The 57671-nt window shown below is 39.7% G+C and carries 45 protein-coding genes (1 of these 45 running past the window's edge); 26 read left to right on the forward strand and 19 right to left on the reverse strand.

Annotation, left to right across the window (positions count from 1 at the left end; all coding sequences use genetic code 11):
* Positions 1 to 948: 948 nt before the first annotated feature.
* The 4 genes from CWD90_RS14080 to CWD90_RS23645 form a co-directional block, all read right to left on the reverse strand.
* Entirely contained in the window at positions 949 to 1251 is a 303-nt protein-coding gene (locus CWD90_RS14080) for a helix-turn-helix domain-containing protein (protein WP_103476718.1), read from the reverse strand.
* 73 nt (positions 1252 to 1324) lie between these two features.
* Positions 1325 to 2056 carry a hypothetical protein gene (locus CWD90_RS14085; RefSeq protein WP_103476719.1) on the reverse strand — a complete coding sequence of 244 codons (732 nt, stop codon included), beginning with the start codon at positions 2054 to 2056 and terminating at the stop codon, positions 1325 to 1327.
* Complete coding sequence (locus CWD90_RS14090; RefSeq protein ID WP_103476720.1) at positions 2056 to 3291, reverse strand: tyrosine-type recombinase/integrase; 1236 nt, start codon at positions 3289 to 3291, stop codon at positions 2056 to 2058. Before CWD90_RS14090 ends, CWD90_RS14085 begins: the two co-directional genes overlap by 1 nt.
* A 647-nt stretch (positions 3292 to 3938) precedes the next feature.
* Positions 3939 to 4025 (reverse strand): LuxR C-terminal-related transcriptional regulator, encoded by an 87-nt coding sequence (locus tag CWD90_RS23645; RefSeq protein WP_285901353.1) that lies wholly within the window; start codon positions 4023 to 4025, stop codon positions 3939 to 3941.
* 47 nt (positions 4026 to 4072) lie between these two features.
* Here CWD90_RS23645 and CWD90_RS14100 point away from each other — a divergent pair, with 47 nt between their 5' ends.
* A complete protein-coding gene (locus CWD90_RS14100) occupies positions 4073 to 4243 on the forward strand; it encodes a YegP family protein (protein ID WP_103476722.1) in 171 nt (56 codons plus the stop codon).
* A gap of 54 nt (positions 4244 to 4297) precedes the next feature.
* Here the strand turns inward: CWD90_RS14100 and CWD90_RS14105 are convergent, their stop codons facing one another.
* Positions 4298 to 6274 carry an aconitate hydratase gene (locus tag CWD90_RS14105; protein ID WP_103476723.1) on the reverse strand — a complete coding sequence of 659 codons (1977 nt, stop codon included), beginning with the start codon at positions 6272 to 6274 and terminating at the stop codon, positions 4298 to 4300.
* Between the two features lie 330 nt (positions 6275 to 6604).
* Between CWD90_RS14105 and CWD90_RS23225 the strand changes: the two genes are divergently transcribed.
* Positions 6605 to 6748, forward strand: a complete 144-nt coding sequence (locus tag CWD90_RS23225; RefSeq protein WP_187581497.1) for a hypothetical protein — start codon at positions 6605 to 6607, stop codon at positions 6746 to 6748.
* A gap of 602 nt (positions 6749 to 7350) precedes the next feature.
* Here the strand turns inward: CWD90_RS23225 and CWD90_RS14115 are convergent.
* The 4 genes from CWD90_RS14115 to CWD90_RS23590 form a co-directional block, all read right to left on the reverse strand.
* Positions 7351 to 7923 (reverse strand): hypothetical protein, encoded by a 573-nt coding sequence (locus tag CWD90_RS14115; RefSeq protein WP_103476725.1) that lies wholly within the window; start codon positions 7921 to 7923, stop codon positions 7351 to 7353.
* Positions 7908 to 8111 carry a rolling circle replication-associated protein gene (locus tag CWD90_RS14120; protein WP_103476726.1) on the reverse strand — a complete coding sequence of 68 codons (204 nt, stop codon included), beginning with the start codon at positions 8109 to 8111 and terminating at the stop codon, positions 7908 to 7910. Before CWD90_RS14120 ends, CWD90_RS14115 begins: the two co-directional genes overlap by 16 nt.
* A gap of 129 nt (positions 8112 to 8240) precedes the next feature.
* Complete coding sequence (locus tag CWD90_RS23585) at positions 8241 to 8483, reverse strand: PEP/pyruvate-binding domain-containing protein (RefSeq protein ID WP_157941234.1); 243 nt, start codon at positions 8481 to 8483, stop codon at positions 8241 to 8243.
* On the reverse strand, positions 8480 to 8722 hold the full coding sequence (locus CWD90_RS23590) for a PEP/pyruvate-binding domain-containing protein (protein WP_205161245.1): 243 nt from the start codon (positions 8720 to 8722) through the stop codon (positions 8480 to 8482). Before CWD90_RS23590 ends, CWD90_RS23585 begins: the two co-directional genes overlap by 4 nt.
* Positions 8723 to 9254: 532 nt before the next feature.
* Between CWD90_RS23590 and CWD90_RS14130 the strand changes: the two genes are divergently transcribed.
* The 9 genes from CWD90_RS14130 to CWD90_RS14170 all read left to right on the forward strand — a co-directional run bounded on the left by CWD90_RS14130 (position 9255) and on the right by CWD90_RS14170 (position 29040).
* The gene (locus CWD90_RS14130; RefSeq protein ID WP_103476727.1) at positions 9255 to 13415 is read left to right on the forward strand and encodes a hybrid sensor histidine kinase/response regulator transcription factor; all 4161 of its coding nucleotides are present in this window, start codon (positions 9255 to 9257) and stop codon (positions 13413 to 13415) included.
* A gap of 471 nt (positions 13416 to 13886) precedes the next feature.
* Positions 13887 to 17039 carry a SusC/RagA family TonB-linked outer membrane protein gene (locus tag CWD90_RS14135; RefSeq protein ID WP_103476728.1) on the forward strand — a complete coding sequence of 1051 codons (3153 nt, stop codon included), beginning with the start codon at positions 13887 to 13889 and terminating at the stop codon, positions 17037 to 17039.
* 16 nt (positions 17040 to 17055) lie between these two features.
* Positions 17056 to 18561 (forward strand): RagB/SusD family nutrient uptake outer membrane protein, encoded by a 1506-nt coding sequence (locus CWD90_RS14140; RefSeq protein ID WP_103476798.1) that lies wholly within the window; start codon positions 17056 to 17058, stop codon positions 18559 to 18561.
* Positions 18562 to 18691: 130 nt separating this feature from the next.
* Positions 18692 to 20551 carry an arylsulfatase gene (locus CWD90_RS14145; protein ID WP_103476729.1) on the forward strand — a complete coding sequence of 620 codons (1860 nt, stop codon included), beginning with the start codon at positions 18692 to 18694 and terminating at the stop codon, positions 20549 to 20551.
* A gap of 306 nt (positions 20552 to 20857) precedes the next feature.
* Entirely contained in the window at positions 20858 to 22642 is a 1785-nt protein-coding gene (locus CWD90_RS14150) for an alpha-L-fucosidase (RefSeq protein WP_103476730.1), read from the forward strand.
* 18 nt (positions 22643 to 22660) lie between these two features.
* On the forward strand, positions 22661 to 24199 hold the full coding sequence (locus tag CWD90_RS14155; protein ID WP_205161246.1) for a sialate O-acetylesterase: 1539 nt from the start codon (positions 22661 to 22663) through the stop codon (positions 24197 to 24199).
* Between the two features lie 100 nt (positions 24200 to 24299).
* On the forward strand, positions 24300 to 25847 hold the full coding sequence (locus CWD90_RS14160; protein ID WP_103476732.1) for an alpha-L-fucosidase: 1548 nt from the start codon (positions 24300 to 24302) through the stop codon (positions 25845 to 25847).
* A gap of 28 nt (positions 25848 to 25875) precedes the next feature.
* Positions 25876 to 27459 carry a sulfatase family protein gene (locus CWD90_RS14165; protein WP_157941236.1) on the forward strand — a complete coding sequence of 528 codons (1584 nt, stop codon included), beginning with the start codon at positions 25876 to 25878 and terminating at the stop codon, positions 27457 to 27459.
* Positions 27460 to 27630: 171 nt separating this feature from the next.
* Positions 27631 to 29040, forward strand: coding sequence for a sulfatase-like hydrolase/transferase (locus CWD90_RS14170; RefSeq protein WP_103476734.1), 1410 nt, complete (start codon positions 27631 to 27633; stop codon positions 29038 to 29040).
* 103 nt (positions 29041 to 29143) lie between these two features.
* Here CWD90_RS14170 and CWD90_RS14175 read toward each other — a convergent pair whose 3' ends face one another.
* The 4 genes from CWD90_RS14175 to CWD90_RS14190 are packed head-to-tail and all read right to left on the reverse strand — an operon-like array spanning position 29144 to position 35450.
* Positions 29144 to 29878, reverse strand: coding sequence for a DUF6250 domain-containing protein (locus CWD90_RS14175; RefSeq protein WP_157941237.1), 735 nt, complete (start codon positions 29876 to 29878; stop codon positions 29144 to 29146).
* Positions 29879 to 29889: 11 nt separating this feature from the next.
* Positions 29890 to 32685, reverse strand: coding sequence for a chitobiase/beta-hexosaminidase C-terminal domain-containing protein (locus tag CWD90_RS14180; RefSeq protein ID WP_103476736.1), 2796 nt, complete (start codon positions 32683 to 32685; stop codon positions 29890 to 29892).
* Between the two features lie 15 nt (positions 32686 to 32700).
* Positions 32701 to 34173: a sulfatase-like hydrolase/transferase gene (locus CWD90_RS14185; RefSeq protein ID WP_205161247.1), complete on the reverse strand. Its 1473-nt coding sequence runs from the start codon at positions 34171 to 34173 to the stop codon at positions 32701 to 32703.
* A 26-nt stretch (positions 34174 to 34199) separates the two neighbouring features.
* Positions 34200 to 35450 carry a glycoside hydrolase family 88 protein gene (locus tag CWD90_RS14190; RefSeq protein ID WP_103476737.1) on the reverse strand — a complete coding sequence of 417 codons (1251 nt, stop codon included), beginning with the start codon at positions 35448 to 35450 and terminating at the stop codon, positions 34200 to 34202.
* A 679-nt stretch (positions 35451 to 36129) separates the two neighbouring features.
* On the opposite strand from CWD90_RS14190, the gene CWD90_RS14195 reads away from it, so the two are divergent.
* From CWD90_RS14195 to CWD90_RS14225, 7 genes are all read left to right on the forward strand, one after another.
* Positions 36130 to 37056 carry an SMP-30/gluconolactonase/LRE family protein gene (locus CWD90_RS14195; RefSeq protein ID WP_103476800.1) on the forward strand — a complete coding sequence of 309 codons (927 nt, stop codon included), beginning with the start codon at positions 36130 to 36132 and terminating at the stop codon, positions 37054 to 37056.
* 245 nt (positions 37057 to 37301) lie between these two features.
* Positions 37302 to 37778 carry a RidA family protein gene (locus tag CWD90_RS14200; protein WP_103476738.1) on the forward strand — a complete coding sequence of 159 codons (477 nt, stop codon included), beginning with the start codon at positions 37302 to 37304 and terminating at the stop codon, positions 37776 to 37778.
* A gap of 4 nt (positions 37779 to 37782) precedes the next feature.
* Complete coding sequence (locus CWD90_RS14205; protein WP_239986525.1) at positions 37783 to 39015, forward strand: aminotransferase class V-fold PLP-dependent enzyme; 1233 nt, start codon at positions 37783 to 37785, stop codon at positions 39013 to 39015.
* 153 nt (positions 39016 to 39168) lie between these two features.
* Positions 39169 to 40095, forward strand: coding sequence for an RraA family protein (locus tag CWD90_RS14210; protein ID WP_103476739.1), 927 nt, complete (start codon positions 39169 to 39171; stop codon positions 40093 to 40095).
* On the forward strand, positions 40095 to 40637 hold the full coding sequence (locus CWD90_RS14215) for a nuclear transport factor 2 family protein (protein ID WP_157941238.1): 543 nt from the start codon (positions 40095 to 40097) through the stop codon (positions 40635 to 40637). The genes CWD90_RS14210 and CWD90_RS14215 overlap by 1 nt, the downstream gene beginning before the upstream one ends.
* Positions 40638 to 40664: 27 nt before the next feature.
* A complete protein-coding gene (locus CWD90_RS14220; RefSeq protein ID WP_239986526.1) occupies positions 40665 to 41753 on the forward strand; it encodes a bile acid:sodium symporter family protein in 1089 nt (362 codons plus the stop codon).
* A gap of 51 nt (positions 41754 to 41804) precedes the next feature.
* Entirely contained in the window at positions 41805 to 44030 is a 2226-nt protein-coding gene (locus CWD90_RS14225) for a DUF7133 domain-containing protein (RefSeq protein WP_103476741.1), read from the forward strand.
* 19 nt (positions 44031 to 44049) lie between these two features.
* Here CWD90_RS14225 and CWD90_RS14230 read toward each other — a convergent pair whose 3' ends face one another.
* The 6 genes from CWD90_RS14230 to CWD90_RS14255 form a co-directional block, all read right to left on the reverse strand.
* Positions 44050 to 45042, reverse strand: coding sequence for a Gfo/Idh/MocA family protein (locus tag CWD90_RS14230; RefSeq protein WP_103476742.1), 993 nt, complete (start codon positions 45040 to 45042; stop codon positions 44050 to 44052).
* Between the two features lie 8 nt (positions 45043 to 45050).
* On the reverse strand, positions 45051 to 45962 hold the full coding sequence (locus tag CWD90_RS14235; RefSeq protein WP_103476743.1) for a dihydrodipicolinate synthase family protein: 912 nt from the start codon (positions 45960 to 45962) through the stop codon (positions 45051 to 45053).
* Positions 45963 to 46116: 154 nt separating this feature from the next.
* A complete protein-coding gene (locus CWD90_RS14240; protein WP_192878029.1) occupies positions 46117 to 47049 on the reverse strand; it encodes a dihydrodipicolinate synthase family protein in 933 nt (310 codons plus the stop codon).
* 1 nt (position 47050) lies between these two features.
* Positions 47051 to 49393, reverse strand: a complete 2343-nt coding sequence (locus CWD90_RS14245; RefSeq protein WP_103476745.1) for a hypothetical protein — start codon at positions 49391 to 49393, stop codon at positions 47051 to 47053.
* A gap of 48 nt (positions 49394 to 49441) precedes the next feature.
* A complete protein-coding gene (locus tag CWD90_RS14250) occupies positions 49442 to 50137 on the reverse strand; it encodes a formylglycine-generating enzyme family protein (protein WP_157941239.1) in 696 nt (231 codons plus the stop codon).
* A 20-nt stretch (positions 50138 to 50157) separates the two neighbouring features.
* Positions 50158 to 51387 carry a hypothetical protein gene (locus CWD90_RS14255; RefSeq protein WP_103476747.1) on the reverse strand — a complete coding sequence of 410 codons (1230 nt, stop codon included), beginning with the start codon at positions 51385 to 51387 and terminating at the stop codon, positions 50158 to 50160.
* Positions 51388 to 51895: 508 nt separating this feature from the next.
* Here CWD90_RS14255 and CWD90_RS14260 point away from each other — a divergent pair.
* The 8 genes from CWD90_RS14260 to CWD90_RS14295 all read left to right on the forward strand — a co-directional run.
* Positions 51896 to 52240 carry a rhodanese-like domain-containing protein gene (locus CWD90_RS14260; RefSeq protein ID WP_103476748.1) on the forward strand — a complete coding sequence of 115 codons (345 nt, stop codon included), beginning with the start codon at positions 51896 to 51898 and terminating at the stop codon, positions 52238 to 52240.
* Between the two features lie 160 nt (positions 52241 to 52400).
* Complete coding sequence (locus CWD90_RS14265) at positions 52401 to 53405, forward strand: Tll0287-like domain-containing protein (protein WP_103476803.1); 1005 nt, start codon at positions 52401 to 52403, stop codon at positions 53403 to 53405.
* A 133-nt stretch (positions 53406 to 53538) separates the two neighbouring features.
* Positions 53539 to 54141, forward strand: a complete 603-nt coding sequence (locus CWD90_RS14270) for a TetR/AcrR family transcriptional regulator (RefSeq protein ID WP_103476749.1) — start codon at positions 53539 to 53541, stop codon at positions 54139 to 54141.
* Complete coding sequence (locus tag CWD90_RS14275; protein WP_103476750.1) at positions 54138 to 55424, forward strand: TolC family protein; 1287 nt, start codon at positions 54138 to 54140, stop codon at positions 55422 to 55424. The genes CWD90_RS14270 and CWD90_RS14275 overlap by 4 nt, the downstream gene beginning before the upstream one ends.
* A 1-nt stretch (position 55425) precedes the next feature.
* Positions 55426 to 56328: an HlyD family secretion protein gene (locus CWD90_RS14280; RefSeq protein WP_103476804.1), complete on the forward strand. Its 903-nt coding sequence runs from the start codon at positions 55426 to 55428 to the stop codon at positions 56326 to 56328.
* Positions 56325 to 56708: a hypothetical protein gene (locus tag CWD90_RS14285; RefSeq protein WP_157941240.1), complete on the forward strand. Its 384-nt coding sequence runs from the start codon at positions 56325 to 56327 to the stop codon at positions 56706 to 56708. Before CWD90_RS14280 ends, CWD90_RS14285 begins: the two co-directional genes overlap by 4 nt.
* 3 nt (positions 56709 to 56711) lie before the next feature.
* The gene (locus CWD90_RS14290; RefSeq protein WP_103476752.1) at positions 56712 to 57188 is read left to right on the forward strand and encodes a hypothetical protein; all 477 of its coding nucleotides are present in this window, start codon (positions 56712 to 56714) and stop codon (positions 57186 to 57188) included.
* 35 nt (positions 57189 to 57223) lie between these two features.
* Positions 57224 to 57671, forward strand: partial view of an ABC transporter ATP-binding protein gene (locus CWD90_RS14295; RefSeq protein ID WP_103476753.1) — the start only. Its footprint extends 488 nt past the window's final position; only the first 448 of its 936 coding nucleotides appear in the window; it begins with the start codon at positions 57224 to 57226; its stop codon lies off the right edge, out of view.

The following is a 57671-nucleotide window of genomic DNA, read 5'->3' on the forward strand; positions in this document are numbered from 1 at the left end:
TTTTTACAAATAGAATCGACTTTCTTAGTGGTTCACTTTCATCCGGCGAAGGTGGTTCACTTTCACCCGGCGAGGGTGGCTCACTTTAATCCGGCCAGGGTGGTATACTATGACCGTTTTTTGCAATAAATGTCACCACTCTTTTCTATTTTTTTTACGCTTAAGCTTGGGGCAACTTTAAAACGATAGGGGCAAAAATTAAGGAGGGTAGGTTGTTTCATCGGGGACGGGGGGAAAATGCCCGTACAGATAAGTATTTGGTTCCAATTGGGAGACGTCCTTATTTAGGCTCCAAATAGGGACATAATGGGGTAATGTGCCTTGTCATATATCTATCAATGCACGGGCAAGTAATAGGAACATAGATTTGCGGTCCATGTTTTCATTATGCTAGAACAAGGACACGTCTTGATGATGTATTTTCTGCTATAAACTAATAATCGGTAGTTTTCAAAATTGTCAAAATTATGGCAGTGCGGATAAAGTGGAAGTTGGACAATTTGGAAAATTTCTAAGTTTGTATCAATTTAAATGATATGGACAGAGAAGGTTTAAGGGAGGTAAAATGTGTACTTCTTGAAGGGTAGGACGATGTGACAGCAAGGATTAGCGGAGTTCGCGGGAATACTAGCTACTGGGATAAGGTAGTTGAAGATATTAGCTGGGGTTTCTATTAAAACCAGTAAAAGGCCAATTATTAAAGGTGCTACTTTTTAAAGGTTAAAAAAAAAGAAAACTACTCGGTGATGAATGGAGGAATGAAACTGTCCCTTTGGATTCTTCTCATGAAAGCACCCGAACGCCTGTTGTAAACGTTTATGTACTGCCAAGTTGGATGGCTCTTTTTTAGGAACATTGAAAAGCCATTGAGTTTATGGACATAGTTCCATTTTTTGGGTTTAATTCCTTTCTCAAAGAATACGATAACGGAGTAATCATTTTTCTTTTTTAGCATTTTGGCCCCCTTCCATTTTTGGATGTTTGAATCATGTTCAAAGCACCGTTCACCTCTTCCAGTTTATAGAGAACTCTGTTCCCTATTCTGTGGGCTTTGACTATTCCTGTTTTTGTCCAATCGTGAAGAGTAGGTAAGGAGATACAGAGAAGTTTGGCCGTATCTTTTCTTGATAAGAGTTTTAGCCCTTCCTTTTCAGGTTGTGGGTTAAAGTTCTTTAACTTGTTTTCAATAACTTCCTCAACTATTTTTTTGATGTCGGAAAGTTCCAAAGTACTCAACATTAATTTTGCCATTATTTAATTTCATTTGATTAATAATGGAGCAAATATGAATTACGATGGATGCAAATTTTTGATTGTGGTAACCTCAATCAGGTACCCCAAATTTTTCAAGGTCGTTATTTATTTTCAATTTTATGTTTGTATAAACCTTGTTATCAAACACTTCCAGCATTTTAAGAAGATTTTCATTTGATTTTATTTTGTTCTCGTTTTTAGCGGATAACAGTTCATTTATAGCAGTTCTTGTGTTGGAATCGTTTTTATCAATGACTAAACTCAATACGTCTCCCAAGGCCGTTTGATTGTATTTGTTGAAATCCAAACCCAAATAATGAAGGACAAGGATTCTTTGTTTTAATGATAAATCCGATTTACTAATTGATGCTTTTAGAGTAGGACCAATCTTCAATTCTTTTAACCAAATAGTATATTTAGCGAGTTCAAATGCTTGTAATCTTACAGGTTTCAAACCTTCTAAATAACTGTCTATTTCTTCCTGGGTATTATTGTTGGTTGCTTTGCCATCTGAAAGTTGATGTTCTATTTCTTCATATAAATATCCTTCATAATAGTATTTGAAATAAGGAAAATAACCAGTGGGTGGGTAAATCCAATGTGTATTGAATACAGTATTAGGGACAATATCATTATTAGTTAAAAAGTCAACTATATCAGGTCTATAAATATTTTTTCCTTCTGTTTTAAAAAATTCATCAATCTGTTTTAGTTCATCTTCAATTAAGAGACTCTTATTCTTGATTTTCTCATATCTAATATTGAAGATTTCCTGTAATTCTTGGAGCGTTCGTGCTTTCATTAATTGAAAAATGGATGGTTTAATAATTTATCTGCGTTTTGTTCCTGCGTTACCCGGATATATTGCATAAAAGAACGTTCTGTTTTATGTCCTGTTATCTTCATTATAGAAATCGCGGGGATATCTGCCAAAAATAAATTGGTAGCAAAACTTCTTCTTGCCGTATGTGTTGTAACTAAATTGAATTTTTTGACAGCCTCTTTTTTCATGGCACCCCCTTTAGTTATGGTTGTTTCTACTTCACTCTTTAATTGTGCTAAACTTGCGACATCTTTAATATATCTGTTCATAACCTGATTAGTATACGCACTAGGAAGAATATTATTGTATTTCTTCAGGATGTTTTTTACAGTTGGATGTAGTGGAATAGAAACCCTTTCTCCTGTTTTTTGTGTTCTTATTTGAAGCATGGATTTATCGGAAACAATATTTTCAGGTTTAATCTGTGTAAAGTCAGAAAACCTTAATCCTGTATAACATCCAATTAAAAATAAATCCCTTACTTTTTCTAGTCTTGGGCTAGAGGATAAACCTATTTTTTCCATTGCTTTTAATTCATCAATGTTTAAATAAATAGTGTCCGCTTCTTCCCTTAAGGTCTTAAATTTTCGCTTCTTAAATTCTAGGTTTACATTATAACCTCTTTCAGTAGCTTCGTTCATAAAGGATTTAATTGTCTTTATATGTTTGCCAACGGTATTGGCCGAAAGATTGGAATCAACAGCCAAATATGCTGTATACTGATTATAAAACTCCAATGTGATAGATTCAAAATCTACACTCTTGTTTATTTTTGTAGCATATTCTTTTAGATACTTGAAAGTTGTATTGTAGACTTTGATTGTACCTGACTTCTTATTTAATTTACTCTCTTCAATATAGCCCTTAATAAATTCAAAAAAGGTCATTTTATTGGCCTGTAAAATATTGCCTGATAATTCTGCTTCCAGAGCTTTTTTTATAATATCATTGTTGGGCTGTATCCCATCGTTAAGTAATCTTCGAAAGGCATTATTTATGCCATTTTCTAATTTGTCCAAACGAGAGTTAAATTCGGGATATTCTTTAAACTGTTTTGATTCTTTTGCCCTTTGTGCTTTTGGATTCCAAAATTTGGGATTTATCTTCTCCCCTGTCGAATATTTAAACCTCTTGTATTGATAATTATAAAACATATAGACCAATGTTTCTATTTTTGAGGTAGGTTCTTTGAGTATAAATTTTGCTTTTGCCATGAAACAAATATATGTAAAAAATTATAATAGGGGACGAATGCGGGGACGAATAATTTTAATTTGGTTTGATTTTAGCTTGTTTCGGCTTGTTGCAAAACCTCCTATTTATAGGGCTTAAAAGGCTAATATATAATAAAATAGAGTAAAATAGAATCAAATTATCGGGGGTCCAGGTGGGACCACATCAAGCAGAAAACCCACGCCCAAAGCGTGGGTTTTTCATTTCCGGGAAGAAAGCTGGGCTTGCCCGAGCTTTCAACAGGAAATGAAAAAATTGGTTCGCGCCAGCGAAGTGTGGTTTTCAATTTGCAGTAGGGGGCATTCCTGGTCCACGAGCACTGCGAGCTAACCCAGGTGGGACCACAAAGTGGAAACAAAAAGTCCTAGCGAAAGCTAGGACTTTTTTTGTGGAACAAAATCTGGGAGAGAAGTCTATGCCGCAGAAGGCGGTAAGCTATGGGGGACTACAAATACAATTCGTAGATATCTGTTAATCAGTAATATACGGATTTTTTGTTTTCAAAAGAGACAACATTGAGGACAACGTATCTACGAAATTAAGATTTAAGATTTACGTCCAGTCCAAAAAGCAAAAGGAAAACTCCTTTCATTTTACCGTCAAGGGATTTGCGCAAAGTGGTAAAAGCCTAGGTAATATGGCCCTCAACAGATTTCTCAGAAATATTTAAGTACTCTGCGATTTCTATATTGGTAAGGCCTTCTTGTTTGCTCAATATGAAGGCTTGTTTGCTTTTGGTAGGGAGATTCCCGAGATGATAATATGTTTAAAAGAAATACGGCTTCGGACGGCAGTCCTTACTTTAACCTAAAAGCTTCTAATGGACAAGTAATCGGAACAAGTGAAATGTACTCAGCCACTTCCGCCATGGAGACAGGAATAGCTTCGGTAAAGGCCAACGCTGCAAGTGCAATTATCGAAGACAACTCTTGAATCCATTAATTATGCCCATATTTTTTTGACTATTTGAAGTCTGGCCAAGGTGGGTCAACTTTTCGATGAAGTAAGTTTTTCTTTGAAATCGTTGATGACCCCACCTTTCAATAATAACGCTATTTGCCGATCGCTCAAGCTATGTTTTGTTAATATACTTGTTTCATGATTTTTATTTTTGACCTTTAGCTCAATCGGGCGGTTATTTACTATGTTTTCCCTCAAGTTCTTGAATTCAACGAGCGCACCCTGTTCGATAAGCATGTAGTCGTCTGGATTTGCAAATTCCAGTGGAAGAATTCCGAAATTAATAAGATTTTGCCATGCGATTCGGGCATAATCCTTGGCTATGACAGCTATTTGCCCCAAATACTTAGGGGCGATTGCAGCATGTTCCCTGCTACTTCCCTGTGCATAATTCTCTCCTGCTACTACTATATGGCCACCATATTTTTCTTTGGCATCCAAGGCCCTATCATAAAAATTTTCATCTATTACGGAATAGGAGAACTTACTTATTTCGGGAATATTACTTCGAAATGGCAGTACTTCCGCACCGGCCTTCAATATCTCGTCGGTTGAAACATTATCTCCCATTTTTAAAAGTACGGGGACTGTATATTCAGATTTCAACTTTTCCATTACGGGCAACGATTTTATATTAGGACCTTTTTTGAGTTTAACCTCGGCATTGTCCTTGGTTGGCGGTACTAGCATATCAATATTGATGATTTCCAAATCAGGGGATTCGTATTTTGGATATTTCATTCCGAACATTTTTTCAAGATTTCTTGGATCAGTAATTTTTCCGGTCAACGCTGAAGCAGCGGCGGTCTCAGGACTACATAGGTAAACCTGATCGTCCTTTGTTCCCGAACGGTCGGGGAAATTACGTGGCATGGTACGCAGACTGATCGTATTACTTGCCGGAGCTTGGCCCATTCCAATACAACCCATGCATCCAGATTGATGAAATCGAGCGCCTGCTTTGATCAGGTTAGCAAATGTTTTATTCTTGATCATGTTCTGGATAATCTGTCTTGAAGTGGGATTGACATCAAAGGATACCTCAGGATGGATAGACCTATCTTTAACAATAGCTCCTACCATCCAAAAATCCCGAAGTCCAGGATTGGCAGAAGAACCAATAACGACTTGACTAATTTTTTTGCCTTCTACTTCTGATACGGGAACTACATTTCCGGGGCTGGTTGGTAAAGCGATCAAGGGTACGATTTCGTCAAGCACTATCTCATGCTCTAGATCGTAGGAACACCCTTCATCAGCAATGATTTCCATCCAATCATTTTCCCTTCCTTGTGATTTCAGAAAACGCAATGTTTCTTGGTCACTTGGAAAGACCGTTGTCGTAGCCCCAAGCTCAGCTCCCATATTCGCGATTACGTGCCTGTCCATAGCACTTAAATTTTTCAATCCGTCACCATAATACTCAATAATCTTGCCTTTTCCCCCTTTTACATCAAATCGGCGCAGCATTTCTAATATGATATCCTTTGCACTTACCCAATCTTGAAGTTTTCCAACTAGTTTGACACCCATAATCTTTGGCATCTTAACAAAATAAGGCTGCCCGGCTATGGCAGCCGCCACATCCAATCCCCCTGTGCCGATGGCCAGCATTCCAAGAGATCCCGCTGCACAGCTATGGCTATCGGAACCTACTAGGGTCTTTCCGGGAACTCCAAAACGTTCCATATGCACTGGATGACTTACGCCATTGCCCGGTCTACTATACCATAGTCCAAATTTCTGTGCAGCTGAATACAGAAAAAGGTGGTCGTCCGCATTCTTAAAATCGGTTTGTAAGAGATTGTGATCAACATATTGAACCGCTACCTCAGTTTTGGCTCGATCAAGTCCCATCGCCTCCAATTCCAACTGTACCAATGTTCCTGTAGCGTCCTGCAACAGTGCCTGGTCAATTTTTAAACCAATTTCCGAACCTGGAGTCATCTTTCCAACTACAAGATGGGAGCTAATAAGTTTTTGTGCAACATTCAGTGGTTTCATTTAATGATATTTTAAATTAATGGGATATACTTTACAATTAAATCGGACAAGGGGAGACTAGGATGAGGACAAATGCTATAAGGCAAAAGATCTATAGCATATTTTTGATATAAAACAATCTTATCTATAAGATATAGAATTTAAATTGAAAAAAATCAATTAGGGCTTATTTTATTTGGTTTGTTCAATAGAATACGGGGAGGAAGTTTCAATGCTGTCTAGGAGTGATAAATATCTTAAAATAAACGATTTAACAAAGGTTTAGCTGTATTAATTAGATATTCGAAGGCCTAGCCATTACATTGAATATGAACCTTAAAAACAAAAATTATGGGAGTTACACAGGATAAAAGAAAATTTAATAGAAAAGTAGAACAATCAAACCCCACTAATCCAACTGGTGGTACCAGTGTCAAGAATAAGACTTTTGATATTGACAAAAAAACTATAGATGAAAATCAAAGTAAAAAATAGTATTAAAAATATGATATTGTCAAAACAATAGAATTGACGTTAATCTGTCATAGGAGCGGGAAAGATAGATGCAGTCAAACTGCCTTAGTTTTAAAAGGGACTATCCCGCCAACTGTGTAAGTTAAAAATAACAGGGGTTGGACTTTTATCTAAAGTCTGACCCTTTTTTCATACCCGCCTGACTGGACGGGCAGGGATTCTAAGGAACTGATTTAGTATGATGACTCAGTTCCAAGGACTATCTCATAAATGGCTACTTAAAGTAATAACGCTGAGGCCTCGTCCAAAGCGTGGGTTTCTATTTGCCTTAGGGGCAATTCCTGGTCCACGAGCACTGCGAGATAACCCAGGTGGTTCCACGAAGTGGTATCGAAAAGTCTTAGCGAAAGCTAGGACTTTTTTTGTGGAACAAATTCCTATTGAAGAACAGGAAATAGTTCAATTAGGGAAGGCTACAATTTAAGAAGGACAAAGATTTTTAGAAACTAAAGCGAGATGAATTAAGGCGTTTAGTTTAAACTACACTCTGACAAACTAGCTATAATAAATACCGTTTGAAAAATGCTAAACCATATTGTTTTTCATAAATTCCTACAGTTTACTTAAACCTTGATGAATTTATTCCTCTTGTACATATACCAAATAAGAATCAGTAATGTATTTAATATTAAATATGCAAAAGAGGCATTATATGGGTTGAACACTGAAGTATGAACCTCATTAAACAACCATTCTTTGGGACTAATTTTACCACTATTAAATGAAATAAATTGATTTCTGGTTATTAACTGACCAAAAATACCTGCCACAAAATAAGCTGTCAAAGCATTGGTGCCAAAAGCAATAAAAGGTTTTATTCCCTTTGGATATTTTTGAACATCTAGAAACCAAAAGGAGGTAGCAAAACAAATTACAGCTATACCGGAAGTAAATAACACGTAGGATGATATCCACAATCTTGTTATCATTGGAAATTCATAGCTAAATGCCCAACCTAGCATGAGAAATGTACATGCAATTATAAACATCCAAATGAGTTTCACTTCAATTTCAATATCTTTTCTTTCTAGCATATGGCCTATTAAAATACCCATTAATCCAGAAGCTATGGCAGGAATTGTTGTGAAAATCCCTGTTGAATCATATTGTCCATGACTTCCTATATATCCTTCCAATATTTATTGGAAACGATATGGAAATGAATATTGCCCTCAAATTCTGTGTTTTTTGTTTGTCTTTCCGCTACCCACACATATTCAAATTTATTGTCACGTTTTTTTACGTTGTCCAAGAATTTCCGGAGTACGTCAATACCCTGTTTGTCTTCAACTTTGTTCAGAAAAGTCAGGGTTACAAAACTCATTTTCTTATGGCATTGGGTAAAGCAATTAATTTTCTTCTTTATTTTTTGCTTTGAACGCCTAGAGAGGGAACGTAGTTTTATTTTTCCATCATCCTTTTTTGATTTTGGTTTGGGCTTATCCTTATCGGGTTATTTTTTCTTGCGTTGAAGCGCGGAGCCTGAAAATTCATCTTTGGGAACTGCCCCGAACTGTCTGGTGGAAAAAGCTACGCTTGAAGTGCCCAGATCCGAGCGTACCATTTTTTGGACACAAACCGATAATTTTATGAAAAATTGATTAAAACCTCGGGAAGAACGATACGAAATGGTACGGTCCGTATACAAGGATGCAAAACAACTTCTTATGGCGTCAACAGCATTTCTCCACCTCAAATGTTCAGATAAGTGGATTGCCGTCCTGCAAAGGAAGCGTCCGGTAGACCCCTTGCTGTGGCCGAGGAATGCACGACTATATCCGTAGCTTTTTGATCGTAATCCTCGGACAGGACATAATAGGATTCCAAGATCAACTTCTCAACCGAAACAGGAAATTTGCCATTGGAAATCAATTTTCTAATGTTGGACCCCATTTTACGAAGTTGAATAATATCCGTGGTATACCAACCATCCAATGCCGCATTGATTTTCCCTTCAAATTGTTTTCGTCAATGAAAGCATCGTAGGCATCTACTGTCACTGCAAAACAGTTGGGAACTTTGGTGTTTTGCGCGGTTAAATTTTGAATTATTTCACCTATTGAAGCGTTCTAACCACTAAATCTGGGTAAGTCTTCAATGCCAACTTCGCTCAGTTTTAGTATAAGTGTTTAAGAGTATTGTTTAAATGTGAAACCAAAATACCTTGAGAAGTAACAATAATATGGTTCTTCATAATCCCGGAAATATTATCCTTATACTGCTTAGTTTTTTCTAAAAAAAAAGGTTTCTAGTGAACAAACCCATCGCATTCCTTTTTGCCAGTACTTTGTTGGAATAGTTACTTTAATTTTGATGTTGTTGTTAAGCTGGGTTGGAGCATATTGCCAGGAAGATAAAAAAAAACTTCCCATTCATAGTGTAAAGTATAAATTTGTATTGTTATAATTAACTATAGCCAACCAAAGGATGAATTCCGATATACTAATTCTTGATTTGAACCAAGGGTATGAAAGGATATAGAAAACAAAGAGTTATGCTTAATTTTTTGGGAATCGTAGTTCTGACACTTACGGCCCAATTCTCCTTGTATTCCCAAAAGTTTGAAAGATTTTCCAATAAAGAAGGATTTAACCAAAATACAATCAATGCCATTGAACAAGATCGGTACGGATTTTTATGGTATGGCACCCCAAATGGACTAATTAGGTATGATGGTTACGACTTTAAAACCTATACTACCCAAACCAACATCAACGGAAATATCCTTAGCAATGACATTAAGAAATTATTCAATGATGATCAGGGATTATTATGGATCGGCACCAATGTAGGGCTTAATGTTTATATTCCAACACTCGAAAAATTCCTGACGGTTCCACTAAATCGAAAGATCAGTATTAGTAAGATCGGTTCTGGACGCGATGGCAAAATCTGGTTTTCCGGTGAAAATCAACTATTTGTTTGCGAACTTACTGATTTGGATAATGGAGTTTTCAAGGTTTCCGATAATATCCTAAAATCCCAAAGGGACATTCCGAACATAAACGATTTTAGTTTTAGGGATAATAATTTAATGGTTTTGGCTACCTCCATGGGTTTGTGGAATTTATCGCTAAGAGGTAAGTCGTTAGGCGATGATCTGGAAATGAAATCCTTGACTCAATTTAAGGCTTTGGAAAACGAGGCTATTACATCCCTTATAAATAGAAATAATATCTTTTGGATCGGAACTGAAAGAGGGTTGTCTAAGGCCACCCTGGACGGGGATAAAGCTCATATTATATCTAGTTTTAATATTGATAAAAAAATAAACCCCACCAGCTCCGCCATCATTGTAGACGTTATATATGAAGACCATTCTGGTAGTGTTTGGATTGGTACAACGGATAACGGCCTCTTTAAATATTTAGAAGATGAAGGCAGTTTTCAACACTTTTCCTACGACCCCCTCAACACTTTTGGTTTAAGCAGTCAAAATATCAATGCCCTTTTTCAAGATGATTTCAATGTGTTGTGGGTGGGTACGGCACAAGGTGGAATAAATAAGTTAGATCTTACTCAGAAACAATTTATAAGTTACTCCAACAACCCCTATGACAAGCAGTCCTTGGCAGATAATTTATTAACGGCGATACTTGAAGATACAAAGGGAAGATTATGGTTGTCCGGTTACAACAACCCACTTTTCAGAAGTACCACTACCGTAAATGATCAAACCTTCAATTCGCTTCAGTTTGAAAACTTGGAAAATAGATTTCCTATTTCAGATTTGGATATTGTCCGTAGCATTTATGAGGATAATAAAGGATATTTTTGGTTTGGCACGGACAATTCACTAGTTGTTTATAATCCTTCAAATGACCAATTTAAAAAAGTAACATTGGCCAAGGATGGCATCCAACTTTTCAATAAGGAGATTCGAAATATCTGTCAAGTGGGAGAAAATGATGTTCTTCTAGTGGGAAGTCAGTTGACAGTTGTTAAAAACCCATGGCCTATAATTGATAGTTACAAAAACCCAAATATCGAGGTAAAGTCAGTTATTTCCCTGGAAAATGGAGTTGGCCATACGCTTTTAAAGAGGGGCGATGGTTCATTATGGATCGGAACCAAAAAAGGGTTGATATATGCGAGTTATGATGGTAACGAAATTGAAATCCTCCGAACTTTTTCAGATGACAAGAATAACGAATTAAGATTGAGTTATGAAAATGTTTTCTCCCTATATGATGATAACAATGGAAATATCTGGGTAGGTACATTTGGTGGCGGACTGAACAAAATAACTATAGATAGTTCAGGGAAACCTTCTAAGATAGAGTTTTACCGTAAAAATGACGTGCTCCCAGATGATGCCATCTACGGTATTTTGCCAGAGGGGAACAACTATTTATGGTTAAGTTCTGATATGGGATTATTGAGATTTGATCCCAAAGACAGCACCATTGATGTATTTGACGTACGTGATGGCCTCCCCCATAATAATTTTAGACAAGGGGCTTTTTTTAAGGGCAATTCGGGATATTTTTATTTTGGCGGATTAAATGGGCTAACGATTTTTAGGCCCGAAGACATTAAACTGAACGATCAACCTCCCAAGGTTTTGATTACAGACCTTTTAGTAAACAATGAGCGGGTAAGAATTGGGGAAAAACTAAATAATAGGGTAATTCTAGAGAAATCCATTTCAGAGACGACAAGCATAGAAGTAAGCCAAAAGGAACAATTTGTTGCTTTTGATCTGGCCGTGGAGCACACATCTACTCCTTCCAAAAATAAGGTTGCGTATAAACTTGAGGGTTTTAATGAGGATTGGGTAACCGTCAACGAAGGCAAAACCACCGTTACCTATACAAATTTGCCCGCCAGGAGTTATGTGTTCATGGTAAGGTCGGCCAACGGCGATGGAATTTGGAGTACCGAGACCAAAACGTTGAACCTTAAAATATTGCCCCCTTGGTACCTGACATGGTGGAGTTATCTGCTTTTTTCATTGCTTACAGTGGGTATCGGTATCGGGATAGTTTTCTATTTTTCGCGACATGAGAAATTAAAACAACGGTTGAAATTTGAAGAATTGGACAAAGAAAGGGTGCACACCATCAATCAGGGAAAATTTCAGTATTTCACCAATATGTCCCATGAATTTAGAACGCCACTTACATTGATTGCTGGTCCTTTGGAGCGATTGGTCACAAAAAACACAGATCCCGAAAACAACAAATATTTAGCGTTGATCCAGAAAAACACCAAAAGACTTTTAAGCTTGGCAGACCAATTGATTACGTTTCAACAAGCGGAACAAGGGAGACTGAAATTAAATTTAAGGAAAGACACTTTAGGCGCATTTATTAACCCTACTATTGAGGCATTCGAAAATTACGCCATTGAAAAGGATATCAATTTTAGTCATAAAATAAGCTCCCCTGACGAAGAAGTTATTATCGATGTAGAAAAAACTGAACGTATTATCTTCAATCTACTTTCTAACTCCTTTAAGAATACACCACCCTTTGGCACTATTGGCATCGAATCAAAAATAGAATACGAGTCAGGGCAAAAAATGATATATATTGATGTGGTAGATAGTGGCAAGGGAATACCTGAAGAAGATTTAGAAAATATCTTCGAAAGGTTTTATCAATTGGGAAATAGGACCGATAAAGTAAGCGGCGGTGGAATCGGTCTGTCATTTTGCAAATCGTTGGTCAATCTACTCGATGGTAAGATTTCTGCAAAGAGCAACCCTGGGGTAGAAACCCGCTTTTCGGTTTTACTACCTTCCCAATCGATAAAGGGATACGATGAGGAAGAAATTGATTCTTCCAAAAAGTCCTTTGTGGATGACTGGATTCCCCTGTCCTCTAATATTACTGATGCAAACATTACCCTGCCAACGGATAATAGCACCAAAAAGAAATATTCAATTTTACTAGTAGAGAACGAAGTGGATGTACAGACCTTTTTAAAGGGCACTTTGTCGGAAAAATATAATATTGAAGTGGCTAACAATGGGATTGAAGGGTTGGAAAAAATAAAAGGCAACGAACCCGACCTGGTCATTAGCGATGTAATGATGCCCGAGATGGACGGCTTCGAAATGTGCGAGAAAATAAAATCCGATCCCGATCTAAGCCATATTCACGTGTTGCTCTTAACGGCATTGAACGAGCACGAAGATATGATCAAGGGACTCGAATTCGGTGCCGATGAGTACATAGGCAAACCCTTTTCATTAAGACATCTAGAGCTAAGGATCGAAAAATTGATTCAGACCAAAGAACGTTTAAGGGAATATTTTTCAAAGAATAGCAAGCTTCCCAAGGATGCCATCGGAATTTCAACCAGGGACAAGGAATTTTTGAGTGGTACCATTGTCATAATGGAAAAGAATATTTCGGATTCCAATTTTGGCGTTGAAGAGCTCGCCCTGGAAATAGGACTTAGTACCTCGCACTTTTACCGTCGTCTTAAACAACTTACGGGACAGGCTCCAAATGGCTATTTAAGAAATTTTAGATTGCAAAGGGCAGCAGAACTCCTAAGCCTTAATGAAGGCTATAACGTAGCCGAGGTAATGTATCAAATTGGTATCGAATCCAATTCCTATTTTTCCACAGCTTTTAAAAAACTACATGGGGTCTCTCCCTCTGAATTTTCAAAATAAAAAATTGGACCTAATTAGTTTACAAGGTTTTGGAAATTCTGTGATTCTAAAACTCTTGAAAGCTGCCCCCTACAAAAATCTATGCCATTAAACGGAGTCATAGTAGTCCTTTCCGAGCAGGTTATTATAGCCTAAATAGGGTCAATTCTCAATGCTAATCTCATCTAAATGAAGAAATTATTGCCTTTTCGACAGGATATATAAGCGATAATATATTTATAAATGTCTTGAAATCAATAATTTAAATCTTGTTGTTCTGTAATGCAAGTTTTGAGCAAATGATTGGTCGATATGAGCAAGATGTACGGCAAGCTAGTTAGGTATATTTGGTTAAACTCAGACGATGACCTCGGTTGGTTTATTTAAAAATTCATGGAGCAATTAAAGATTCCATTGACTTATAAAACAACAACTATGGTCACGGAAAAGTTAAAACCAACAAGATTTCTTGAATAACTAAAAAAACTTAAAATGAAAAGAAAAAATGAACCAGTGTGTGGTTTTAAACCCGCGCAAAAGGTACTATGGACCACCTTTGTATGTTCCATGGTCATGTTCCTTGCTAATGCCAAAACGGATGTAAATAGGTTTTTTGTGCCTGCAGATTCAATTATAATTGGCATTGAACAGCAAACACAGATAAATGGTAACATAACGGATGCAGATGGTGTTCCCTTGCCAGGGGCCAACATCGTTGAAAAAGGTACCACGAATGGTGTTACGGCCGATTTTGATGGTAATTTCTCAATTGAGGTAGCCGATAATAATGGGACATTGGTAATTTCCTATATTGGATATGCCACCAAAGAAATTCCCCTGAATGGACAAACTACTATTTCTGTTAAGCTGGAAGAAAGTGCTGCAGGATTGGACGAAGTTGTGCTTATAGGGTACGGAACACAAAAGAAAAGCGACCTGACGGGTGCTGTGGGTTCGGTTTCCGCTGAAGAACTTCAGGAACGCCCAGCTGCTTCGCTTACACAATCCTTATCGGGTAAAATGCCAGGAGTAAGCGTTTCGATCAATTCCGGTAGACCAGGAGGGAAGTCGAACATAAGAATCCGTGGAAACTCCTCTGTAAGTTTGGCGAACGACCCATTGTACGTAGTAGACGGAGTCATTCTGGTTTCCACCGGTCTGGCAGACAACAGCACCCCTATAGATTATATTAACCCTAATGATATTGCTTCTGTTGAAGTGCTAAAAGATGCATCGGCCACAGCTATTTATGGCTCGAGGGGAGCCAATGGTGTTGTTTTGGTTACCACCAAGAGAGGAAGTAAATCAGGCGGTAGTATCTCATATGACACCTACTATAGTTTGGGCACACTCTCTAAAAAAGTCGGTGTACTTAATTCAGAAGAATTTTTAATGATCGAGGAGGTTGCCTACCAGAACGCAGAAAAATATGATGCCGTAGGCTTTGCAAACGGTAAATATACCGATCCCGCACTAAAAAGGAACGATCCAAGATTGTTCGATTCTAATGGTGATCCAATTTACGATACGGACTGGCAGGATGAAGTTACCAGGCCGGCCTTTACGCAGAATCACCAACTGTCCTTTACAGGAGGAAACGAGAACGGCAGTTATGGAGCCTTTCTAGGCTATATGAACGAAGAGGGAATTATGAAGGATTCGTGGCTTAAACGATATTCCGGACGTTTTGTGTTCGACTCCAACATTAGAGATTGGTTAAAAGTTGGTGGTAGTCTTAGTTATAATAATCAAACCGAAAGAGTTATTCACGGTTCTTGGGTCGGGAGAAATATGATAGAAAATATTCCTATCATTCCAGTAAAATATCCCGATGGAACTTGGGCAAGCAATGCAGATTACCCCGGCATGGAAGGAGGTCCCAACCCGGTAAGGGTCGCAGAGGATTATAAGAGATACCTGAAAACCAATACCGTCCTCGGAAATATATTCGCCAATGTTACTTTGGCCAAAGGATTGGATCTAAGAACTTCTTTAGGGATTAATAGTATCGACCAAAAAGTTAATGAATATGCCGGTCGAGAACTAAGTTTTATTGGTACAAACACAAATGGATATGCCACCAGATCATTGAACGAGTATTTGTCATGGCAATTTGAAAATTATTTGACCTACCAGAAGAATATAGGCGAAATTCATTCCTTCACTGGTCTATTGGGTATTTCATGGCAACATGTTAACAGTTCCAATTTCAGTGCTGGTTCTCAAAATTTTTCGGATGATTTTTTCAGCTTCGACAATTTAGGTGCAGGCTCTGTGGTTAGGACTCCTAGTTCCAGCGCTTTTGCGTATGGTTTAAATTCTTATTTCGGAAGAATCAACTATGGCCTACTTAATAAATATCTACTTACGGTTACTGGCCGTGTTGATGGATCCTCAAAGTTTGGGGCCACTAATAAATATGCCTTCTTTCCTTCTGCGGCATTGGCCTGGAAGGTTTCCGAGGAAGATTTTATCAAGGATTCCCCAGTAATTTCCAATCTTAAATTGCGTACAAGCTACGGGGTTACAGGTAACTCAGAAATTCCGGCCTATGGGTCACTTTCAGGACTTGGGAACTATGCTTATGTAGTTAATGATGCCATTGTAAATGGGATAGGAATAGACAGGTTGGCCAACCCAAACCTGCAATGGGAGAAGACAGGGCAGGTAGATGCTGGAGTTGAGTTAGGTCTTTTTAATGGAAGAGTTTCCATGGAGGCCGATGTCTACCGAAAATTGACCACCGACATGCTTTTGAATTCTCCGGTGCCGACCAGTAGTGGTTATGCTTCCGTATTCCGCAACATAGGCAGTATGGAAAATAAGGGATTTGAATTTTCTTTGAATACAAAGAATATAATGAACACGGATTTCTCATGGGAAACCGATTTTAATATCGCCATGAATAGAAATAAAGTTGTGGCCCTTTCTGGAGGTAGTGATATATTTTCCAGTAGGACTATAATCAGGGAAGGTGAACCTGTGGGTTCATTCTTTGGATTGGTTCACTTGGGTACCTGGGGTACGGATGAAGAGGCAGAAGCCGCAAAATATTTCAGATTGCCGGGAGACGTGAAAATAGAGGATAGGAATAATGACGGCGTAATCAATCAGGCGGACCGAACAATTATTGGAAAAGGTATACCGGATGGATACGGTAGTTTGATCAATACGTTCCGTTATAAGAATTTTGAATTATTGATCGATTTACAATTCCAATACGGTAACGACATTATGTACATTACTACAAGACCACAAGAAAACCGTCAAGGGATTGCAAATAGCTTATCCACGGTTTTGAACGGTTGGACACCAGATAATCAAGATACGCCAATAGCCCAGTGGAGACCAGTATCGGCCGGCTATGATAACTTGGACACTTCCCACATGATTCAGGATGGGTCTTTCATTCGGGGCAGAAACCTTTTGTTAGGTTACAATTTCTCCTCTGAAATTGTGGAAAAATTGCGATTGAGCAGGCTGAAGATATACACTTCAGCACAAAACTTCTTCGTGAGCACAAAATATCAAGGTTATGATCCTGAGGTGCAAACAAGTGACAATACTTTTGGACAAGGAGAGGTTAATTTTGATCAATACCCCAAGCCTAGAGTTTTTATGATTGGGTTGAATGCAACATTCTAATTAAAAAATGACAAAAATGAAAAATATTATAAAATCTAGAATTGGGTTAATGCTAACAGCAATTTCACTTTTCATCACTATAAGTTGTTCCGATTTTCTTGAGGAAACAGATCCATCCAATATTACGGCCGAAAGCTATTTTAAGACAGCAGAGCATGCGGAGACTGCTATATTTTCTATCTATTCCAGTTTAAGGTCTGTAAGGGGTGGATCATATGGCGGTAGTCCATGGCTGATGTTGGAATTTGCAACCGGACTTGCCGATAGTGATTTGGGCCAGGCCGATAACAGCAATATTATTCGAAATTTGACCAATACCTCAGATAATGGTTACGGCAAAGTGTATTGGGATAGTAGTTATAAAGGAATTGCCAATGCTAATTTGGCGATTGCAAACATTCCGGAAATTGCTATGGATGAAGTAAAGAAAAATAAACTATTGGGTGAGGCAAGGTTTTTAAGGGCTTATTTTTACTATAACTTAGTCAGAATTTTCGGGGAGGTTCCTTTAATTACAGATCCTATTGATCTAGGCTCAGAAAATCTTTATGCCTCACCAGAATCTGTTGAGAATATCTATGCTTTAATTGAAGATGATCTAACCTTGGCAGAGTCTTCGGGATTACCTTTTAATGACACCTCGGGAAAAGTTACTATGGGTGCCATTAAGTCCCTATTGTCAAGCGTTTACCTTACCATGGCAGGTTATCCTTTACAAAAAGGAACTGAATATCATAAAAAGGCAGCAGATAAATCCAAGGAAGTAATCGATTCAGAACAATACAGTTTATTTCCATCATATGCAGATCTTCACGATTCCTCAAAGAATAATATTGGGGAGAATATTTTTATGGTACAATATGAAGCTTTTGTGGATCCCTCGGATTGGCAGCCATTAATAATCCCGTACAATATGAATATTTCCGCATATTCGGCCCAAACTGGTGCAATTTATGCAAATCAGGATTTTGTTCAATCCTATGAGGCCGGTGATAAAAGGGTTGAAGAAAAGGAATATTATTACACGACCTATACCTCAAAATTTGATAGGAACGAAACCATCGTCTTGGGAGGTTACTTTTTATATAAACATTTTGATATTGTAGCCAACCTTGAAACGGCCAGCAGTGACCTTAATTGGGATTTAATTCGTTATGCCGAGGTACTCTTGATTTATGCCGAAGCCCAGAATGAGATTTCCGGACCAACAGCTGATACCGAAGAGGCATTGAACAAAATTAGAAGGAGAGCCGAACTTCTTGAATATTCAGGACTAAGCAAAGAACAATTCAGGGAAGCCGTTTGGAAAGAGAAATGGCATGAATTAAGCTTCGAAAATGTAACATGGTTCGACATGGTCCGTTTAAGAAAGGCTTTGAATGTGGCGACGGGCAACTTTGAGGATTTTGTTGGACATACATTTGCTTATGGACCACAGCTGACCGAGCGAGAGTTATTATTTCCAATTCCTACGGATGAATTGCGTAATAATGAAAATCTTGTTCAAAATCCGGGGTATTAAAATATTCCACAATTCAAATGTGAATAATACAAACCCTTAGGGCTCTTTAAATCTCTGTTCTGGTAATCCAATGGCTTGCCAGGATAGGGATAAAAGGTATACATAGGAAATAAATTAAAATAATTAAGAAATGAATTTGAAACTATTCAGAAAGGGAATAATTGATGTTAGCCAAGGGGATATTCCCCAAATACATACCCATAATTCCCTAAAATTTGGTTTACGATTAGGGTTGTTATTTTTGTTTACCTCCTCTTTGGCTTTAAATGCCCAAAGTTTGGTAAAGAAAAAACCCAATGTAATCATTGTTATTACCGATGACCAGGGGATGGGGGATTTAGGTTGTTACGGAAATCCTTACATAAAAACTCCCAATATTGATGAGTTTTATAAGGAGTCGGTCCGATTTACCAACTTTCATGTATCCACCACCTGTGCCCCCACCCGTGGGGCCATCATGACCGGAAGACATACCAATAGGATAAATGTATTTCACACTATAACTGGCCGGTCCCTGCTTTTTGAGGATGAGGTAATTTTACCGCAAGTATTGGCTCAAAATGGATACACAAATGGTATGTTCGGAAAATGGCATTTAGGTGATAATTATCCGTACCGTCCGGAAGATAGGGGGTTTCATGAAGTTGTTCGACATGGTGGTGGTGGAATCACCCAAGGCCCGGATTATTGGGGGAACGATTATTTTGACGATACCTACTGGCACAATGGACAAACTCAAAAATACAAGGGTTACTGTACAGACGTCTTCTTTTCCGAAGCCATGGATTTTATAGAAGAAAACAAGAACGACCCTTTTTTCTGTTATATCGCTACCAACGCGCCACATGGACCATTGAATCTCCCAAAGGAATACTTGGATATGTATAAGAATGTCAAGGGCCTTGAGGAGCAGTATCAACGGTTTTACGGGATGATAACCAATATCGACGACAATTTTAAGTTGTTGCAAAAGAAATTGGACGAATTGAAGATAGCGGACAATACCATTTTGATCTTTATGACAGATAATGGTACCGCAGGAGGGAACAAGGTTTACGATGCAGGATTAAGGGGTTCAAAAGGAAGTGAATATGAAGGTGGCCATAGAGTGCCCCTCTTTATACGCTGGCCAGATGGTCAACTTACCGGTGGTAAGGACATAGACAAATTGGCCGCAGCCTATGATTTGCTGCCAACTTTTGTAGACGTATTGGGACTGGATTTTAATCCTGTGAAACCTTTGGATGGAACAAGTCTAAAACCCTTGCTTTATGGCAATGACGAAAACTGGGCCAGTAGAACACTGTATATAGATACCCAAAGACTGCAAAACTTGGTCAAATACAGAAAATACTCTGTGATGGATGACAATTGGAGGTTTGTAAACGGAACTGAACTATATAATATGAACAATGATCGGAGTCAGACTAAAAATGTTATCGATCAACATCCCGAAGTAGTTGAAAAACTGGCCTTGGGTTATGAAAAATGGTGGCAATCCTTTATGGATGAAGGTGTTAATGAAAAATATGCCTATATAAAAGTGGGATCTCCACAAGAAAACCCTAGTCGTATTTCTGCACACGATATGCTTACAGGAAAATTTAATGGCATGTGGCATCAATACGGGGCCGCAAGTGCAGTCCAGGCTACCGGAAGATGGAAAGTGCAATTCGTAGAAGATGGGGAATATAAAATTAGCCTCTGCCGATTTCCAAGGGAAAGCGGATTGGCAATTAACGCAACTTTCCCGGCACAGAAAAAAATAGTGGAGCTGGATAGGACTATGCCGGCCAGCGTAAAATCAGATTTTGAAAGTGCTTATTTGTATGTTGCCGACTTGGAGAAATTGGAGAAAATTGAAAACGGGCAGAAAGAAGTAACCTTTACTGGTAAGATTCCGGCGGGTAAATACGATATGGAAGCGCAACTTATAGATAAAGACAACAAAGTACATCCTGCGTATTATGTCTATATAGAGAAATTGTAAAAGGGAATTTATATTGGGTAAACCTTGATTGTAATCGATGTTTTCCATTAGTCAAAAGTTATTGTGGCACCCTCATTGTCTTGGGTGCCTCAATCTCAAATCACAGGAATTAACACTTCAGAACCAAAAATTTTTACACAGGATATTACCGTTCGTTGCTTTCACGTATTAAAGAAAAAGGAACAACTTGATCTATGGTCAAATTTGTTTTCTATGGATTGGTATGGCTAAGTTCAAAAAAATAATCCTTGACATGATAGGCCTTGGTAACCTGCATTATTATAAATATTACCATCTATTATTAAAATGAAAAAAATTGTATTTGTACTAAGTTTGGTGGCTTCACACCTTATACATGCACAGCATGACAAAACCAAATCAATGGACGAAATGTGGGGCGAACAGAATACACTGGGCGCAGATGCCCCCGCTTCCCGAACAGCCCTATTTGATGATGGCAATTATGCCATGTTTATCCATTGGGGTATTTACTCCAACATTGCCAACAAATGGAAAGATAGCACCTATTATGGGATTAGCGAATGGATCATGAATCCTAGAAGGGCCAATATTCCAGTTGACGAATATATGGCGGAGGCAAAAAACTTCGATCCAGTAAATTTTGATGCCAAGGCAATTGCCCAATTGGCTAAAGATGCCGGAATGAAATATATTGTCGTTACCAGTAAACACCATGATGGTTTTGCCATGTACGACTCCAAAAGCAATGATTTCAATATTGTAAAGGCCACTCCCTTTGCCAGAGACCCTATGAAAGAACTGGCAAGAGCCTGTAAAGAACTTGGGCTTGGATTTGGATTTTACTATTCGCACAATCAGGACTGGACCTTTCCGGGGGGTAATGGCGGTCCCAAGGTCAATAAAAAAGGCAAAGAGGTGGACTTCGACTATTATTTCAAAAATAAGTGCCTTCCCCAGGTTAAGGAAATAGTTACGGAATATGGGGATATTGCCATGGTTTGGTTTGATACTCCGGGTAATATGGAGAAGAAATATGTAGCAGAATTGGTCGATGTGGTGCGCAAGCATCAACCCAATGCTATGATTTCTGGTAGGGCAGGCCACGGATTAGGAGATTATAAATCCTTGGGCGATATGAATATTCCCGTTAAAAATATTGGGGGTCTATGGGAAACGGTAGATGTTACCAATGACTCTTGGGGATATGCCTGGTACGATCATAATTGGAAGAGCCCTAAACGCATTTTGAAGAGTATAATCTCTACACTGGCCCGGGGGGGCACCTATATGTTGAATGTTGGGCCCGCACCTGATGGCAGTATTCCGTCAGAGGCGCAGGAATCGTTAAGAGCTTCGGGAGAGTGGATCGGTAGATATCCTCAGGTAATTTATAAGACTGCTGCTTCGCCATGGGGGCGAAAGTTGCCCTGGGGAGATGTTACCATATCTTCCAACGGCAAATTGAACCTCTGCGTTTATGAATGGCCTATAGATGGTAAATTGTGGCTTCCTGGCCTAAAGAATAATATTACCTCCGCAAAGCTTTGGGTAAACGGAGAACAGCTAAAATTGGAGACCAGCAGGGATGGGGATTGGGCCGCATTAATTCTTCCGGCCAAACGTCCAGAAAGCTTGATTTCCATTATAGAGGTTGAGGTAGATGGCCGTCCTGAGGTAGATACCAGCTCCAGTCTAGACCCCATTTTTGCAACGGTACTTCCTGTGGATTTCGCCACAGCGGAAGGTGCTGCCATCACAGAAAAAAGGTGGATGGAAAAATTTGGGGAGTGGAAGCATATTGAACAAGCCCAAGATTGGACAGATAAGGGTAAAGTGACTTGGAAGGTAGTGGTGAAAGAGCCCGGTTACTACCAAATAGAACTCAATTATGCAGGATCTGGCCGCTTGGTATGGAATATTACTTCGGACGAGGGAAATGTTGTTCAGAACCAGCAAAACTCTTCAGAGGTCTACAATTATTATGAAATGGGACTTTTGAAATTTGAAAAGGCTGGAGAGCATACCATAACCGTGTCTTTGGTAGATGGAAATAGGAAAGGTGCCAGTCTCAAAGAAATACGATTGACTCCTGAGGGAAGTATGGAATAAAACCAATAATTTAGTAGAATGACGAAAAAGCCATACATCTTAGTACAACTTGTTTTTCTATTATTTTCTATATCAATTGCACGTTCGCAGGAATTAGAACCATCCAGTTTATTCTGCAATAACATGGTATTGCAGCGTGGCACGGAGGTCCCTGTATGGGGAGTTGCAGCGCCAAAGGAAAGGATAACGGTAAAATTTGCCGGTCAGACCTCCTCAACAAAAGCAGGGAAAGATGGTAAATGGATGGTTGAATTAGGTCCCTTGCAAGGTTCGAAAATTCCTCGGGAAATGACTATTAGTGGAAATACGGAAATAGTTTTGTCCAATGTGGTAGTGGGTGAAGTTTGGGTATGCTCTGGACAGTCAAACATGCAATTTTCTGTAGACAATGTTCTTGAAACAAAAGCACTGTTGGCTTCTTCAAAAAACATTAGAAGTTTTGAGGTGAAGAGAACCGTTTCCTACAAAGAAGAAGACAATGTTATTGGAAAATGGGCAGATGTACCCCCAACAAGTGCAGTTGCATTTGGTTTTGCATACTTTCTTGAAAAAGCTGAAGACATTCCTATTGGAATAATACATGCCTCTTGGGGAAGTTCTTCCCTTGAAGCATGGATGCCTCGGGACATGGGTAAAGAGTTGCCTTATTTTAAAGATATTATGGAGGCTTTTGATGCCGATACGGTAACTAGAGCTAAAATCATCTCATCAATTTCTTCTCCTAACGGCTGGTCTAACGAAGAGGATATTTTTATGCGTAGGCAACCCAATATTCTTTATAATGCCATGATGAAGCCATTGGCTCCTTATGCCTGTAGAGGCTTGGTTTGGTACCAAGGGGAACGGAATACGCGTTACTTTTTCGGGGTACCAGAAGTAACAGAGGACAATTGGTACCACAGGGTTATAGGAATGCACGAATATGGAGATGTTCTTAAATCATGGATCAAGCGTTATAGAAAAGAATGGAAAAATAATAAGATGCACTTCTCCATAGTAATGCTTCCAGGTTATGGTAAAGGCACTAACAACAACCCGGATATCGACCCTAAAAGTCCTACCGCCATGTCTTGGGCATGGATGCGTGAATCGCAATTAAAAGTATTGGATCTTCCTAATACCAATGTTGTCAACACCATTGATCTTGGCGATGAAAAAAACGTGCATCCCAAGGACAAGCTCCCTATTGGAATTAGATTGGCACTACTCGCTGAAAAACATACCCTTAATAAGGATGTGGTTTCAGAAGGCCCCATTCTAAAGGTTGTTAAGGCACAAAATAATACACTGATAATTCATTTTAAGAATGCACAAGGTTTGAAAACTATCGATGGAAAAGCACCTCTAGACTTTTGGATTGCAGATGAATTATTGCACTGGCAAGTGGCGGATTCAAAGTTGGATGGAGAAACAGTAGTGCTGTACAATGATAAAATTAAGAAGCCCATATATGTGCGATATGCCTTTGCTGGAAAACCTGACGTAAACTTGGTCAATGGCGCAGACTTGCCGGCATATCCCTTTAGAACGGATAATGATGTTCCTAAGGATGATTAAATTTAAATTGGAATTTTGCTTTTGGTTGCAAAAACGATAACTGTTATAAGCTTACAATCAAAAAAGAACAAAAAATAGTAGATTTGAGTTTTGGCCAAGGATGAAAATAGGTGAAGTTAGGATAGATAAATATCATTATAAAGATAATATGGGCAAATTAAAAAAAGTTAGTTTAAAGGCGGGCTGGTTTATTCTTCAGTTATTTCTAATAGCGATACCAGTGAATGCTCAAGATGCACCCGATCCTTACGCCGAAACTGCAAACAATAGCATTAAAAAAGAAATTGACCCAATAATAATCAAGGGGGATGAGATTAACTTGCTTTCAGGTGGTCTCGCCGAAAAAGGTTCCAATTTAAAAACTACGGATCTAAATTTTATGTTCCAATGGATTGAGTCCGAGGCTGCGGGGCCATACATCATAAAATGGAATTTGGAATCATCCAAAGAGGAAAGTTATGATGTCGTTGCTAGAATCCTTGGCGAAAATGTAGAGGGAATATTATCCTGCAATGGACAAAGTCATAAGTTTTCCTTCAATGAAAAAGAGTGGTCCGAAATTAATCTTGGGACTGTTAAATTAAAAAAAGGACTCAATAGGCTGCAGTTGGAAATAGAATCGGATAAAGTGTTTAAACTATCTGCGTTGGAATTAATTGAACCTACTTATGGCAGGGAAATAGATCAAGAAGCTCTCAAATTGAGGCAAAAAGCAGACTGGTTCAAAGGTTCCGGTTACGGCTTAATGTTTCAGTGGACCAATAGGGCAACTCCGGAAAAAGGTGATACGATCAGGGCATGGGAAGATAAAGTCAATGATTTTGATGTTGAAGAATTTGTGAATATGGTGGAGGAATCCGGGGCGGAATATGTCATCTGGTCAATGACGTGGGGGCAACAGTATATTTCCGCACCTATTGCATCCTTGGATAAGGTATTAAAAGGACGAACAACTAAACGGGATCTTTTGGGCGAAATGGCGGATCGACTTTATGCAAAAGGAATCAAATTAATATTCTACTATCATTATGGCTATGATTGCTATCATTCAATAGACGCTACTTGGATGGAGGCGTCAGGGGGCTATAAGGCCGATAAAACGGAATTGTACGGCAACATTAAGAACATCGTGGCGGAGGTTGGTAATAGATATGGGAACAAATTGGACGGATGGTTTTTTGATGGGGCACAACGCTATTACGACACACATTTTGATGGCAGTTTCGGAGGTGTTTCCACAGCGAATTTTAGGGAGATAAGTAGCGCCGCCAAAACAAATAACGCTCAACGGATAATTGCCTATAATTCTTGGATTTTGCCCATGGTAACGGAATATCAGGATTATTATGCCGGAGAGGGTCTAAAACAATTTGCTGGACTTGAGGACGGTGTATTTCCTGAAGGAAATTATAAGGGCTTACAGGCACATACCTGTTTCACTTTAGAAAAAAGATGGGGACACATCGATAAGAATACCACCATTGCCAGCCCGGGCCATTCACTTGAGGAACTTATTGGCAGAATTGAACATGCGCAAAAAAATCGATATCCACTTTCCATAAATCTTGAAATGTATGAGGACGGTTCGGTTTCGCCAGAGTCAAGGGCATTATTGCGAAAAGTTCGTCAGGGTATACGTGGGAAATAGATTTATAAAAATTAATTTAAAGGAAATCATGCATTTATTCAAAAAGGGCCTTAGTGTTTTATTGCTATTATTTTCAATAACAACTGGGGCGCAAAATTTACAGAAACCAAATATAATCATCATTTACACCGATGACCAAGGTTATGGTGATGTTGGAGCACTAAATCCGGAGGCTAAATTTAGGACCCCAAATATGGATAAATTGGCCAATGAGGGAGTCATTTTTACGGACGGCCATAGTAGTGATGCAGTCTGCACCCCCTCTAGATATTCCTTGTTAACAGGGCGATACAGTTGGAGGACATCTCTAAAAAAAGGGGTTCTTGGTGCGGATGGCCCCTGTTTGATAGAAAAGGATAGGATGACCATTGCCTCCTTACTGAGGGATAATGGCTATAATACCGCTATGGTAGGGAAATGGCATCTACAAATGGAGTTTGAAGGAAGTTTGGGCAAGGATCGTGACTGGTCAAAACCCTTTACCGATGGTCCTATTGAGAAGGGGTTTGACTATTTTTTCGGGATTCCCGCTTCCATGAATTATGGTATTCTTACCTATTTGGAAAATGATAGGGTTTTGGATCCTCCAGTGTTATGGATTAAAAAGAAAGATGATGAAAAGGCAAGGTCTTACGGGAACCGGATAAACCCGGCAGCCTACAGAATGACACCCCCATATGAAAAAGAGGGAGGTAAAGGCTGGGTAGAAGCAGCACCATCTTTTAATGATGAGTTGGTACTTGAAACTCTGGCCAACAAGGCAGTGGAGTATATTGATGAATCTTCCAAGGATGCAAAAAATGGCAAGCCTTTCTTTTTGTACTTGCCATTGACAAGTCCACATTTGCCACATAGTACTCACCCCGATTTTCAAGGTCGTAGCAACTGTGGTAATTATGGAGATTTTATGGAAGAAACAGATCATAGGGTGGGACAAGTACTGAATGCCTTGAAAGCTAATGGTATTGAAGACAATACTTTAGTGATTTTTTCTTCGGATAATGGCGCGGAAACCAATTACGTTATTCAACGGGATGACTATAACCATTTTAGCAGTCTAAATTTTAAGGGTGGCAAACGCGACATTTATGAAGGGGGTCATCGGGTACCTTTCTTAATGCGTTGGCCAAATGCAATAAAGGCAGGGACAAAGGTAGATGTCCCTGTATGTCAGACCGATTATCTTGCGACTATTGCCGATATCATTGGAGTAAAGCTGCCGGATAATGCAGGTGAGGATAGTTATAGCCTGTTGCCGATTTTAAAAGGGGAGACCTACAATAAAAAAATTAGAGGGCCGGTAATCCATCATTCCGTAACGGGTGACTTTGCCATACGCGATGGGAAATGGAAATTGAACATGCTGCGTGGTTCAGGGGGTTCCTTGGAACCTAGATTTATTCAACCCAAAGTTGGGGAAGCGGTATTTGAGCTTTATAATATGGAGGAAGACCCTGGTGAAACCACCAACCTTTATTTTGAACATCCTGATGTGGTGAAAAGACTAAGAAAAAATATAATAAAGATCATTAAGGACGGTAGAACAACAGCCGGGAAACCTCAGGCTTATGTAAAAGAGAATTGGGAGTTGCCCAATTGGATCAAATCGTAGGTCTAATCCCAACGAAATGTAGCAATAATTCAATTCCCTCCTTATTGATCGAAATGAGCAAAAGAAAGGGCGAACTGAGAAATCCTATTTTAAGCGCAACCCTTAGGTTTGCTATATGCCTAATTTCCTTTTACCCATTTATAACCCATGCTTAAAAATAAAAATTAAGAAATGAAAATAAGATCTATAATCTTGTTCATTAGTTCCCTACTGCTCCTATCATGTGGTGGCAAACAAGAAGCTAAAAAGGAGGTAGTTTCCAAGGAAGAAACCCCACCTAATATCATATTCATTTTCGCTGATGATTGGGGCTATGGCGATTTGGGAATTCACGGAAGCAGCTTTTGCAAGACACCTAATCTAGATAAAATGGCGGCCGAAGGTATCGATTTTCAGAACTTCTCTGTTGTAAATCCTGTTTGTTCCCCAAGCAGGGTGGCTGTAATGACAGGTCAATACCCTGCACGACAAAGTGTTCATGGGCATTTTGCTTCCGTAGAATCACATATTCAAAGAAATATGCCGGATTGGTTGAATCCCCAGGCTCCCTTACTTCCCAAAATGTTAAAGGAAGCTGGATATTCCACGGCCCATTTTGGTAAATGGCATTTGTCCAATACCCATGTTGAAGATGCACCTTCTCCCTTGGAGTATGGATACGATGAGTATGGCGCATTTAATTTACCGAGCAACTTACATCAAATGCAGGCCGATTCTACTATATATAAAACTATTGATTTTGTGAAGCGCAATAAGGATAAGCCATTTTTTGTAAATGCCTGGATCCATGCAACGCATACTCCGCATTACCCTAAGGAGGAGTACATGCAACAATTTGCACATTTAGATGAACAGGAACAGGTTTATGCCGCTGTTGTGGCCGAGTATGATGCGCGTATTGGAAAACTGTTTGCCGCTCTAAAAACTTTGGGAATCGATGAGAATACTTTGGTTGTCTTCTCTTCTGATAATGGGCCCGAAATAACTGGTAAAAATAAAATAACGGAGGATAATTCTACAGGACCAGGTTTGGGAACTTATTATTCGGTAGGGGAAACTGGTGGACTAAAAGGTCGTAAGCGTTCCCTTTTTGCAGGCGGTGTGCGTATACCGTTTGTGGTGCGCTGGCCCGGTAAAGTGCCAGCTGGAAGGATTGATAATACTACCGAAATGGCCACCATAGATTTACTGCCAACATTTTTGAATCTGGCAGGGGCAAGCTATACAGAGAATTACCAACCTGATGGCGAGAGTATAGTATCTGCTATTATGGGTAACGCTTTTAACCGACAAAAACCTATCTTTTGGGACTGGCGTTTTTCCAATGACCGAACAGATTTTTGGCCAAGTGCCGCTGTGCAAGAAGATAACTGGAAGCTATTGACGAATGATAAATTAGAAAGGACAGAACTATATAATATTGGTTTGGATTGGGCGGAGCAGAAGGATGTGTCTGCTGAAAATCCTGAAAAACTTAAGGAATTAAAGGGAAAGCTAAAAACTTTTAAAGAAACCCTACCTAAATCGGCCCCAGAAAATAGTTTTTCAAAAGCAAGAACGCCCCTTAATCCTATAGAATAGATGAGGATTACCAATCACGGAAGAAGACAAGACATTTTAAAAAGTGATGGGCTGAATTTACACCAAGGATTTTTCGTTATGATATTTTTTCGGGGATCAGGTCCTATTCTGCAGCCCCTAATCGGAATACTTGAAAATTGTCTATGGTCATATGGTTGTTTACCGTTCTAAGGCCAAAGTATCCACTTGTGTACGGTGAGGGGTCATAAAATTCAATGATGCATTGGCCATCGCGGTAATATTGAATAATTCCGTTGTACGCTATGATCTTGATCTTTGTTACCTTATTCGGCACTATCAGAAATTTTGGTTCCGAAAGGTCATGCTCTGGTAATAGGGGCCTATCCCCGGTTCCCGTATAGCGTCTGAAACGGGTTTTGGTATTGTCGTGTCCGCCAACACCCATATAATAAAGCCGCAGACTGTCATAATTGCTGAATTTACCTCCGCGTTTTTTTGAATTTGCAAAAAGATTATCAGGATTCTCAGGGTCTTTGGCCATCCAAAAACAATTAAGATCGGAAACACGGTCTTGAGATCCCCCTTGGGCTATTACATAGGCATCATATTGGATCATAATAGGGCCTTCCAATAGCTTATTGAACCAAATAGTACAACCAGTCACATCGGTAATTTCCAATTTTCCGTCAGTATTTAAAACTGTACCCCCGGGCATCTGCTCCACTTTCCAATTATCGAGTCCGTTTTTGAAATTATCTTTGTGGAACAATGTTGCTTTCGCGATAAGGGTATCGTTAATCACCACATCCTTTACTTTTTGGGAAAGGGCCTCCGAGAGCAACATAATTAAAAAAAATGATAGAATGGTTTGTTTCATAAACATAAGCATTATGGAAATTTGACCTTAAACGTTTTGGACTTATAGTCTCTCACAGCGGTTAGGCGCACGGTTTGGCCTTGGTACTTTGTAAGACTTTTTTGCAGATCCCCTATATTTTGAATCCGATCTTTATTCACTTGTTGAATTACCCAATCTTTATCCAATTTGGCCTCCAACCACATTGTAGCCTTTTCTTTGTTCAGCAATTTTATATAACATCCGTGGTTGTATCCTCCCGTTGCATCTATGAGGTCCGGGTCATCGGCAATATTTACCAGTAAGGCACCTTGTATCTCCATTTCCAGCGCTTTAATAGCGGGACTTCCAGTACTTTTTAAATATTTGCCAGAAATTAAAGTGCTTAACCAGCTGGGGTAAGTAAGCTCTTCAACTTTTTGGAAATTGGCTTCGGTGCTAAAGCCAATAGGAATGCCGTTCTCATTAAAAGTGCTGACTTTTAGCAAAGTGGATTTTTGCAATTTAATGGCTTCTTTATATGCTTGGGAGTTTACAGTTGGTTCTGTGCCGTCTAAGGTAAAATGAATTTTAGCATCCTTTGCAGCACGATTATCCGCCAATAACTCAACAGTAGTTTCCTCGGTGAATTCACCCCCAAAAGGGATAATACGGGTCATTTGATGCCCAAACTCATCCATAGGGAAATTCTTAAATCCCAATTTTAAGGCAGGAGATTTTTCACTTACCTGATAATTTCCCTTGATTGGATCCACAAAGCTGGGATCCGCTACCACAGAATTCAAATCATACCCTTCCTTTTGCCAGGCTTCCCAATTTTTATTTTCTGTCATGAGGAAATCATCCGGTTGGTTGATGTTCCAATACAGATTACTGTCATAGTGGTTGCTCCATTTGGTTTCTGTTGGTAAGGCTACAGGTCGGATAAAATTATCCGTAGGGTTCTCTTTGCCAGGTACGGCACCGGAAATAACGAAGATGTTTTGGTAGATTTCATCTTCAGATTCCTTTGGCCAAACATGCCATCCCAATGGTACAGAGCTTACGGTAATGTTATTGTAAACTTTGCGGGCCATACCATCGCGCAGCTTGATAGTGGATCCCAAGTTGAGGTTATTGTAGATTTCAAAATAGCTGGAACCATCATCAAGATCAATGGTCCAGTTTCCGGCACTGATAGATTTGCGATAATTGGCGATACGATTATTCCTTAGAATTACGGGATCGATAGCATCAAGCTTGGTAAGTTCTTTTATGAAATGCTCGTCTGTACCCCTTGACCCTTTCCATTGTCTTTCCCTTCCCCAAGAGTTAAATGGGCCGTGTTCGCCCGTCTCCCTTACTGTTTCCCAAATATCATTGTGCTCAATGATATGTCCGCCCCAAGTACCATCATTAATGCATATACCGGCTCGTGGGCAATTATAGATGGTATTATGTGAAGCTTTAATCTTATGGCTCATGGAGATATAAACGCCGGCAACTTGCTTTCCGACATCACCAAAATCGTGCATGATGGAGTTTTCTACACTACAGTTTTTAGGGTAATCAGGGGTTTTAGGGCCTGGTTCCATATCCATATGTTCACGCATTTTATTCCAGTCTTTCCCATGTATTTCACTGTCATCCCAAGTCTGGTAAAAACGCACGGCCGAAGGAGAGCCAACAAAACAGACTGCGCTTTCGCCAGTATGTACAAATTTGCAGGCCTGTACCGTATTGTTACGGTTGTAATTACTCATAAATACTCCGTTACCTCCTATGTACTCAAAGCTGCAGTCTGCTACTAGGCAATTTTCGGCACCTTCCATAAAAACGGCCCCGCCCCTATGAATGGCCCAATCGCCACGGGCCACGGGTTCATACCTCTCCATAAAGGTGAACGTAGAATGCGTGAAATGAAATCCCTTTAATTGAATTTGTTGTACTGGGGATTCCTTACTACCTTTTAGTTGTATGAGATCTTTTAGAACAGGAACCTCAAAGGTGGCCTCTGTCAACATTAGACCTGGGCTAGGATAATAATATAAAAGATTGGCCTTGGTATCCAAAAACCATTCATTCGGCATATCCAGTTCCTCAAATATGTTCTCTATAAAAAACCAGGACGCCTTATTTTCCTTGCCGCCAATGCCATGGATTCGTTGCAATTGCCATCCTCCTTCCCCTAGATGGACTTTATTTTCTTCCCTGTCAACTTCTTTGATCCGGTATTGCATATTTCCCCAATTATGGCTTTGGTAGGCATGAACAATACCCGTTTCTGGATTGTTCCAGATATTGGTCGAAAAATGCTGTGGATCGTAGGAGAACCAACTGTCATAACGATGATCCGTTCCTCCGGTAACTTGTTGGTAACCCTTTCCGCCCCTTAGGGGGTTTTCATAATCGTAGTTTGGAAATCTTGCCCTTACTTGACGATCATTGTTAATGAACAGTTGATCAAATGTTAGCCCCTCTGGTACTGTCGTAACCCATATTCCGTCCTTGTACTCGCGCCAATCCAAATTTTCCAATCGCTTGGAACCTTTAATGGTAACCTTGGCTCCGGGAAGGGCCGAGAAAATAACGGGATTTTTTGAAGTGCCCGAGTGTTCACTGCCTAGGACCATAGTTTGGTCCAAATAGTAGTTCCCTTCATTAAACCATACGTTGACCGTTTCTGTTCCAGCAAACTTCTTTACTTCTGTCAGTGCCCTTGAAAAGGTTGCAAACGGACTTTCTTGGGTACCTTCCCCAAGGTCGTTCCCAGATGGGGAAACAAATATTTCTTTGGCTAGAAGTTGACCGACCAGTAACAAAAAAAGGATTGCAAATTTAAATCTCATAATAAGCTTATTGTTCTAATTGGATTCTTGATCCCACAGTCTATACGGATCGTCATGGGCCACCATTTGTTCTAGCAGTAGTGCCTCCATTTCCCCTAATTTATCACTGTATTTGGGATTATGCGCCAGATTGGTTTGCATTTCGACAGGTTTATTATGCTCTGGTAAATATTCATTGGGGTTTTCAGCCAGATTAAAAAGTTGGGTTTTCCTAACTGCCCCGTCCATAACATCGTACTTTATTAATTTCCAGTCTCCTTTTTTCACCGTACGCATACCCGGTTTGGTACCTCCTGCGTAAACCCCGTACATAACCTCCCTAACCACCTCTTTTTCGCCCTTTAGGACTGGAACAAAGCTTTTTCCTTCCACCGTAGCAGGGGTCTGTATTCCGGCCAGTTCACAAAGTGTTGGTAATACATCCAAAAGATAAATATTTCCTTTAACGCGTTTGCCAGCTTCCAGTCCGGGGCCTTTAACAATAAAGGGTACTCGCCATGTGTGCTCGTATAAATTTTGCTTTCCCATTAAACCATGGCGACCAATAGACATGCCATGGTCTGAAGTGTAAATAATGTAGGTATTGTCCAGCTCACCTGAAGCCTCAAGTTTAGCGAGCACTTTATTCAATTGAATATCTATATTTTCGGAACAGGCATATTCACGACCCAATTCATTGCGGACGGTCTGTTCATCCCTATTTTTCCATACACCACTTACACGTTCCTCATCCCTGAGTTCCGGGTGGCCATGAAAGAAAGGATGTGCGTTTAGGTAGTTTTCCTGTAATTGGGGCTGTTTTGGGTTGGCAGGAGGAAGACTATTTTGATCGGTATGGTTTGTTGCTCCGTATTTTTCCAGAAGTTCGGGGGTACCGTCGCGCGTATCATGCGGATGCGAAAAACCAAAGTATATGAAAAAGGGATCCTTCTCCTGGGTTTCCTCCCTATCGCTTAGATAGTTTAATACTTGCTCTGCATGCCAGGCACTTCCTGATTCTTCCGTGCCTCCACGTTTGGTGGCATCATGCACTACAGTAAACTGCTTATTGGCCGCGGCATAGGAGTTCCCTTTTTTACAGGTACGCATGGTGTTGTACCCGGCCCTATTAAAAACTGCAGCTATAGATTGCTGTTCTAAACTATCGGGAGCCACACTTTCTTTATATCCCGCACTTTTAGGCAAATGCCATAAGGTTCTACCGGTCATGATCATATGCCTTGAAGGCGTACATACCGCACCTAATGCTGCACCCATGTGACGGGCACTTTCAAAAACAACACCTTGTTTGGCCAATTCGTTTATAGTTGGGGTTTCCAGAATGGAATTGGGGTCATACGTCTGTAGGTCAAAGGGCGATTGGTCATCCACCAAGACGAATAGGAAGTTGGGTTTTTTTTGGGTCTTGTCTTTTTTTTGGGCACAGCCCACAAAAAGAATCGAGACCATGGCTACCACACAGGCGGTATATAATAGTTTTCTATTCATAATTATTGGATTGGATTATAATTTTCTTATTTGGTTTTGGTTACTATGGATGCGGTTAAAGGAATGCCGGATTTGAGTTTTTTCAACCTTAGAAGTGCCTCCACATAATAATAATCTGCGTAATTAATGGAATAGTCAATTTCGCTGCCATTGGGTTTATGGCCTGTGGAATGCAGTAAAAATGCTGAATTTTTATCTTTGCTTTGGTAGTTGTTGGATAGCTCTACAAGCATTTTTTCGGCTTTGTCCAAATAATTTTTGGCAAGAATTGAATCTTTGGTGAAGGTAGAAAGTTCCAAAAGCGCTGATGAAACCAAGGCCGCTGCCGAGGCATCCCTTGGTTCATTGGGGATGTTGGGCGCATTAAAATCCCAATAGGGAATTAGATCATTAGGTAGGCGTTCCAGATATACTTTGGCAGTCTTTTGTGCAAGATCTAGATACTTGGCATCACCCGTTTCCCTAAATACCATGGTATAACCATAAATGGCCCATCCCTGTCCACGGGCCCACATACTATCATCGGCATATCCTTGATGGGTAACCCCTTTAATTTTATCCCCAGTTTCCCTGTCGTAGACCACTACATGGTATGAAGTGTAATCTGGTCTAAAATGATTTTTCATTGTTACATCGGCATGGCTTACCGCGATGTCATATAGGGATTTGTCACCTCCATTTTTTGAAGCCCAGAACAAAAGTTCCAAGTTGATCATGTTATCCATAATGGTATTGTGCTGGGGCCATTCCATATTGGGTACTTCGCGGGGCCAAGAAAGGATGGTACCTACTTTTGGATTGAACAAAGTAGCCAAAGTGTCCGCGGTTTTAAGTATAATTTCCTTGTATTCAGGGTTTCCAGTTAGCCTATATCCATTTCCAAAACTGTTGAAGACCTGGAAGCCTAGATCATGGTCCAGGGCAGGAGTAACCGAAAGAGGGGTGAGATACCTACTGAAGGCATCGGCTTGTTCTTTCCATTTTAGGTCATTGGTGTTTTCATATAGATACCACAGGGTTCCAGGCCAAAATCCGCTTGTCCAATCCGTGTAGTTTATAAAACGCCATTCCTGACTATCTGGGGCAATATTTCTCGGAATACTTTTGTTATCGTTGGGAATAAGAGTTAGGGTCTGGGAGGCTTGGTGCTCACAATATGCTAGTTGTCTTTCTATATCAAAGGTTGAGGTATTGCTTTTTTGAGTTTTTTTATTGCCGCAACTAATCGCCAAGCATAGCAAAACAAAGGAAGCTAAAATTTGTAATTTATTTGTCATTATTTAATGGTTGGTCATTTGTGAGGTTCAGGTTATAATAGGCCATAATAATTGCACATATGCGTATGATCATTGCTTCCAATTTGTGTTTTAAAAAACTATTGATTAAGCCTATAAATTCATGAAATTTTTATTGTAATAACTTGGAAGTTGCAATAAGCTCTTATGTGCACAATATAAGCACAAAAAAATAAAATTAATTAACTCTCTTGATATCAGTGTATACGAGGATTGATTAAGCTAATGGGTTAAAAAGCTTTACTAAATTTTTGTGGTTAAAATATTAACGAGCCGTGGGGTATGGTAAACAAAAGAGCTTATTGCAAGTAAACAATTTTTCATAAAAATTATTGTTACCCATATCTGAATTCTATTATTACTTGGTGCCAATTTAGGAATAAACATGTACTCCATTTTAGTGAGTTTTAAGTCATTTTTTCCATGAAAATATTCTGTTGTAGCTATCTAATTTTAATATGTATATTTAAAAGTGAAATTTCTCTTGATTATCGTTGGCCTTGCTTTCTGATAATTTGGAGAGAAATCCATGTGTCCATGGCAGCAGGTTTCCTCGATGAAATAAGATTCCAAATGGGTGGTTAAAATTAATTGTTAACAGTTTTCAATATCTCTAATGAACATGATTTACAACTTAAGTTCTTCTATTAAATACAAATTAATGGTCCTATGTTTAGTACTCTTAATTGCAGGATGTAAGGAAAAACAAGACAAGAACACGCATATTAATTCAGAGGAAATTGCCCACGAACAAAAACAGGGATTGTACCAAAGTAACGAATTTACCAAACTGTCTCTCTTTCCGTCCGGAATTGAGGGCCCTGCCGTGGATGCCAAGGGAATCTTATATGCGGTTAATTTTGATAGTACAGGAACCATAGGCAAGGTGGATTCCAATGGAGAAGCTTCCCTATTTGTTAATTTGCCAGAGGGTAGTATTGGCAATGGAATTCGTTTCAATAGCAAGGGCGAAATGTTCATAGCAGATTATACCAAGCATAACATATTAAAGGTGGACATGGGTACCAAAGAGATCAGTGTATTTGCCCATAATGATAGTATGAACCAACCCAATGATATCGCAATAATGGACAACGATATACTTTTCGCCAGTGATCCAGATTGGAAAAATTCAAAAGGACAAATTTGGCGGATAGATTCGGATGGAGCTTTTAGTCTGTTGGAAGGAGATATGGGAACTACTAATGGGATAGAGGTAAGTCCGGACAATAAAATACTTTATGTTAACGAATCGGTGCAGCGCAATGTATGGGCATACGACCTTTCACCTAAGGGGGAAATAAGTAATAAACGTCTGCTTATTAAATTTGAAGATTTTGGCATGGACGGCATGCGTACAGACATCAAAGGAAATTTATATATCACCCGCCACGGTAAGGGCACAGTAGTTAAAGTTTCACCTCAAGGCAAAATATTAAAGGAAATAGAATTAAAGGGAAAAACTCCCTCGAACATCGCTTTTGGTGGAAATTATGGCACAACGGCCTTTATAACGCTTCAGGACAATGGTAATTTTGAAACCTTTGAAACGGAAGACCCTGGAAGGGAATTTTCAATGAAAAAGTAGCTTTAAATATTTAGAACTAAGCTTACTGTAGTTGTTCAGCTATATTGGAAGGGATTACTTAGTGCTTTAAAATTTTGGCTTCCTAGGACTCCTAAAACAATAATATGGGCGAATATTTCAAGATGGCGAAAATTTCATATATTCATGATGTGGACAATATATAATTCAATAACAAGCTTTTGGAGCTTTTAGAGGATCATTAATCAATTTATTACATAAAACAAATAATCATAATTTAAATAGGCATGGAAAACAAAACAACAAGAAGGGCATCTTTTAAGAAACTAGGAATGGGATTGGCAGCTATGTTTGGCCTAGGTGCCGCCGCCAAGGCTATGGACGATGGATCAAAACCAAAAAAAGAAGTCGTTGGAGACATCGTTATGGATCAGGATATTCCATTATTTTCAGGAGGCGTAAAACACGGGAATACCCTTTATATTGCTGGGAAGGGCGCACATGTGGAACCCTATGAGATCAAGGCACATACCGAAATTGTATTGCAAGAGCTGGAAAAGGAGTTAAAAAAACATGGTTCTTCCATGGAAAAAGTGCTAAAAGTGAATGTGTATTTGGCAGATTTGGCGGACTACAAAGGGATGAACGAAGTATTTAGGGGGCGTTTTGGACCAAACCCACCAGTAAGGACTACTGTGGCAACCTATGGCGGTGTTCCTGGGAATTCATTAGTGGAAATGGACTGTATAGCCGCCTTGGATTAATAATATGATTTCAAGAAGGAAATTATTAAAGAATTTATCGGCGCTGCCGGTAGTTGGCGGATTAATGGGAACTGGATTATTGTCTGCAAATGCACCGGGTAGACCGCTAACAAATCCACTGGAACTAGATCTTTTTAAGGAACTTGGAGTTACCCCTGTCATTAATGCTAATGTAACTATGACTTTTTTGTCGGGCTCTTTAATGAGACCGGAAGTCATGGATGCCATTAATTCTACAGCGCATGATTTTGCGAATATGCACGAATTGCAGGATAAGATAGGGGACAAGATTGCGGAAATGTTGCAATGTGAAGCTGCTATGGTTACTTCCGGTGCCGCCTGCGCAATGGTTCTAGGAACCGCTGCAACAATTACGGGAACAGATGAAAACAAGAGAAAGCTATTGCCAAATCTTCCAGGTCCCCGTCCAGAGGTTATTATGCAGAAAAGCCATAGGTATGTATTTGACCAAGCGATTACCACAACTGGTGCCGTTATTGTTGAAGTTGATGGCCCAAGAGAAATGCAACAGGCTATTAATAGCAATACCGTAATGGCCCTATTCTTTAATGCAGCCGGTAAATCCAGTATTTCACATGAAGAGTTTGTAGCTATAGCTAAACGTAATAAAATTCCATCTTTTATTGATGCAGCGGCAGACGTTCCCCCGGTAGAGAATCTCTTTAAATTTCAAAAGATGGGGTTCGATTTAATTACTTTTTCTGGCGGTAAGATGATCAGAGGACCACAAAGCACAGGATTGTTATTTGGAAGAAAAGATCTGATCGAGGCAGCCAAATTGAATCATAGTCCACATGAAGCTCCCATTGGTAGGCCAATGAAAGTAAATAAAGAGGAAATGTTCGGTATGTATGTAGCCTTAAAATCATACTTGGAAAGAGACCATGAGGCAGAATGGCAAGATTGGTTAAATCGTATAGAACGTATAAAATTGCAGTTGGAAACCATATCTAGCGTAAAAGGAGAAACCTATATTAGTTCTGGGCCTGCAAATGCTTTCCCAAGTATGTTGGTCAGTTGGGACCCAAGTAAAGTCAAGATAAGTCCAAGTGATGTTTACAACGAACTCAAAAATGGAACCCCCAGTATTGTTACAAATGTTAGAAAAGACGGGAAGAAAGAAAAGTTGACTGTTGGGGTGGTATTATTGAAACCCGAACAGGTTGATATTGTTGCAATTCGATTAAAGGAAATTTTAGAAAAAGCCTATATGTAAGTGTTATTACTTAATTTATTTTACATATAATGGGTTACTTAATAGCGCAAAACGATACTGCTGAACACATATATTATTTGTTAAATCCTAAAGAATAGATAGTATATGTATGTTTTATAAAAACGATCAATATTTTTTAAACCTTTTTACCTAATGAAGTTCACTAGAATAGTACTATTTCTTTTCTTATTTACCCTCACTTTTAATGTCTTTGGACAGACCCTTCCCAAGGAGGAACTTATTTTTTTGACTTCCGAATGGAAAGGGGAACGGTTCGATGATGGTCGCCCAAAAATCCCTGACGATCTTTTGGAGCGGGCAAAAAAAATTGGTATCGATGATGCTTGGACCGTCCTTGAAAATGAAGGTTATAAGAATCAGTTCGAGGGCAATTGGAAAATGGTCCATAACGATGTTCCAGTTGTAGGCAGGGCACTTACCGCCCTATTCATGCCAAGCCGTCCCGATGTGGAGAAGAACATTAAGGAAAGGGGAATAAGTTCCCAGGGAAGGAAGGGCAACACAAATTCCTGGCCCATAGAGGTACTTACCAAGGGCGACGTATACGTGGCCGATAGTTTTGGCAAGATCGATGCGGGGACCCTTATGGGGGCTACCTTGGCAACCTCCATTTATAGCAAGTCCGGTAATGGCGTGGTCTTTAATGGCAGTGCAAGGGATCTGGAGAGTATTAGCCAGATGGAAGGATTCAACGCCTTTGTGCGGGATTTTCACCCGTCTTTTTTGGAGGAGGAAGTACTTATGGGGCTCAACACCCCAATACGGATAGGCCAGGTGATGGTATTGCCCGGTGATCTTGTTCTTGCCAAAAGGGAAGGCGTACTTTTTATTCCTGCGCATTTGGCCGAACAGGTAGTGGGCACTGCCGAGTTTGTGGCCCTTAAGGACCAATTTGGCTTTGAGATGGTCAGGACCAAGAAATATTCTACGGGAGAAATAGACAGCCAATGGACCGAACAGCTAAAAAAGGAATTTTTGGTGTGGTTGGACAAACATCCCGAATTGGTGAAGATGTCCAAGGAGACGTTAGATAAGGTATTAAGCAAAAGGACATGGTAATGGGACAACATAAACTTATGAAAATGATAAACTTTAACGGCACCCGAACAATAAGCAGCGTTTGGATAGTTGCCATGTTGGCCCTGTTTGTTTTGATGGGGTGCAAACAAAATGAAAAGCAGGCAAAGTCTGAAACCCCGACCATTGCCATGGAGCAGGGACAAGACCCTCCCACGATCGATGAAGTCCAACAGGCGGTGTTGGCTTTTAATAAGGTCATGGTGGACCCTACCGCGGAACTAATGGAAAGGCTTTGCGCAGAGGAACTCACTTACGGCCATTCGAGCGGATTGATCCAGAACAAGGCCGAGTTTATAGATGATCTATTGAACGGGGCATTCGATTTTTTGTCTTTGGAAGCTCCTGATCAGACCATACATATTTCAGGGAACACGGCCATTGTCAGGCACATTTTTTTAGCCAAGGGCACCAATTCCGGAGAACCTGTGGATGTCCGTATCGGCAATATGCAGGTATACCAAAAAGATAAGGACGGCCAGCTCCGGCTTTTGGCCAGACAGGCCTATAAATTGCCCAACTAGAACCAAAATAACCTAAACCAAACTATTTTGAAAAAATTGAATATTTATTCCATTAGCCTTGGCATGGCCGCCATATTGTTATTGTCCATCCTGGGGATGGTCTTTAGCGGTAACATTGAACATGCCGGCCTTTTGATTATGGCCTTTTTTGCACTTCTGGCCCTTGGCTTCAGTGGATACAAGTCCCTGAACAGTTATGTTTTTACAGCCTCCATATTTGCAGGGGTGGCCTTGGCGCTCTATTATCCCCAACATTTTTTGCAGATAGGCGATTTTAAGCTTACGGCCTTGATCATACCCTTGATCCAACTTATCATGTTCGGCATGGGAACCTCCATGAAACTTGGCGATTTTGCAGAAGTCATCAAGGCGCCCAAAGGGGTCTTGGTCGGGGTTACGGCACAGTTGGGTATAATGCCCCTTATGGGCTTTGCTTTGGCTAAATTCAGTAATTTTCCACCGGAGATTGCGGCAGGGATCGTTTTGATCGGTTGTTCTCCAAGTGGTGTAGCCTCCAATGTAATGGCCTATTTGGCGAAGGCCAATCTAGCACTTTCCATCACAATTACCTCTATCTCCACCATTCTAGCACCCTTTATAACACCACTTTTAATGAAGTTGTTGGCGGGGGAATTTATAGAAATAGATGTTTTGGTCATGATGTGGAGCATAGTCAAGATGATTATTTTGCCGCTTGGAGTTGGACTGCTCATTAACCAATTGAGGGGAGACAAGGGGAAATGGTTGGATAAGGCACTTCCTGTAATTTCCATGTTGGGTATCGGACTTATCATTGTAGTAATTACGGCTGCAGGTAGGGATAGCCTTTTGGATATTGGCGGAATCTTGATGTTATTGGTGTTGATCCACAATTTATTTGGCTATATGCTTGGGTATTGGTACGCACGCCTATTGAAATTAAATGAACAGGATGCACGTACTATTGCACTGGAAGTGGGGATGCAGAATGGCGGCCTCGCATCGGGCATTGCAAACTCATTGGGCAAAATAGCTACCATGGGTCTGGCACCTGCAGTCTTTGGACCCCTGATGAACATTACCGGGTCCATACTCGCTTCCTATTGGCACAAAAGACCTCCTAAAGAAAGTAATTGATACTCATTTAAAAGTTAAATTTGATCAAACTAAAAACAATTAAATAGTAATATGTTGATTTTAAATAAATTAAGAGTGGCCCTGCTTCTTGTGGTCATTGTAAGTTGTGGAAAAAAGGAATACAAAGATAAAATATACGAAAAACCAGAAATTGTAAAGGAAGCTCCGTCGGACTTTCTTTCTCCTGAAGAAAGTCTAAAAAAGTTTTATCTACCCGAAGGATATAAGATAGAATTGGTAGCGAGTGAACCTATGGTAAATGAACCTGTAGCTATTGCGTGGGATGGCAATGGCAAGATGTATGTAGCTGAAATGAGTACCTATATGCAAAATGTGGATGGCCTTGGTGAAGACGAACCTACTAGTCAGATTAAACTCCTTATAGATTTGGATGGGGATGGTAAAATGGATAAGAGCACAGTGTTCATAGATAGTCTTTTACTTCCTAGGATGATTTTACCCTTGGATGACAGACTTATAGTGAATGAAACGTATTCCTATGATTTATGGAGCTATAGGGATACCGATAATGATGGTGTAGCTGATGAAAAAATCAGGATTTACGAAAATCCTAAAAGAAGGGGAGGTAATCTTGAACACCAACAAAGTGGTCTAATATGGAACTTGGACAATTGGGTTTATACCACCTATAATCCATTGCGTTTCAGATTTAATAAGGATGGAATAAAAGTGGATTCCTTGGTAGATGGCTCTAGTGGACAATGGGGGCTAACCCAAGATGACTTGGGACATATGTATTATTCTTCTGCAGGTGGAGAAACTGCAGCATATGGTTTTCAAGTACCGGCAATCTATGGGGAAGTGGACCTAGAGGGACAAATTTCCGAGGGATTTATGGAGCCATGGCCTATTGTTGGTACCCCTGATGTACAGGGAGGTGCCGAATTAAGATTGAAGGAAGATGGCACCCTGAATAAATTCACCGGGGTTGCCGGACAAGAAATATTTAGGGGGGATAAATTACCTCCTTCTACTTATGGCGATCTATTTATTCCAGAACCTGTTGGAAGGTTGATCCGCAGGGCAAAAATAAAAAATGAGAACGGGAAAAAAGTGCTGTACAATGCCTACGATGAAGCCGAGTTTTTGGCATCTACCGATTTGAACTTTAGACCGGTCCAGGCACAAACAGGACCTGATGGGAGTCTATATATTGTAGATATGTACCGCGGTATTATTCAGGAGGGTAACTGGACAAGGGAAGGAAGTCATTTAAGACCCGTTATTCTTCGAAAAGGTTTGGACAATAACATTGGAAGAGGTAGGATTTATCGTATTATACATGAAGATATCAAACCGGATGGAAAACCCGACCTTTTGGATCGTTCCGCAGCCGAACTAGTGGATTATTTGGGACACCCCAACGGATGGTATAGAAATACGGCCCAAAAACTGATTATAATAAAAGGAGATATGGGCGTTGTGCCCAAACTGAAGGAAATAGCATTGAATAATGAGTCTTTTTGGACGAATAACTTTGGAAATAAGGACTATCCCCTTGAAAGGGTACATGCCCTATGGACATTAGAAGGGTTAGGTGTTGTGGATAAGTCACTTGTTCTTGAAAAGCTGAACGATCCAGACCCCAGGGTCCGTATTACGGCTATCAGGTTAAGTGAGGAATTTTTGAAGAAAGAGGATCAAGATATAATGCGGGCCTTGGCCATATTGCAAACAGATGGCGACATTAACGTAGTTAACCAATTGGTATTGAGTTTACGTTATTCCAAAAGTACTGAAGGCTCAGATCTCTTGAATGCTATCTCAGAAGAATACGGCGAAAATGAGCTGGTAGCTGCTTCCGTGGCATTAGGTTTAAAAGCTAAGGATTCAGATTTGCTAAAATTGAAGCATGGGTTGGCCAGTAAAAGTAATGGTCATAAATGGAGGGCTTTGGAAGGTTATGATATTTATAAACAGACCTGTGTTACCTGCCATGGTCCAGATTTAAAGGGGGTTCCCAATGGGGAAAATTCCCTGATCGCACCTTCTTTAATTGGTTCGCCAAGAGTTATGGGCGATCAGGAAGTGCTTGTAAAAATTCTTTTAAATGGACTTACTGGTCCAATAGACGGAACGGAATATGGTATTATGCTCCCAATGGGATCCAATGACGATGATTGGATTGGTCATGTGGCCACTTACATTCGTTCTATGAACGATACTACCATGGTCCATGAAAATGAGGTGAGGGATATTCGTGCCAAAGACCCTGACAGGAAAAGCTACTGGACTTTAAAGGAACTGTTGAAGTAATGTAAAAAAGGGGACCGAATTACAGACGTATTCGTTGCCCCTTTAAATTGCTTTCTTCTAACTTTTCAATAACAATCATGTTCTTAACGGCATCCTCCAAGGGAGTGGGCACAGGGGTATTATTTTTTATGGCCAAGGCAAAAAGGTCGGCCTGGATTGTGTATTGATTACAGATATCAAATTCAATGGTTTGGCACTCCTCGTCTATTGTGACCCATATTTTTGCTGGCCTATCTATCGGAGGGTTAAAGGGCAGTTCAAATCTTATATTTCCCTTGGTTCCGAAAATTTGTGCCTGTTGATTGTACGCCAATTGTGTTGCACTGAAGAATACAGAAGTCCCGGTTTCAAACTCCAATATTCCTGAGGCTAAAATATCTACCTTGAAATCTGGGTGATAGTCTATTACTGCGGAAATACTTTTAGGTTCCGAATTGAATATATAACGGGAAAGGGAAATAGAATAACAGCCAATATCCATTAGACTTCCGCCACCAAAATCTTTTTTATTTACGATGCTATTGGGATCGTCTTCATAAAATGAGAAGGAAGATTGTATCGTTTTAATTTCACCAATTACCTTTTGGTCCACAAGTTCCTTGGCTTTTATCCATTGTGGATGATGTCTGTACATAAAGGCCTCCATAACCTTTAGATGGGGATATTTTTGGGAGGCCTTCAACAACTTTTCAGCCTCCTTACTGGATAGTCCAACTGGTTTTTCAACCAGTACGTGCTTGTCCGCTTCCAGGGCTTTTATGGCCCAGGCAACGTGAAGATGATTGGGCAGGGGAATATAGACGGCGTCTACCTCCTTATCTGCTAGTATTTCTTCGTAAGAACCGTAGAATTTCGGAATTTTAAATCGCTCGGATATATCCTTCGCCTTGTCCAAATTCCTTGAGGCAATAGCATGAACATCACCATGTAGGCAGTTGAGCATTGCCGGAATTACCTGTTCCGTTGCAATATGGGCAGTGCCCAAAACACCCCATTTTAGTTTTTTGTTCATTATTATATTTAAATGACCTTTAATTCTTCAAACTGGTCTAAAAATTGTTTTACTTTCTGACGTTCCGTATTTTCAAATTTTCGTAACGGTAGTGCCATATTGTCCTCACAAATGTCCATTACGGATAAGGCGCATTTTATACCCTTGGTAATTCTGGAGGAATTCTTACCTACACAATAAATTGTGCTGTTTACAAAGGCAACCTTGTTACGCAGTACTTTTATATCCTCTAAATTGTTATCTACCGAGGCGTTGTAAAGATCAACAAATAACTCTGGCAAGAAATTTGCCCCACCAGCAACTGCCCCATGACCACCATGTAGTATAGTCTCTGGTAAAAACATTTCCGTCCCTACAATAATGGAAAATTCTGGGCTCTCTTTAAATGCTTCAATAAGTGAGTAGAAATAGGACATATCCCCAGAGCTGTCCTTAATGCCTATGGCTCCTAATTCCTTGGCCCTTTTTACGGTTTCCAAAGAAAGGTGCAGTTTAGTACAGCTTGGCATATTGTACATCATAACGGGTAAGGACAATTGTGGAATTAAGCGCTCCAAATAGTCGATCATTTCTTCTTGGGAAATGGGAAGATAATAAGGAGGGGCTACAACAACTGCTGTGGCACCAGCCTCTTTTGAGTGGGCCGCAATTTCCAAAGAACCATTAAAGGAGGTATCGGTTATACCCACTAAGACAGGAACTCTTCCTCGGATCATTGCACAAGCCTTGGTAATTAGTTCCTTTCGCAGCGCATAGGTAAGGCTCGGTGCTTCCCCATTAGTGCCTAATAGGAAAATACCGTGTACGCCACCAGTAATTAGATGCTCTATCAGTTTTTCCAAACCTTTTTCATCCAAACCACCGTCTGCGGTAAGGGGGGTAACCATTGGGGGAATAATCCCTTTTAATTCTAATGTCATATATTTTCTTTTGTTAAGAACAAAGTAAATTTAAAAGATAGGGGTGCACCACAACTATATTATTTAAAACAGATAATATATTGCCTATTGTGTCTTTTATCCCACAGATTTGTAAGAACCTGAGATAAGATTGCCTGTGGGGTACTCTGCAATGTCAGTATTTATCTGCCCTTTGGGCCTTCAGTTGGTTTTCAAGCAGCAGTATTCTGTCTATATGTTTGTCAGCCAATTTTTCATGCATGGCATCAAAGGGTATAATGGGATTGCGTACGTTGGGGGTTTTATAAATACCTTGTCGATACAATAACCGTTTAAAAAAATGTATGGATATGTCCAGATGTTGATTAGAAAAGGCCAATACAGGAATTATTTTCTCAAACAAGGCTTCTGCCTCTGCAATCCTCCCTGCTTCAAACAGACGGTGTATTTCGGTGTAAATGACATGCATCCCTGTTGGCATAAAAGCGTGTACTCCTCTTTGAAGCCCCTCTATCATTTGTGTAACGGCCCAACCACCACTTAGGTTCAATTTGCCTTGTGTCAGTTCCAAAATACGGGAATATTTTGGGCCGGCCGGAACGGTTTCGATTTTTAAACAGCGAAATGCGGGTACTTTTTCGAATAAATCGCATATAATTTCATCCGATAGACCATATCCAGTTGCATCCCAATCTTGTAACATGATCATTTCCGGATCAAGTGACGCCAGTTCCATAAAATGATTTTGAAATTGGCATTCGTCAACATAGGGAATTTGAAACAATACGTTTTTACAACCTAAATCCATATAGGCTTTTAGGATTTCTTTGCTTTTTGATAAATCCTGTTCCCCTGCACCACCTATAACGGGAACCTTGTCACCTACTGTTTCCAAGACTAGGCCCAGCATCTTGAGTCGCTCCGTTTTGGATAATTTATATACCTCCGCAGCCATAGCGGGCACCAAAATGCCAGCGACACCAGCCTCCACAGCCTGCAATACATTGTTTTTTAATGCCACTAGGTCTATGGTATCCGCTGTAGTAAAAGGAGTGTTGAGTACGGTAACAATTCCTTTTAGGGGATAGAGTTCTTTTTCGGCCCACATATTATGGTTGTTTAATAAGCCAAACATCGGTTACCCGGGATTGCTTTCTCCAATTCAGGTGTTCCTCATCGGGTTTGTCAAAGGTGATATTAAGTTTACCGTCCTTGATCAGATCCTTCGGAAGGGGAAATTCTTTAAATTCCTCAAAGCCTTTTTCATATTTGCTAGGTTTTAACCTTTCACCATTCGCCCTTAAAAGTGCTTCGCCATAACCTGAAACACGAATCAGGTAATTGGCATTGACATCCAACTCAGTGTACTCCAAAGTGGGACTGAACTGGAACAATTGGGTAGTGAGTCGTTTCCTACTTAAGCCGTTATTTTCCCATAAGAAGTCAATGGCATCATCTGTTTTGGAAGTTTCATGAATGGCATCATGACTGGAAATATTGTCATAAAAACTACCATCCCCAGGGAATTCATAATTTCTAATAAATTCCAATCGTTCTAATTTTTCGGCCTCGGATTTAAAAGCTTTAATTTTTTTGAACTCGTCCTCCAACCACCATCTATTATTTAAAGGATAATCTATAAAATCCAAAACTGCACCTCTTTCTGCGCCGCTTGCATTATACTTTTCCACACTGGTCTGCGCACCTATGGATTGAAATAGCTTTTCACCATAGTCAAAAACCCTTTCCTTCAGGTCTTGAGAAACCAATTCGGTATCTGCTTTATTAATGTGTTGCAGGGCATCGTTCATAGCCTTATCCGCCCCAATGGCCTTGGCCTTGGCCAGTATTTCATAAGCTTCAGCTTCCAGACCTTTTTCGTAGGACAGACGGTCTTGTATATAAGCGTCGTAATAGGCGCGCATAATTAATTGCTGCCATCTCCAATTATCTACCAGATCAGGATTGTTGGCCTCCAATTTTTTCCAAAGGGCCAAGGTTTCTTTGATCGACTTGTTCTCCAAAATGGGTCCGTCCCAGTTCTTTTCCAAGTCAAATATGCCTTTGGCCGCTTCTTCTGCCACCTCTGGACCAAAGAAAAATTGTGTGTATTCATGGATTATGGTTTTGGGATCTTTCTTGGAATCCCAACCTAATTGGCTCCATAGAATCTTATTTACATCATCATGAGTACCATCAGAATAGGTAATAAAGCCATCCGTGTATTTGCTGTCCCTATTAAAAAGCTTGGTGTACATGAGTGGCTGTGGGTTAGTGGGTTCCCTGCCCAAGGTCAATGCATATGCCTGATCCCATTTGTCCACGGGATAATGGCATCTAACGGTATGGGTTATATCTGGATAAAATCGGTGCATGTATTTTTTTGGCAACATTTCGCGCTCCAGGGCAATTGGGGGGCTACTTGGTCCGTAAACAATGCCTTTAAGCCAATCTGGACTCTCTTTGTCTAGGTAATCAAAAAAATAATCTACTTTTTCCTTATTAAAACCTTGTAAGGAAACCCAAATACTGGCATTTGGATGGTATTTGTGCAATATTTCCGACAGGTCATTTAAATAGGGTATTAGCTGGGCGGGATGGTTTTCCCCTGGGTCGCCACCTGGAACAAATACACCATCCAATCTAGGACATTTTGCATAAAAGGCCTCTTGCTCCACAAGTCCTTCTTGATGGGCATTTTTTATGGTCAGGTCATGTGGTGCCGGTGTCCAGACCCAATACTCAGCATCGTATTTTTCACATATTTTGCTCAATTCCACTTCCATAACTTGTGGGTCTACTTTAAAGTGGGGACTTGAAGTGGCTTCCTGAAATGGAATGTTTTCAAAACTATTGGCACCAAAAAGTACCTGTTCCCTAAAATGCTGATCAAACTGTTCCACGGTCCAGGAGTCCCAGGAGTTGGCTGTATTCCTATACCCAAACTGATGTCCGCGAAGAGCGTACTCCGGAGCTTCGGAAAAATCAAAATTGGGAATAAGTGTTATTAGGTTCTTACTCATTTGAGCGGTTCGCAATAGTTTACCAATCCCATAGAGGATTCCTCTTTCATCTGCCCCAATGATCCATATGGTGTTTTTATGGCCTTTAGTCTCATGAAAAATACGATAGCCTTCTTTTTTAAACTCATTCCGATCCTCACCATCTCTGGCAGGAACCTTTTCCCCAAAGAGTTCCTTTTCATTGGCCAAGGTAAGGGCAATGGTGGTTTCGGAATCCCAATTATTTTGTAATCCTAGTCGTAGATCGGTGCGTTTTGCAATCTCTTCCACAAGTATGTTAACGGCTGTTTCCTGCACGGGCGATTTAAGCTGTGTAGATATCATAATATTTGCCTTAGAAAGATCCAAGGTTTTTTGAGCTTGCTCTGTACAGGACAGCAGGGTGCCCGAAATAATAAATGCCAGCCAAATTTTTAGTTTTGTTTTCATCTTGTGTAACTTATTTACGTAATATCATTTTTGTTAATGGGAAATTTTCTAATCTAAGTCCTTTACACAGCGTATTCCTACGGGGTAGACGTGTATTTTTTCGGGCAACACATAATATCGCTGTGAGGTACGGATAAAGGAGTGGTTATTAAAATTGGATCCCCCGCGCATTACCTTATAGGTTTCGCCGTATTGTTCCATGGGAATTTTATTGCCGGGGTAAGGTTTATACCAATCTGCTGTCCACTCCCAAACACTGCCCGCCATATCATAGCAGCCATAGGGACTTGCAGGTTTGGCAATGGAAGTTCCTCTGGTTTCTTTTTGGTCCCAAACTACATAAGTGTTGTCATAGGTATTCCCCCATGGAAATACCCGGCCATCGATTCCCCTGGCTGCTTTTTCCCATTCTTTTTCTGTGGGCAATCTTTTACCGGCCCATTGCGCATAAGCGTTGGCTTTTGACCAAATGACAATTACGGCATTGTTCTTTTTTTCCGGAGGAAATTTAAAAGTGGGATCAAATTTGGCAAATTCTGCATTGCTTACTTCGTACTTATCTATAAAGAATGCCTTTGTGCTTGAAATTTGCTGAGGTCGCTCATCCGGGTCACCATAAGTGCTGCCCATGATGAATTCTCCGGCAGGAACATAAACCATTCCTTCAGGGGGCATTGGCTTTTCTTGCCCAACAGCATAGTGCAAGTTAATTATTATAGTTAGGAGACATAAAAAGGTTTTCATAGGTTTCATATTATTTGTGATTACCATTTTTCATCAATTATACCGTAATACCTCCCAAACCAGTAATTTCGGATCATGGCCGCTGCAGTGCGTTCTTCCTCCGAGCGTACCATTTTAAAACTACCATCTTTTTGCGGGATTTTAAATTCTTTGGTTTTACGTTCAAATCCCCACATGTCTTTTATACCTTGCTTTTTCTCTTCTGTAAAAATGTCCTCCCCCGTAAGTACCTTATAAACCATTAGAAACCAAATATTACTTTCCCAAGTAAATTTGATATCCTTCCAATCATACCAATGTCGATTTAAATTCATTCGGTATTTATTTAGTAGGCTAGGATCTTTCTCTAGGCGCATAATCATATAAAGTGAACGTGCTGCGTGGTAGTCATCTCCAACGTTACGCCAGTCTTCTGGAAAAAGAATTTTGGAATTAATTTGATGGTCGTCATAATGATAACGGTCTATAAGCATGTGGTAGGCGACATTGTAGCGTTCCTTACCTGTAATATGGTGGGTTACCTTAAGCGCAGCTAACACTTCTAATGAATTAAGTTCTTGATGTGGAAGGTCTGGACAAAAATTGCCCCATAAGGTCATTTTACCATCAAGGTCGGTAAGTTTAAAATTATCGTCCACAACCCGCCCAATAAAGCGGTCGAGAAGGCCAGAAGCCTTCTCTTTGTATTCGGCATCTGCACATAATTCCCAGAAAGTACCCACGCCGTAGAAAATGGAAGTGAATTTATCGGCACTTAAATCTCCTAGCCACCTGTAACCTGGCATGGAAGACGATTGGTGCCATTCATGGTACCACATTACCTCTTCGTGCCACAACGGTTCGTTGGTTCTGTTAAAACTGCGAGCTACCAGTCCTTCAACGCCCGTTACTTTTTCCAATTTTAAAATGGCTTCAAATATTTCATTGGCTATTTTTCTATCCTTGGAATCTTGTGTAATGGCATACTTATGCGAATAGGCGGCCAACATTTCAGAGGTGGGGTCAAGGCAATCGGCCTGGGATCCTACAATAGGTTGCTCCAAGCCAGCAGGGGGAAAAATTACATGTTGCATAATGGCCCCTTCGTTCCAATGGTTGCCAAGCATCAATGCATCAAACATTTCCACCTTTTTATATAGAGGGTCTGTTTTTTTGGGAAACTCATTCACTTTTTGGGCAAATATGTTCGGGATTGCAAAAAATATGCAAACGGCAACCAAGGTCAATAAATAATATTTATGCATGGCCATTTCCTGTTTGTTAGCAATTAAAAAAAGGGTTCAATATTCTTTCTGGTTTTACCCACATTCTTTATAGTACAATAATATTAACTCATTTTAATCAATAAAACCAATTGAATATTTGTTTGGGTTAACATATAATGCACATTAAGTAATATATATTATGTAGTTATTATTAGGGGTGGTTCCTGTAGAGGTCTGTCAACTGTGGTATAGGGATTTCTAACTTTTTCTGATTTTAAAAATTGGTATTTTAAGGGGTATATGAAGGTAGTGCAGCCATTAAAGCGCTTTATAACTTTTTCTGACTTTAAAGGTCTTTAAAAGTGGGGAAATTAACGCTCCACTTTTTTTAAATAAAATGCGATGTGTAACAAAAGTTGCTGTGGACAATAAATGCCTAGCTTATCTTTACAGTATAAAGGTTTTGGTTGGTTGTATTAGGAAACGGTCATTGTAAAAGATGGCAGTTTCCTTTTTTCAACATTCACCTATTATAAATTCAAAATAGAATAATATGTCGTTTTTTAGTACACTTTTTGGAACAAGTAAAAAGAAATCCGATAAAATAGAAATATTGGATCAGGCGGTATTTTCAGAGGCGATAACTGGCAAAAAGGTCCTTTTGGTAGATGTTCGTTCCGCTAATGAATATGGGAGTGGTCATATAAAAAATTCCATTAATATTGATTTTTTTAATTCAGGAAACTTTGAGAAATCTTTTGAAAAATTGCCCAAAGATAAGCCGGTATATCTGTATTGCCGATCAGGGGCAAGAAGTCAGAGAGCTGCCCATAAATTGATAGGGATGGGTTTTGAAAAAGTATATGACCTCAGAGGGGGATATATGTGTTGGAGATGATTTATTCATTTTTATCGGGAGTGTAAAATTGGCCTTAAATTACACGTTGAAAGACATTATTAAGTTCTCAGAGTATAAAGTGTTTGGGTTTTGCCAAAACTTTTCTGAGTTGTTTAAGTGCGAAGCTTAATGAGTGAATAAATTCAAAAAAATAAGCCTTATGAATTATCTATCATTGCTGACAATCTTTTTTTTGGCCTTAGGGAGCTGTAAGGACGCTAAAAAAACGGAATATAAACCGGTTGAAACGACTTCTGAAAAAGGGAGTGTTGATCAAGCAGAGATACATTCAGGTAAAAAGATAATTGAGACAGAGTGCTACTTATGTCACAACCCCAAAGCATCCGAGGCCAGTATGATTGCTCCTCCCATGGTGGCCATTAAGAAACACTACATTGAACCTTCAACGACCAAGGAACAGTTTACAGAAGCTATAGTGAGTTGGATTAACGACCCACAGGAGGAAAAATCCAAAATGCCTGGTGCGCTAAATCGATTTGGTATAATGCCATACCAACCCTATCCCGAAGAAACCATAAGCTTGATAGCGGAATATATGTATGATAATGAAATTTCCCAACCCGATTGGTTTGATGCCCATTTTCAAAGGGAACATGGTAAGAGAACGAGTAAAGGTATGGGCAAGGGAATGGGTTACAGACAGGGGTCTCAAACCAACTATGGCGATATTGGCCTGGGTTATGCCTTGGCCACCAAAGCGGCATTGGGAAAAAATTTAATGAAAGCAATTCAGGAAAAAGGTCCGGATGGGGCGGTAGAATTTTGTAACCTGAAAGCCATAAAGTTAACAGATAGTATTTCTGTTATGAATAATGCCCAGATCAAACGGGTTTCCGACAAACCTAGAAATCCTGGAAATAAGGCAAATAAAGAGGAATTGGGATATATAGCTTCCTTTAAGGAGCAGTTGGCTTCCGGTATGGAAGTGGAACCTCTGGTTATTCCGGGAAACGAAGAAGTAACGGTTTATTATCCAATAACTACGAATACCATGTGCCTTCAATGCCATGGAAAACCCAACGAACAGATCAAACCTACTACCTTGGCTGCCTTAAGAAAATTATATCCAGAGGATAAGGCTGTTGGTTATGATGTAAATGAGGTTCGCGGAATTTGGAGTGTAGTTTTTGATAAAAATAAGTAGGCCAATCTCCAATCCTTTAATCTCAATTGTCAAAGGGTCCAATACTCCTTGGAATAAAGGTTTCAAACCATAAGGTTTGTTTGATAAAAAAAATTTGTACATTTATTAACCATTTGGTTAAACTATTTAGTTAATGAAGGATCAGAGTACGGAAGAAAACATATTGAATGCCGCAATAAGCGTATTTCAAAAGAAAGGTATGGCAGGCGCGCGTATGCAGGAAATTGCCGATGAAGCAAAAATTAATAAAGCCATGTTGCACTACTACTACAAGAGCAAGCAAAAATTGTTCGAGGCGGTCTTTAGGCAGGCCTTTGAGAAATTTGCCCCCCATATCAACGAGGTCTTCAATTCCGAGAAAACCGTATTTGAAAAAATAACAAAATTTACGGATAGCTATATTTCCTTTGTCATGGAGAATCCATACCTACCCAACTTTTTGATTCAGGAAATTAATAACAACCCGGAGTTTGCCAATTTATTTTTTGGATCCGAAATAGCCCCCAACCCCTTACGTTTTGAAAAACAGATAGAAGAGGAAATAGAGATGGGAATTATAAAACCCATGGACCCTAAACAATTGTTGTTAAACCTTTTTTCCTTAACCGCATTTTCTTTTGTAGGGACTGGCTTGGTTAGTGGAATATTGAATTTGGATGAAAAAACCTTTAAAACCATGATGCAGGAACGTAAGATTTTGATTCCCGAGCTTTTAATTAATTCTATTAGAAAATGAAAAGACTTTTTTTAATATTAATATTCTCTATACCCCTAACCACTGTGGCCCAACAGACCCTTAGGTTGGAGGAATGTTTTGATCTTCTTACCGATAATTATCCCTTGGCGAAACAATCTGGTTTATTGGAAGATCAAGTACAACTCGACATTGAGGCCCTTAGAACGGGGTATTTACCCAAACTGGATTTGAATGCCCAGGCCACCTACCAGTCAGACGTAACCAGTTTACCGATCCAACTTCCCAATGTAAGCTTAGAACCACCCAATAAGGATCAATATCGTGCCACACTGGATGTAAACCAATTGATCTACAATGGAGGTATGATCAATGCCACATCAAGGGTAAAGGAGGCAGCCTCAAAGGTAAACCAACAACAGTTGGAAGTAAGCCTTTACGGATTAAAAAGCCAGGTTAATTCCATCTACCTAACGGTCTTATTGCTTCAGGAAAACAGTGATTTGCTCCAGGCTAAAGAGGAGCAAATAAAAGCGCGTATTGAAGACGTTAAGGCCGGTGTAAAATATGGCACCTTATTGGTGTCTTCAGAGAAGACACTGGAAGCGGAACTCCTGAAATTAAAACAACAATTTACAGAGTTGAAGTATAATAAAAGGGATTTGTTACAACGCTTGTCACTTCTCATTGGTAGGGAGTTATCTTCAGAAGTAAACCTTGTACGACCAGAGGTTTTTATACCAGAGGTGAATTCCCAACGACCCGAAATTCAGCTTTTCAACCTTCAAAAAGAACAGATCGATTTCTCCTCAAAACTGATTTCTAAATCAAATCTCCCTAAAATAAATGCCTTTGCCCAAGGTGGTTATGGCAATCCAGGGCTGAATATGTTGGACAACTCTTTTAAGACATTCTATATGGCAGGTTTAAAACTGAATTTGAACATTTTTGACTGGAACAAAACCAAGACCGAGAAACAATCCCTTGAAATCAACAAAGCAATAATCGATACCCAAAAAGAGACTTTTGAATTAAACAATAATTTGGAATTGGTGAACCTCAAGTCCGAAATTGATAAGATAGATGCTTTGATTTCAACGGACAATGATATTATTCTTCTTCGGGAAGATATCCTTAAAACAGCGGAATCACAATTGAACAACGGTGTAATTACGGCATCGGCCTATATCACCGAATTCACCAATTTATATGAAGCTAAAAGCAATCTGAATCTACACGAAACACAATTGCTGTTGCACAAAATTCAATTTGAAATTACGAATGGAAGCTATAACAATAACGCATTTAAAACTGGACCTAATTAAAATGAAAAATCTTCAAATAATATTAGTAAGCTTTCTAGTAATTCTTTTGGGGTCCTGTACCGGCAATGGGGTTAAGGCCGATGGTTATGGTAATTTTGAAGCTACCGAAATAACTATTTCGGCAGAGGCTAATGGTAAAATTTTATTCTTGGATGCGGAAGAAGGTAGCCTACTTGACAGAAATAAGATTGTTGGGGTTATAGACACCATTCAGCTCTCCTTAAAGCGAGATCAACTATTGGCTTCAAAGAACACCATTTTCTCAAAATCCAGAAACGTGCTATCGCAGAGGGAAGTTCTTAAGGAGCAATTAAAAGTAGCCCAAAATGACCAAAACAGGATTGATAATCTAGTAAAGGCAAATGCCGCAACTACTAAACAATTGGACGATATAAACGGACAAATAGGAATAATCAAAGAACAGATTAAAAGTGTGGAAACTCAAAATTCACCCATAATCAACGACGTGAAAAGTATAGAAATTCAGATAAGGCAAATGGAGGACCAGATAAACAAAAGCATTGTTCAAAATCCTTTGAAGGGTACGGTCTTGGTGAAGTATGCCGAACCCAACGAGGTAACGGCTTTTGGGAAACCCTTGTATAAAATTGCGGATCTGGAACATATGATCCTTAGAGTCTATATCAGTGAAAATCAGTTGGCAAACATAAACCTTGGACAGGAAGTAAGTGTAAAAATCGATGCAGGTGACGATATGAAATCATACCCAGGAGAGGTTACCTGGATTTCTGAAAGCGCCGAATTTACCCCTAAAATTATTCAAACCAAGGAAGAACGTGTAAACCTAGTTTATGCGGTCAAGGTAAGTGTTAAAAATGATGGCAGTTTAAAAATCGGGATGCCTGCTGAAATGTGGATCGATACAAATACCAATGACAAATGAAAATAACTTTGATCATCGCGACAATTCTAGCCATCTTGATTGGGGTCTTATCCATAATCTCAGGCTCCATGGTCCTTCTAGGGATACGATCAGTGGATTATACGGTATTGACCTGGTTGGTTGTCTACAACGTGACCCTAGGAGTCATTTCTATAATGGTAGCCTATCAAATGGGCAAACAACATAGAAAGTCTAAAACAATGATAATGTCCATCCTCATATTGCACTCATTGGTATTGGGCTATTTGTACTTTTTTAATGAAAGCGTAGCGGTAGAGAGTATCAAGGCAATGTCTTTTAGGGTAAGCATATGGGTAGCAATTCTCCTTTTGACCCTCGTCAAAAATCCAAAAAGAGTACATAACAATATTAAAAAGTGAGCTATGAAAACGAAAATCATCCTTTTTGCCATCCTCTCCTTAGGCTATTTAAGTTGCAAACAGGCGATAAAGGAGGACGCAACTTCAAAGGAGACCTATATTACAAACGGGGAGACAGAAAAAGTTCCGCATTTGAATAATGATTGGGTTGCGGAAATGGCCTTAAACAATGGCATAAAATGGGAGGCAAATCTAGAAACTACTTCCGGGATAGCCGCCATGTCTAAAATGATTGCGGAAACCAAAACCCTATCTCTTGAAGACTACAGAAATTTGGGAAACACTTTTAACGAGGTTAAAAACACCATTGTTAAGGAATGCACCATGACAGGAGCATCGCACGATAATCTGCATGTTTTTCTACATCCGTTGATCCAAAAGATTGAAATCCTGCAAAATACTACTAGCACAGACGAAGGCGCTAAAATCAAGGAAAGTATAAAAGGGCAATTAAAAAGCTATTACACCTATTTTGACTAAGATATAACGGATAATTTTTATTCAACGGTAAAAAAATGAGCATCATTCTAAACAATATCAGCAAATCTTACGGTAAAGTAAAAGCTTTGGACGATATTTCCTTTGAGGTAAAACCAGGGGAACTGTTTGGTCTGATCGGGCCGGACGGTGCTGGAAAGACTACCCTCTTTCGAATATTGACCACATTGCTCATTCAGGATGAGGGAAACGCTTCAGTAGCGGGCTACGATGTACTAAGACAATATAAGGACATTAGGCATCATGTGGGTTATATGCCGGGTAGGTTTTCTTTGTATCAAGACCTTACGGTGGAAGAAAATCTAAATTTTTTCGCAACCATTTTTGGTACGACCATAGCGGAGAACTATGATTTGATCAAGGATATATATGTCCAAATAGAACCCTTTAAAAACCGTAGGGCTGGAAAGTTATCTGGTGGGATGAAACAAAAGTTGGCCCTTTGCTGTGCCTTGATACATAAAC

This window comes from Arenibacter catalasegens, from assembly GCF_002909235.1.
Taxonomy (GTDB): Bacteria; Bacteroidota; Bacteroidia; order Flavobacteriales; family Flavobacteriaceae; genus Arenibacter; species Arenibacter catalasegens.

What these genes read in the sequence shown, in the direction of transcription:
- CWD90_RS14105 (WP_103476723.1), bottom strand. Translation starts at nt 6,274, where the DNA reads ATGAAACCACTGAATGTTGCACAAAAACTTATTAGCTCCCATCTTGTA.
- CWD90_RS14150 (WP_103476730.1), top strand. Translation starts at nt 20,858, where the DNA reads ATGAAAAAAATTGTATTTGTACTAAGTTTGGTGGCTTCACACCTTATA.
- CWD90_RS14190 (WP_103476737.1), bottom strand. Translation starts at nt 35,450, where the DNA reads ATGACAAATAAATTACAAATTTTAGCTTCCTTTGTTTTGCTATGCTTG.
- CWD90_RS14290 (WP_103476752.1), top strand. Translation starts at nt 56,712, where the DNA reads ATGAAAACGAAAATCATCCTTTTTGCCATCCTCTCCTTAGGCTATTTA.
- CWD90_RS14170 (WP_103476734.1), top strand. Translation starts at nt 27,631, where the DNA reads ATGAAAATAAGATCTATAATCTTGTTCATTAGTTCCCTACTGCTCCTA.
- CWD90_RS14080 (WP_103476718.1), bottom strand. Translation starts at nt 1,251, where the DNA reads ATGGCAAAATTAATGTTGAGTACTTTGGAACTTTCCGACATCAAAAAA.
- CWD90_RS14205 (WP_239986525.1), top strand. Translation starts at nt 37,783, where the DNA reads ATGATTTCAAGAAGGAAATTATTAAAGAATTTATCGGCGCTGCCGGTA.
- CWD90_RS14185 (WP_205161247.1), bottom strand. Translation starts at nt 34,173, where the DNA reads ATGAATAGAAAACTATTATATACCGCCTGTGTGGTAGCCATGGTCTCG.
- CWD90_RS14200 (WP_103476738.1), top strand. Translation starts at nt 37,302, where the DNA reads ATGGAAAACAAAACAACAAGAAGGGCATCTTTTAAGAAACTAGGAATG.
- CWD90_RS14140 (WP_103476798.1), top strand. Translation starts at nt 17,056, where the DNA reads ATGAAAAATATTATAAAATCTAGAATTGGGTTAATGCTAACAGCAATT.
- CWD90_RS14155 (WP_205161246.1), top strand. Translation starts at nt 22,661, where the DNA reads ATGACGAAAAAGCCATACATCTTAGTACAACTTGTTTTTCTATTATTT.
- CWD90_RS14165 (WP_157941236.1), top strand. Translation starts at nt 25,876, where the DNA reads ATGCATTTATTCAAAAAGGGCCTTAGTGTTTTATTGCTATTATTTTCA.
- CWD90_RS14250 (WP_157941239.1), bottom strand. Translation starts at nt 50,137, where the DNA reads ATGAAAACCTTTTTATGTCTCCTAACTATAATAATTAACTTGCACTAT.
- CWD90_RS14265 (WP_103476803.1), top strand. Translation starts at nt 52,401, where the DNA reads ATGAATTATCTATCATTGCTGACAATCTTTTTTTTGGCCTTAGGGAGC.
- CWD90_RS14260 (WP_103476748.1), top strand. Translation starts at nt 51,896, where the DNA reads ATGTCGTTTTTTAGTACACTTTTTGGAACAAGTAAAAAGAAATCCGAT.
- CWD90_RS14235 (WP_103476743.1), bottom strand. Translation starts at nt 45,962, where the DNA reads ATGACATTAGAATTAAAAGGGATTATTCCCCCAATGGTTACCCCCCTT.
- CWD90_RS14195 (WP_103476800.1), top strand. Translation starts at nt 36,130, where the DNA reads ATGGTCCTATGTTTAGTACTCTTAATTGCAGGATGTAAGGAAAAACAA.
- CWD90_RS14145 (WP_103476729.1), top strand. Translation starts at nt 18,692, where the DNA reads ATGAATTTGAAACTATTCAGAAAGGGAATAATTGATGTTAGCCAAGGG.
- CWD90_RS14180 (WP_103476736.1), bottom strand. Translation starts at nt 32,685, where the DNA reads ATGAGATTTAAATTTGCAATCCTTTTTTTGTTACTGGTCGGTCAACTT.
- CWD90_RS14280 (WP_103476804.1), top strand. Translation starts at nt 55,426, where the DNA reads ATGAAAAATCTTCAAATAATATTAGTAAGCTTTCTAGTAATTCTTTTG.
- CWD90_RS14225 (WP_103476741.1), top strand. Translation starts at nt 41,805, where the DNA reads ATGTTGATTTTAAATAAATTAAGAGTGGCCCTGCTTCTTGTGGTCATT.
- CWD90_RS14285 (WP_157941240.1), top strand. Translation starts at nt 56,325, where the DNA reads ATGAAAATAACTTTGATCATCGCGACAATTCTAGCCATCTTGATTGGG.
- CWD90_RS14270 (WP_103476749.1), top strand. Translation starts at nt 53,539, where the DNA reads ATGAAGGATCAGAGTACGGAAGAAAACATATTGAATGCCGCAATAAGC.
- CWD90_RS14160 (WP_103476732.1), top strand. Translation starts at nt 24,300, where the DNA reads ATGAAAATAGGTGAAGTTAGGATAGATAAATATCATTATAAAGATAAT.
- CWD90_RS14130 (WP_103476727.1), top strand. Translation starts at nt 9,255, where the DNA reads ATGAAAGGATATAGAAAACAAAGAGTTATGCTTAATTTTTTGGGAATC.
- CWD90_RS14085 (WP_103476719.1), bottom strand. Translation starts at nt 2,056, where the DNA reads ATGAAAGCACGAACGCTCCAAGAATTACAGGAAATCTTCAATATTAGA.
- CWD90_RS14135 (WP_103476728.1), top strand. Translation starts at nt 13,887, where the DNA reads ATGAAAAGAAAAAATGAACCAGTGTGTGGTTTTAAACCCGCGCAAAAG.
- CWD90_RS14245 (WP_103476745.1), bottom strand. Translation starts at nt 49,393, where the DNA reads ATGAAAACAAAACTAAAAATTTGGCTGGCATTTATTATTTCGGGCACC.
- CWD90_RS14275 (WP_103476750.1), top strand. Translation starts at nt 54,138, where the DNA reads ATGAAAAGACTTTTTTTAATATTAATATTCTCTATACCCCTAACCACT.
- CWD90_RS14215 (WP_157941238.1), top strand. Translation starts at nt 40,095, where the DNA reads ATGGGACAACATAAACTTATGAAAATGATAAACTTTAACGGCACCCGA.
- CWD90_RS14255 (WP_103476747.1), bottom strand. Translation starts at nt 51,387, where the DNA reads ATGGCCATGCATAAATATTATTTATTGACCTTGGTTGCCGTTTGCATA.
- CWD90_RS14175 (WP_157941237.1), bottom strand. Translation starts at nt 29,878, where the DNA reads ATGAAACAAACCATTCTATCATTTTTTTTAATTATGTTGCTCTCGGAG.
- CWD90_RS23225 (WP_187581497.1), top strand. Translation starts at nt 6,605, where the DNA reads ATGGGAGTTACACAGGATAAAAGAAAATTTAATAGAAAAGTAGAACAA.
- CWD90_RS14240 (WP_192878029.1), bottom strand. Translation starts at nt 47,049, where the DNA reads ATGTGGGCCGAAAAAGAACTCTATCCCCTAAAAGGAATTGTTACCGTA.
- CWD90_RS14120 (WP_103476726.1), bottom strand. Translation starts at nt 8,111, where the DNA reads ATGAGTTTTGTAACCCTGACTTTTCTGAACAAAGTTGAAGACAAACAG.
- CWD90_RS14100 (WP_103476722.1), top strand. Translation starts at nt 4,073, where the DNA reads ATGTTTAAAAGAAATACGGCTTCGGACGGCAGTCCTTACTTTAACCTA.
- CWD90_RS14230 (WP_103476742.1), bottom strand. Translation starts at nt 45,042, where the DNA reads ATGAACAAAAAACTAAAATGGGGTGTTTTGGGCACTGCCCATATTGCA.
- CWD90_RS14210 (WP_103476739.1), top strand. Translation starts at nt 39,169, where the DNA reads ATGAAGTTCACTAGAATAGTACTATTTCTTTTCTTATTTACCCTCACT.
- CWD90_RS14090 (WP_103476720.1), bottom strand. Translation starts at nt 3,291, where the DNA reads ATGGCAAAAGCAAAATTTATACTCAAAGAACCTACCTCAAAAATAGAA.